Origin of the sequence: Mesorhizobium erdmanii (genome assembly GCF_013170725.1) — a bacterium.
GTDB classification, from domain to species: Bacteria; Pseudomonadota; Alphaproteobacteria; order Rhizobiales; family Rhizobiaceae; genus Mesorhizobium; species Mesorhizobium erdmanii.
In genome coordinates this window covers 57,410-112,921 of the sequence record NZ_CP033361.1, presented here as the reverse complement: position 1 = coordinate 112,921, position 55,512 = coordinate 57,410, and the positions used below count along the sequence as shown (strand labels likewise).

The window sequence follows — 55,512 nt, the reverse complement described above, 5'->3', positions numbered from 1 at the left end:
CACCGGGTCGCGATGCTGGTAGAGGTCGAGCACCCGGGCTGCGAGGTCGCCTTGCGGCTCCGGGAGCGATTGCCGCGCCCAGCCGAGCACCGGGGCGGCGCCGCGAATCACCAGCGGCGTCGACGGGCCGACGGCGAGACCGCCAAGCGTCGCCACACGATCGCCCGCCGGCAAGCTTTCCAGTGCCCGGTTGAGCCATCCAGTGGCGACATGGCCGGGGCCGGCGAAGCCGCTCTCGAGGACATCCTGGCCATCGAAATGGGAGCGTTCGCGATAGCCTGTCGCTGCGGCATGAACCACTGCCGCCTGGTTCGCCTTGAACAGTCTGGCGAAGACCGGCATCGCCGGATTGACCGCGAAGAAACCATCGAGCGGCAACGCCGCGTGCGGCCCGGCGAGTGAAAGCGCGATGTCACCATGCAGGCCGGCATAGTCGGGATCGCCGACCGGACCGACCGCCGACAGGCCGTCGAGCGCGCCGCGCAGGACGATGACGATCAGGCGTGGGTCGCGATTGTCGGCGGCGCGGGCGAAACGTGGCAGATAGGCCCAGGCAAACAGCGCGCCGCCGGTCATCAGAACGGCGCGACGGGAGGGATGAGGGATCTCACACAGCAGGCTCATGACGTGGTCTCCATGGGAGTTGATGGCGCAGGCCCTGTCGCCCGAATTATCGTCGCTGGAATTCCGGCGCCATCAGCAGCAGGGCCAGGCCTTGCTGCTTGGATTCGGCGCGGGCGACCGCTTGCCGAGTCTCCGGCGAGGCGGAGGGACCGATGACGGCGTCGAGCATGTCGTTGGGGTTGCCGATGTCCTTGACCTGGCGGGCCGCCTGCCAGGCGATGTCGAGGCGGATCTTCATGCCTTCCGCCGAGGCCCAGGCGTCCGCCTGGTCGGAAAAGCCGTTCGGCCCCGGCGGCTGCCAGAGCGGCTCGCCCAGCGCGTTGAGCCAGTTGAGCGACTGGCCGGCATCGTTCGCCGGACCCGGCCCGGCTGCCCGGCGGATGGCCGCGATGTAGTCGAAGGGCGAGCGCATCTTGGCCAAGGGCGTCGACCAGGCCTCCGGCATGTCGACGAGGGTCGACGCCATGGCCCGGAGATTGCCGTCGCTCTTGGCGAACACCTTGGCCAGCCGCGCGACCGCCGCCGGTGGCGGATCGTCGGCTATGAAATGACGGACGAGCTGCGTGGCGATGTGCTGCGCCGTCGCCGGGTGGCTGGCGATGTCGTTGAGTGCCGCCTCCGCCTGGCCCATGCCGCCGGCCGGATAGGTCTTTCCCAGCAGCACCGCGTCGCCCGGTTCATGTGCATTGGCGTTGAACACGAAACTGCCGGGTTCGCCCAGCCGACCTTCCCGTCCAGCCATCGTCCAGCCGGTCAGGATGCGCGCGAAACTGGTGACATCGGCCTGGGTATAGCCGCTGCCGACGCCCAGCGTATGCAGCTCCATGATCTCGCGGGCGAGGTTCTCGTTGAGGCCGCGCTGGCGGTTCTTGCCGGCGCGGGAGTCCGGGCCGATCGACTGCTGGTTGTCGAGATAGAACAGCATCGCCGGATGCCGCTCCACCGTCAACAGCATGTCGGCGAAACGGCCGAGCACGAAGGGCCGGATGGCTTCCCGTTCGAAGGCGCCGGCGCTTGCCCGAACGAAATTGTCCTTTGCCACCGAAACGCAGAAATGGTTCGACCAGAAATAGACGAGGCGTTCGACGAAGCCGGCCTCGGCCCGCACCGCCTTGTCGAAGCGCGCCTGGGCTTCGGCTCGGAACAGCGTGGCTTCGACCGGTGGCGTCGCGGGCGCTGGCTTGGCGGGCGCTGCCGGCGGCGGTGCGGCGGGCGCGTTCGCCTCCATCGGAGCGTTCGGCATCGCGGGCGCATTCGCCATGGCCGGAGCGTTCGGCATCGCTGCCTGCGCGGCGGCCTTCGCCACGCCTCTGTCGAGCTTTCGCTGAAAGCGTGCCGCCATGCTGGCCTGGATGGCCGGCGTGCTGCCCAGGAGGTCGGCATAGTCCGGGTCGTCATAAGTGATCATGGCGATATCCGGCTGTCGAAGTTCCGCCTTGAGATAGCCGCGTGGATCGCCGGCCAGCCTGTCGCGGTCGCCGGGCCGGGCGCCAAGTCCGAAGCGGTTGAATGCGACCAGCACGGGATCTGGCGCCGTAGGCCCTTTGACCGGGACAGCCATGTCAGCGCTCCATGATTGGGTGGTCCGATCAGGCTGTTTCCTGAACGCTCAAACTCGCGACGAGGGTCGAGCTGGCAACGCGCCGCCCGGCCTGTGCACGCCTACCAGCGATGCCAGCGGTGCCAGTGGTGGTGCGGATGCCAGGCGTAGTAAGCCGGGCCGTGCCAATAATAGTAACGGGGGTAGACCACCACACGGTTGGGGACGCAGCGGCCCCAATGGTTGGGATGCCAGCCAGGCCCGCAACCCCAGGCGACGTGCTCGACCAGCGCCGGGGCGGCAAGCGGCGCCAGCGGCATCGCCGAGGATGCAGCAACCGTCGCAGCCGTTCCGGTCACCGCGAGAGCGGCGGTGATTGCGTATTTTGCCAGATAGTTCATGACCAAACTCCGAAGTTGTCCGAGGTTGAAACCTGTCGGCACCGGTTGGTCCGGCAGATCCTGCCCTTCATCTCGTTAAACGGGCGCTGTCGGCATTTTCCGTCGGTGGTCACGGCGATTTTTTTGGCGCGGTGGATGATTGCTGCCCGCTGCGTCTTGCGAGGCCCTCCGCCAGCACGCTGCGATCCTCGGCGGACCCCGCCGCCGCGAACTCGACGATGCGCTGCTCCAGCCGCGTGCGCACGGTGACGTCGGCATTGCGGGCCCGCTCGAGCGCGGCCGAAAGGGCCGCCGTGTCGAGGACAGGCTGCCGCAGCAGATCCGCCGCCTCGCGCCTCGCCTGCTGGCCGGCAAGAATGATGTCGTGGGATTCGCGGCGAACCTCGCGCAACGCCTTGCGGAACAGCATGCGCTGCTGGTCGGGAAGCCGGACGCCGGCCGCTTCCAGCGAATAGCCCTGGGCCGGCTTGCCGCTTCTTATCCAGACGGCACCGCCGGCAAGCGCACCGGCCAGGAAGACGTTCGCCACCACCGATGCGATGAGGAGGTTGCGGCTCGTGCTCATAGGTCTTCCTCGATCGTGTCGGGTCCGGCATCGCCGAAAGACGTCGCATTGGCATCGAGCACGTAGTGGTCTGGCTGAACCTCTGGTGTAACGACGGTCACCAGAGCCAATCCGGCGATGGCGCCAGCGAGCCCGATGCCGGCAAGCCCCAGCCCCAGCCACCAGAACCGTTGGCGCCGGCGCCGGACGATGTGCCGGTTGGCGGTGCGCAGGATCGCGTCGTGCAGCGCCTTGCCCGGGTGCCGGATGCCGTAACCGTCAAGCATGGCGTCAAGCGTGCCGGCGTGCCGCAAAATGGCCTGGCCCGTCTCGCTAGAAGCAAAGCTGGAGGCTGCCGCACGCTCCGCTTGCGGCCAGCGCCGCAAATCGCCGCCATAGGCCTCGGCGAGGGCCGCGAAACGCCTGGCATCCATTGCCGGACCGTCCTCGATGTCTTCAGCCATGTGTTTTCCCCTTGCCCCTTGGTGCCGCGTGCCCACGCGGGTTGCAAACCAGGCAGCCCCGCCTGACGCTCGCTAGGCGCGGTGAATGTGCGCCATTCATGGTCGACCTTTTCTCAGTCATGGACGCCATCCCTGACCAGTATCATCTGCAAGGCCCGCCGGCCGCGCGCCAGCAGGCTCTCCAGCGCATCGACGCTGATCTCCAGGGTCGCGGCAGCCTCTATGTTGGACATCTCCTGATAGTAGACCAGGATGATCGCCTCGCGCTGGCGTGGCGCGATCGACTGCAGGGCCTGCTCGATCCCCCGCGGCTCTTCGCTGGCATCGGGAAGCGGCGCGGGGTCGACCATTTCCGGCAGATCGTCGGTCACCAACTCGCGACGCCGGCGCAGCCGGTCGTAGCACAGGTTGAGCGTCACCCGGTGGATCCAGCTGTCGAAGCGTGCGTTGCCGCGCCGCCAGCTCGAGGCGTGACGCCAGATGCGCACGAAGGTTTCCTGCGCGACGTCCTCGGCCTCCGCCGCGTCGCCCAGCATACGCGCGGCAAGCGAAAGGATGCGCGGCAATTTGCGCGCGACGAGTGTCTGCACCGCCGCCGGATCGCCGGCAGCGACCCGACGAACCAGCTCCTCGTCCGGATCGGCGCTCATCGGCTGGCGCACTCCCGATATCCATCACGCTTCATGGCCTCTTGGTCACTGCTCCGGCTTGGGAGCGGATTTATGGCTTGGCATCTCGTCGGCGCTGAGCACGCCGTCGCCATTCTTGTCCAGCCTGGCAAAGCGCTTGGCGAAGAACGCATCGAGTTCGGCGCGATCGATGAAGCCGTCATGGTTGGAATCCATGCGGGCGAAGGATTTGGCGGGGTCGCCCTTGGCGTTGCGCTTGGCCTGGAAGGCCTCCCACTCCGGCAGGCTGATCTTGCCGTCGCCATCCGTGTCGGCGGCCATGATCGCCTTCTCCCGCCGCTTCTGGAATTTGGCCAGCGTGATGTCCGACTTGACCCCTTGCGGGGCAGCGGTAGGCGGCGTGGCGGCAGCAGGCGCGGCGGCCGGAGGCTGCGTCGTTGTCTGGGCGACAGCCGCGACGGTCAGCAGGCTCAAGGCAGCGGCAAGGATCGAACGGCTTATCATGCTTCCACGTCTCCGGTTGGCGCGTCGGCCACGGCTCATGCCCTGGTCACGCTTCAACCGTTAAACGCCGCGACGACGAAAATCCGTCGGTCGCCTGTGCCGATCCTTGCGATTTGTCGGCGATGCCGACCCGGTATCCGTCCCGCGAGCGACCGCGTGACGCATCACCCGGCGCCACCAACCCTGGCGAAGGGGCAGGCGCTACGCCGATGGGTCGGCGGCCACCAGCTGGTCCGGCTTGAAGCCCGCATGCTGCGGGATCCAGACATCGCCCTCGCGGTTGAACCAGTGGCAGAGATACATGCCGGAAGCGGCACCGTCACTGACCGTCATCTTCGGTCCTCCCGACTTCAGCTTGACGACGTCTCCGGTCTTGAAAGTATTGGGCATTTTGGACCTCCCATGCTGAGGTCCGCGAGTTTCCCACCAAAGCTGAGTCTCGACAATGGCGGATATGGGCCGCCGGCACAGCGATCCACTGCACAGGCACTGGTGCCTGTACCGATGCTGCATTTGGAAAGACAAGAAGAAGGGGAAAATGGTGCCGCTTAGGTGACTCGAACACCTGACCCCATCATTACGAATGGCGTATATGTGTGTCGATTTTGCCATTGTTTTCAATCTCTAAGCCGCATCTGCGTTCTTTTTCCGGGAGTTTTTCCGGGACCGCGCTAGATTTTCCATCGCATCTGCGACTTCATCGTCCAACACATGGGCGTAACGGGCTGTTGTAGCGATGTTGGAATGGTTCAGCGCTTTTTGCACTAGGCGCATGTTCCCGGTCTTGCGCAGCAGCTTCGTTGCCACGTCATGACGAATGTCGTGGAACCGGAAGTCTGCCACACCCGAGCGCTGCTTCAAACGCCGCCATTGCGACTTCGCCCCTTCCGGGGTGATCGGGTAGCGCTTCCCCTTCACCTTCCCCCCAACGGGACGCTGGCACACGTAGGTAAACACCCATTCGGTATGGTGCCCCATGCACCGGTCAAGGATTGCCCGCACGCTAGGGGTTATTTGTGCCGTCACCTTCCTCCCCCGCTTCCCCGTTGTGACGATTTGCTTCAAAGTTACGTTCTTCCACCGGATCAGCGTTTCATTGCGGCGAAGACCAGTTAAACGGGCGAACTCGAACCACAGAGCATAGTCGTTCCGGACTGACCCATCCAACGCTTCGGCCTCTTTGTCATCAAGCTCCCGCACTCGCTCGTCAGGCATTTCCAGCCAATGCGACCGCCAATCCGGTTCAACGGGAAGTGGATACTTCCATGTACGCTTGGCACGAGTGAAGATCGCCTTCAGCACGACAACGGTGGTACGGTTAACTGTCGAATTGGACACGGTGGGGACGGGATTGCCATCCTTGTCTTCCGTCTTCCCACGGAGGGTGTGCGTTCGCCGCCATGCGATAAGCGCGGACACGTCCGCGTCGGTGATGTCTTCAAGTCGCACATGGTTGCCGAAAAACTGCGTGAGCAATTCGAGGTAGTGCCATGTGTTCTTATGGCTGCTTCCCCGGTGATGCTGTCCGACTTCACTCCAGTAGCGGCCTGCCGCGACATCGAACGTCATCGGGCCGTTGCCGGTCTTCTTCTCGCGTTCGATGTCTTCCTTGGCCTTAGCCCGGATTTGGCGCTCTATGGCTTCGGCTTCTTTTTTGTTCCGGGCTTTTGTAGAGCCGAAAAAGCGACGACCGTCGAGTTGGAAGTCATAACCGTAGAACGGGCTTTTGGGGCTTTTATAGACTGACATGACGCCGGAACCTCACGCTGTTGCTGCTTTTGCGCAAACTGTTTCAAGATGTAGGGTGTGAAGCGATATTGCTTACGGGAAGACTCCGGAAGCGCGACGTTAATGTATCGAATGCGTCCGGCGCGGACATGGCGCACTAGATGCTTGACGGAAATCCCTAGTCTCTTGGCGGCTTCCTTAGTCCCGAACTGTTCTTCAAGGGGACGGTCAATGAGCGCCATGTGCCGCCTCCTTCAAAGCGTCCGTCAATTCGTGCCATCCTGCCGCCGCGCAATGCTTGGTGAGCTTCGCAAGGGTGCCTTCAGGCAGGTGCTCCATCAACAGCGCCACGGCGTTGTGGACGGCCTTGTCGTGCGCCTTCTGCGCTGTTGGATCGACGGGCATCATCGTCACCACATCGTCGGCAGTGTGCTGCGCAGCGATGGCCTTCTTGATCCCGACCCCGGTCTTGGGCACGCCCTTCTGCTTGATGTCCTCTAGGATTTCCGGGGCGAAGTTTGCTTCCATCAGGGCATACAGAGCACTGAGCGGAAGCTTCATGTCGATGGTCTCTGGGTTCAAATCCGTGAATTCCGCAACTCGCATGTAGCGCTGTGCGGTTCGCGGCGTCATTTGGAACTCGACGTTGATGTAGTCGAGGAAGTCGCCGTGCTTCTTATGGATTTTCACAGTGATCAAGTCGCGTCCGATCTGGATTGCCCGCTCCCTAATCCCAGCAGCATGTGCTTCAATAGCTTTGATATTTTCATGGATGCGTTGCGCTGCCGTCACAAGCGTTCCCGGCGAGGGCGGCGATAGTTCGCCTTTGGATGGCGCTTTGATTTCGGTCTTTTTGACCTTCAATTTCCACATTCCTGTTACTCCTTACTCGCTCTCACGAGCGCCGACGTTTGCTTTACAAATGCACCTACAATATACCTACTAGATTTATATCACTATCATACCTGAGAGGTAGGTTCAAATGACCGAAGAACGCCGCAAGCAGGCGGGGCATCAGATGCAAATCCGCTTCCCCGAAGGGTCGGGCTTGCGAGAGCGATTGATGGATTTGGCTCGTGCAAACAATCGATCTCTGACCGCCGAAATCATGTACCGGCTCGAAATGAGCATGCTCGGGGTCGAGGCGCGGCTTGAAGGCAGCGAACGGGGCATACGCGACGTCGAAGACCTAAGCTCCGATCATCAGGACATGCTGTGGGAAGTCATATTCCGTCTAAAACGGCTGGAAGAACATTGCGGGATCATGCACGCAGAGGTTCCCAAAAAAGGGAGCAAGCCACGTACAAGGAAAAAGCTCTAATCGAATGCGACACAGTGTCGTTTTTGGAGATGTGAAATTGATTTCATTAGCGACAGAATTGCCCGCTTCCTGACTATCCTGATTGTCGGATGGGAATGCCTACATCTTGCCGCCAGCTTGGTCCTTCATGGCTATGTTGTGTACTTCCAATAGACATCGGTTTGATGGACATTGAAGCGGTGGCGCCCGTCAGGCCAGCAGCCGTGGCAGCAACTCCTTACGTCTCAGCGCCGAAGGTACCCGTACCAGCCGATGATGCCAATAGGCTTAGTGGTTGAATACGGCCCATAGAAAGTGGCGCGCGAGCCATCTGACATTTTGAGGCGAATTTCCATGGTATTTGTATCGAACCCATAGCTCCCTTTGGTCACCTCGGCGGAAGAACCCTTCGGAAGAATGGTGCAGCCTAGGATGTTCTCTACCCAGTTGCGGTCATTAGCGACCCAAGCGTCCATTGCCTCTTTGACGGAAAAGGGATTTGTGCATATCGGGGCATCTGCCCGCGACAGCATGTATGGATAACCCGAAGGCGTTAGAATTATGGTCTTAGCCCATTCCTTCATGCTTTTGTCCCTTGAGTAGTTGGGATTTAGCTCGGGCTGCTGATCAGTTGGAGCTGGCTCGACCATACCGAATTCAGGCTGGCCAACCGCATCGTGAACTCGGTCCTTCATGTCTGCGGTCTCGGTTTCTGCCGGTTCTTGCTTCTTGATTATAAGATACAACGCTACCAATACTATGAATATGCCAAAAACGGCCCTTACGAATTGCTCACGTGGCGACTGCGTTGGATGTGACCCTGTTGTTTTTTGCCTAAGCGGCGCAGGGTGGCCAGTCGACCTTCCGGTCTTGTGGCGGGCGAAGTTGAGAAATGCAGCGATTACGAACGCAAGCGCGACAATAACAACTAGAAGAAGCAGATAACCTCCGATTGTTGTCTGTCCCATAGTGTCCGCAACATCGGCTGATGAAGGCGCTGTATTAGCATCGGAAACAGGCTGATGTGCATTCCCAAGCTTGGCGACGAGGTTAACCGCTGTGAATGACAACGGCGCTGCTGAAATGAGAGCGAGTACGGCGAGTGCTTTTTTCAAGGCAAGTACCAAACGCATCACCAAGCCCCTTGCTTCTTCGCCGAAACAAGCCGTGGATCGAATTAATGAAACCCAGAAAAATAGTAGCTGGATTGCGAGTTTCTGCAAATAGATTGCAATAAGTGAAATAGTCAGGGGTTTCCGGCTCTAAAGTCCGAGCTTCCGTCGCTCTACACCAATTGGTGTGGAGAAGCGCATGGACGACCTACGGAAGCGGTTCGGGCGGCTGGTGATGACACACCGCAAGCGCGCCGGATACACGCAAGAACAACTGGCCGAAAAAGCTGGCGTTAGCATCGACACAATCTCTAAGATCGAGGTCGGGGCAACGGGCGCTCGCTTCCCGATGATCGAAAAGATCGCGCTGGCCCTCCAAGTCGATCCTGCCGAGCTTTTCAGTCCAGAAATTCCGTCAGGAGCGTTGCGACGCGGACCGCTATTAGAGCTGACAACGCGTTTGGCTGCTCTATCCGAAAGTGACCTTCAATGGATCAACGGCGTGGTTGAGGCGGCGCTACGGAACAAGAGTTGAAGGCCCTGCTACGCGGGGTATTGGCGCGCAAAGGGTGGGTGAATATCTTTCCGGAAATCCCTGTCAGACAGATGGCGAGCCACTTCGCTGACAATGTACTGCGCACCCATGACGAGGTGGCCAACCTCTCTTCTTTCAGGCTGAGAGGCAGCATAGCGGTTGAGTACGTACTTGGGTTGTGTGGCAATAACTCGTGTGACGCGGTCGAAATCGAATGATGGCCAATAGGTAGCGACGAGCCGAGCCACACCGCTAACATTGTGACCGAATTTCTCTTTGATTTGCTCTTCGCTCATCCCGCTGGCGGCTGCACCTGCTTTCAACGCGAGCTCAGTCGCAAGCAGGGAACTTTGGACTGCTCCTCTGAAGTCATAGCCTCCGGTCAAGACGGCTGACGCAGAATGGAGATGAAGCCTTGCGAGCCCGATGAAGCGGACAACGAGTTCAATATTCGTGAAAGGACTTTTGATCTCCTGAGTTCCATACTGAATGTCGGCCACGTCCGAGAATTGATCAATAAGTACCTCCATCTCCTCAGGCTCGGACTGAATGATGCGGAGCTGGACGGGCGTCAAATCGATACACTCAAACGGGTTTATGCTCACGGTTCCAAAGACGTGCGGTACTGCAATCCGCGCGAAGATGTCCCGGTACATAAACACGCCAATATGTCCGCCGACCGCGAGGTCTTGTTTGCGGTAGATAGACGCAAACGCCCTGTCGATCCGTTCCAGAATTTTTGGCTTGCCCGGACCGCCTATCGTGTAAGTGAGATAGCCGAAGCGTTTCATCACCAACCTAGGTACTTCCCAAAGTCGGCGCTTGATGTCCATTCCAGTTTGGAACAGCTCTTTGTCGGCTTGCCCTACGATGTAGAGCAGATTTTCATCGGGGATATCGTCAGGTTTCATTAGATGCCAAGTCATCAGCCCAGATACCGGCTGTCATTGTGCCATTGAAGGGCAGATTTTTCTGGCAGCGCGACCTGATCTCTCGGCAGCGCTATTTCCGATCCGTGAAGTTCGTAATAATGCCGCCCGTTGTCGAACTCTTCTCGGATGCGGCGGCTGACCTCGAAACGGTGATCAGGCGTGATCGTTACATAGCCTTGGTCAAAGAGGCTGTGTATGTCTCGCCGCATAAGGATGCCGTTGCTCGGGGAATGCTCTCCGCCTTCCGCGTATGGCCGTATGTGGGCAGCTTCCAAGGCCGGTAGGGTGCGCTCCTTGGTGATCGCGCACCTTCGGCCATAGAGGTCGGTGACGACGAGCCGAAACGCCCCTTGGCCAAGACGCGGACGGATCAACGTCGGTTCCCCGTAACGTGCTTGTTCCTCCGCAAATGAATGTGGACCGACCGAAGGGGCCATAGCGGCCTGCGCGGCCTCCCACAGCGCTTTGCCTTCGGGTTCCGCAGTGTCATAGCCACGAAGGCTTACGATGTTCGGTGACCACGATGCTGGCGGCGAAAACCACTGACTTTCAGGGAGAAAGAAAGGCTGTGTAAGGATACGGCACCCGATCTCTATCGGTCCTGTCGTCGCGGGATCAATCTTGCGATATCGCAGGATGCGAGACCGCATCTCTGAGAGGCTGGTAACGCCGTTGGCGATCCCAAATGCTTCCCATGCAAGCGATAGAGGCATGATCGTCGATGAGGCAAAAACACCGCCGCCGGCAATCATGTTGATTGGAGCGTGGAGCTTGAACAAGAACAACTCGCCAGGTTGCAGAGCTCGGAAGGACTTCGGCGAAGGCGACCAAAAGTTGACCTCGGCGAGATCGGATTGACGACGCAACTGGGTGAACCAGTCTTGATCGGTTACCGCCACCACCATCCGCACGCCCATTGGGCCATCCTCATACTCGAACCGGGCTTCGTGAATTAGGCCGACCTAGACTGAGCAACCCAAAAGGAAGCGTTTCCTTTTTTGCCTTACAACTTGATCGCGTCATGCAAACTATTGAACGACGCAGGCCCTCAACACTCTGATTTTGGATGGTCCTATGGGCCGCGTAAAGGAAAAGTATAACCGGCGCCAAGCTGAAATGCGTTTCGAGCGTGTGTATGAGATCGTCGCTGGCGAAAGGTGCATCTACTGCGGAATGCCGAACGACGGAAAGTACGATCACCAGCCCCCGGTCTACGTGCTTCACAGGTTCGCGGACGGCGGATTGGTGACCAAGAAGGCAATTCGGGAGAGGTTTGGCCCGTGCAAACTGGTCCCTTGTTGTACCATCTGCAACATGGGGCTCGGAGCGTTTCACGGTTCCACCGACAACGACCGAAGGCAGGAGATTGTAAATTGGCTTCTCGTGGACGACCGATACCCCGCCGATAAGCTAATTTTGGAAGTCGCAAACCGGCTTATTGAAGACCGCTTCCAAGGCAGTCGGGGGAACGAGATTTACCAGTTTCCCGGTGTTGGTCGTGTTATCTACATCGGCGCCTTGGTTGGTTTGATCCAAGGAGAGTTCGCCGGCCCCGATGACTTTCCAGCTTGGCTAAAGGTCACGCAGTCAGAACTAGCCGACTGGCTCCGGGGAGCGGCTAGGCGAAAGTCGAAGTATTTTCTGGATATGGCCAATCTCGAGAGCTACGAACTGGTGCCCGACGCGCGAGACAATCCTCGCGGTCAGTTCGACGGCCTTTGATTGCTCAGCGGGTATTTTGTCGTTTGAATTTGAGGCTACCGGCGCAGCCCCACCAGTTTTGCCAACGCGGAGCGCGCCGGACGTCTCTGTCGGTCTACTTCGACCCTATTTCCAGTTCGGTTGTCCGAACGGCAGCCACCATGACAGATTCAATACTAAGCGACTGCGACGGCGCGCTGCCGCTACGTGTCCGGCGCAGCTGGATTGAGTTCGGGAGGGTTGTTGAAATCGATACGGCCCTTGGTCAGTGGCTCGGTAGGCATCAAGCCAAACTGATTTAGTGGATGCTGAATCCACTGATAGGGGATCACACCCCCGGCAATTCGCGCAATCGTTTCTGTCGCGCGGTCTAACATGGCACGCTGGCCCTGCATTTCGTTGATGATGAGAGACAACGCAGCCTCCACATCCGCACGATGATCCGCCTCAGTGGCTTCAGCTGTACTACCCTGATCCGGCGGAATCTGGAGATACTTGGCCTCCAATCGCGGCCACCACATATCAAAAGCTTCCTGGACACGCTTGTCTTCCAACCGATTTTCGGAGGCTGAGTTAACGCTATGAACCAGCTTTTCGATGCCTTCCCGGTCGAACCGAACATGCTGGAACTGGCCGAGGGGACCCGCCGCCGTCGCCAGATCGCGCAACCCACAGAGAATTGGCGCAACTCTAGCGGTAGGGAATCTATTCGACAACGCGCCGGCCTCGAAAAGTATCCAGGGAGCCGTCAGGTTCGTCGCAGTAAGGACGATAACTCCGAACTCGCACTCCTTTAGGCTTTCGGCGATTGCGTTCAGCCCCCTATCGCCAACCGCGATATCTTCCTTGGACATGAAGACCTTGGAAGACTGCAAAACGTTCGGCAACCACTCCCGTATCGCCTCGGCAACTTGCCTGCTCTGCTGACCTGACCAACTGGCAAATATCTTCATGACGCACTCCCTCAGGGCGACCATACCTATCACCTGAAGCGCGGCTCTCAAAGGAGCGACCGCGCATGGCCACATGTCGCTACGCTGCTATTCCGCCGTCAAGAAGGCCGACCTCTTGCGTAAGATCACTCACTTCGGTTGAACTCACGCGCATGACCCCATCCACAGTCGCGAACGACAGCGCCCAGCCTGCATGCAGCTGGAAGCAGCTCCTAGTCTTCCAGGCAGGCTCCTTAGCGCTGCATTCTGAGCGAAATTTCGCTTCATCTGGCCCGCCTCTGGTTTAGCAGGCGACGAGGGGCGTCAAAAGGAAACTAGTCAACATCGACGTAAGAAATATAGGCTACGAGAACGGTTTTCTTTTGCTTAGGAAAGATACAGGCGGATTTCGAATGACGACACTTAGCGACAGTGACATTGGTAAGGAAATCCAGGCGCAGCGGCTGATCCACAATGCCGATCTGAATCGGCTCGCGGGAGCTTGCTACGAACTGCGGATGGGCAACGTCTATTATGACCTTACCGAGGACGGAAATCGGTTCGAACTTAAGCCCGGTGAAATGGTGCTGATCAAGCCAGGGCACCGGGTGGTGCTCATTACCGCCGAAGAACTCGATGTTCCTTCCGACATGCTAGTGCGGGTAGTAAGCAAAGGTTCATTGTTTAGCGTCGGCCTAGGCCCAGTTGCCACTTATGCCGATCCTGGCTTTAACGGGAATATGGGAATCGTGACCCAGAATGTCAGCGACAAGTATATCGAACTGCCGCAAGGCGAGCCAATCGCTAAGGCCGATTTCACTCGCCTAAGCTCGCCGGCCAACAAGATCTATCACGGGCAGCATGGCTTCCAGGTAGGCATCTGGCCGATCAAGACTCAGTTGCAGAAGGTGCATGCCGACGTAGCTAACGACTGGCGCGTGCTCTCCGAGAAGGAAGAAGCCATGGCGCTGCTCCCTACCGCAACCCGGACCGTCATCCGTCAAATTGAGAAGAAGCAGTTCGCCACTGACGTGGGACTTGTCGTGGCGATAATATTGAACGCCATGGCGCTATTCATGCTAAACGGAAAGCTGGAGGAAGGCTTCTATGCGGTAGTCTACGGTCTTGTTGCCAGCGCCATTTATTCGGCCTTCACGATAGTCACGAGATATTTTTCGAGGACCTGACGATGGAGCTGTCGGCACTCATTGAACAGCAGGTGGAGCGCGATCGCCGGCGTGGCTTCCCGGTGGACTTCGCTTCGGACAGCGAGCGACTCAACCAACTGATGCGCGATCTCGTCGGACTGCTCGGGGAGGTCGGAGAGTTTGCCAATCTCCTCAAGAAAGTGGGGCTGGCGCACTCGACACCGGGATATGTTGCCCCGTTGCTAAGTGAGGTCAACGCGGAATTGCGCGAAGAACTGGCCGACGTAGCCATCTACCTCTTTCGGCTTGTTACCATCTTAGATGGCGACCTCGAGCGGGACATTCTTCGCAAGGTAGGCATCAATGACGAACGCTATCGCGACCTTGAGCGATAGGCGGCTGTTCTTCCTTGGCGTAAACACGGGTTTCGTCACCGAAGGCAGGCCAGATCAGCGATACCTCGACTTCTATTCGAGCCGGAGCTCTCCCGATCTGCACTGTGCGATCGTAGGGAATGTTGTCGTTCCAGGCGGTCACGGTAGCAACACTGTCACGCCAGCCCTCACAACCGAATCGGTTTGGGCCGATCTTGCCGCATCAATCCGCGCAGCAGGGTCGCTGCCAGGCATCCAACTGGCGACTACATGGAACGGCTATATCGGGTTACGGAAATTTGTGACAGCCGAGTCTCGTGAATTTATTGCGCGGGCGCGCCAAATCGTCAGCGAGATGAAACCAGAGCGCGTCGCTGCCGTCCTTGATTCTTTCGACGTGGCGGCAGACATCGCGGTACGACATGGGTTCGACCATATCCAAATTCATGCTGCCCACGGCTATCTACTGAGCTTGCTGGTGGACCATCGGATCAACCGCGAAGCAACGGGCGTATTTGAGAGGCTCACGTTGTTGGCTGAGCGTCTGAGGGACGCGAGCGTGGAAACTTCGATTCGCGTTTCGTTGAAGACTGGCGATTCCGATTTTGATGGCGATGGCACATCCGACTTCCTTGATAGGATCGCACGGCTTCCATTTGACTATGTCGATCTCTCCTCCGGCTTCTACAACATCGACAAGCGGCTCATCTATCCGGCCCGGCCCGATTTCCTCGCTGCCCGTCTGGATGAAAGTCTGGCGGTCGGACTGCGACATCCGGAACGCTCCTTCATTCTCTCTGGCCGCGCCCTGAACCACGACTGGGCCGGGCTGCCCTCCAATATGCACCCGGGACTTTGCCGAGACCTGATCGCCAATCCTAGGTTCTTGCAGGAACCACGCGATGGTTGCCAGAACCATAACAAGTGCCATTATTACTCCCGCGGCGAGAGTCATTTGACATGTGCGCGCTGGGCAGTTCGGTGATATCGGTTAGGCTGCGGACCGATTGCCCAAGGCGATTTGTGAAATTGATTTCACGAGGCGGCCCCAACGACTTCAAGCAAATCGGGGCTGTAGCTGCCCATCTTTGGGCTAGAGACAAAATTGCCACTCCCCTATGGCTACTGGCCACGAGATCAATGACGGCCTGACCAGAGGCATCCAAAATCCGCCGGTCATTCGTCGGGCACAGTTAGGCTTGCGGCGTGCCGAGCGAGCCTCCAGAATGGAGGCGCGGCGTCAGACGCGGGGAATGGTGCTGGGCGACGGTTGCGCACGCGAAATCGCCCCGTGGAGGCCTTAAGCAAACTTCTGTTGCCGCCAACACAACCCTAACGGCCATGTTGCCTCCACTTCCCCGCTACCTCGGCAGGAAATATCTCCGTTGCCCCTCATGTTCGCCGGTTCGGGCAAGGCCGGTCGCGACTAGCGTCTCCAGAACCTCCTCGATCCGGTCGCGACGCTTGGCAGTGTTCCTTCCGTCGAACACAGTGGCAATGGCTTCGGGCTGGGTCGGCGCTGGAGCCTTTGCGAGAAGATCGCGCACCAGCCTAATCTGCTCCAGACCATCTGTCGGCCACTTGGGGCGGTCGGCCGCATCTGGCAACACGACATCGAGCATGCCGACGTGTTCGCCTCCCGGCTTCGGCGCTTTCGTGCCCAGCTTCGCGATTTGGTAGTCGGGTCTTAGCCAACGCACGAGGCCCTGTTTTTCCTCGACCGTCCGCTCTTGATTGAGCGCGACCAACCGGGTCAAAAGTTCCTCTTCGGCTCGTTCCTGCTTAGGGGTCTTGTGCAGCGAGGGAAGCGTAGCGCCCGGCTTGCCGACCAGCGAAGGGATCAAATCCTCCCAGCCAAAGGCCGCGAAAACGGCGCGGTCGATGTCATCGTGGATTTCCTTCAGTACCGAGATCAGGCCCGTCTGATGCACGTCCCGCTCGGCGTCGGTCAGCGGAAGCACGTCGCAACCGTTCTCCAGTTCGCGCAGGCGCTCAAGCGCGTTGTAGAGACCAGTCATGGTCAGGTTGGAATGCTCGGCCAGCCGCTTCTTGCGGAACGTATCCAACCGCTCGCCGAGATCACGCAGCCGCTCCTGCCGGGCGAATAACGGGTCACCGGGAACGAGCTTTGGATCAACCGCCACGGGAAACGGGAAGGGGTCGAAGGTGCGTGACTTCGAGTAGCGCGGGTCGTTCCCGACGCCAAGCCAGCCGCCCATAGAAATAGCCCACGTGACATGCAACCGCGAGGACAACACTGCAACGTGTTCGGCACGGTCGAGACCGATGGCCACCAGCATGTTGTCGGGCCGAATGCTCTCATCGAGGAACTGGAAGAAGCGGTGTTTGGTCGTCTCGACGGTGGCGATATAGCGGGGGACGGAAAACAATGCCCTTCTTGCATCCGGTATGTTCTCGCCGAACAGCCACCAATTGATCCGCCGATAGTCTCGCTTGTTGTGGTCGCGCTCGGGCTTCACGTTCTCGACTATATGTTGATAAACAGATGGAAAGCGCACCCGGACCTGCTCGACCTCCAGACCAAACAGGTCAACGACCATTACCTCGCGAGGACGCTGCGCAATGTCTCGTCCATTTCGATAGTGGACAATGTGTTGTTCGAGACCCGGAACCTTCCCAAGACCTAGAGTAGCGGCTTGGGCTTGCGACACGATAAATCCTGCGCCGTGTAGCACCACGCCCCTGCTGGACAAGCCTTCGTTCGCCAACAGTCGCTTAGCTGAACCCAAGTCAGCGCCAATCGTTAAATCGGCGCGAACCTTACCCTCTCGGAGTTCGAGAATGACCTGCGGTGTGTCTGTATTTAACTCCATTTCCGAGATCACCTCGGCGAGGACACCCTCCCGCTCGCGCTGCTCCGCCACCGTCATGGCGATGCGCACGGCGGCTTTGTCCGACGCCTTCATCCATGGATGATTGGGCACGGCGAAGATAAGCGACAGCGGCTCCTTGGCGGTCATGTGACGCTCGATGACACGCCGCGAGAAGGTCTGGGTGATGGAGTTCGTGGTGATGAAACCGAAGCGCCTCAGCGGGTTCGTCTGGCCCTTCAATGGCTTGCGCAAAAGTCGGGTGGCGGCCTCGTCCCAGAAGTGCATGACGAAATCAGCCCCGCCAGAAATGTGTGGGCGCGCCTTCCAGCACGCTTCGGCGTATCCGTCGCCAAGTTCCTGCCGCATATCCTTGCCGCCTATAAATGGTGGGTTGCCGACAATGAATTCGACTTCCGGCCACGGCGCGCGCTTCGGGTTCACAAAGGTATAGAGAGGCACGACTGCATCGGGATCGGGGATTTCCTCGCCCGTTATCGGGTGCAGCTTCTTCGTCACTCCGTCCCATCGCGACCGGGGCCGCCCGCTCGCGTCGCGCAACAGTTCCTGCTGGTCATAGGCGATGACTGCATCCTGTTGCAGGATCGTGCCATAGGCATGCAGGATCGGCTCGGTGATGGAGGCCAGACCGGCGGTCTTGAGCTGCCATTTGAGGTAGCCGATCCACAGCACGAGGTCGGCGATGGGCACGGCGCGCCGGTTCACCTCCAGCCCGTAGAACTGACGCGGATTGACGGTCTCGCCCTCCATGGCGAACCGCGCCTGATCCTCGCCAAGATCGTCGAGCGCCTCCAGCACCTCGCCTTCGAGACGCTTCATTAACTCAAGACTGACATAGAGGAAGTTGCCGGTGCCGCAGGCGGGGTCTAAAACCCGTGTCGTACAGAGCTTGTGATGATACGCCTTGACCGCCGCCAATGCCCCGACGTGGTCGCCCTTGTCGCGCAGCTCTTTCACCTGCCCCTGAACCAGCTCCCAGTCGGCGCGCAACGGCTCGATAATCGTCGGAACGACGAGACGCTCGACATAGGCGCGCGGCGTGTAGTGCGCGCCGAGCTTCGACCGTTCCCGGTCGTTTAGCGCCCGCTCAAGCAGCGTGCCGAAAATGGCAGGCTCGACATTCGACCAGTTCTTGCCCGCTGCGATCCACAGCTCGTTGATGTCGTGTTTGTCGAGCTGCAGGGCCGCACGTTTCTTGAACAGCGAGCCATTGAACTTCTTCAAGGTGGCGTTGAGGTGCGGTGCGTAACCGCCACTGTCCATTACCGCCCACAGGCTTTCGAGCGCCGCAACAAAATGCTCGGGAGTATCCTTCATCTGCCCGAGCAGCTTGTGAAAGCCGTCCTCAGGGATGAGCTTCACGTCCTCCGCGAACATAGTGAATAGACAGCGCATCAGGAACTCGGCCACATCCTTGGCGTCGTGCTTGCCTTCCAGCCGTTTGGCGATCCTCGCGAGACGTTCCGCTATGTCGCGCGTGACCTCCGCTGAAATCCTCGTCGGGTCGAGCGAATGCGGGTCGGTCCAGATCGCCCGCAGCCGCTCCTGTATTATGTCGTCGCGGAGACCATCCATACCGATGCGGTAGGACTGACGGTCGGGGAAATGAGCATAGTTCTTCCCCTGACCAGAGAAGTCGGCATAGACCTCGATCACATGCCCCACATCGACCACGAGGAGGAACGGCGGATAGCCGTGATCGACCGGAAGGGCGCGGGCGTAATCCTCTGCCTGCTTGCGGGCGGCCAGCATCACCTGATCCCACCCGCGTGTGCCACGCTTGGCCTGACCGGGCTTGCGCTGCGTGGCATCTTCGGGGATCAGCAGCATCCGGTCTGCATCAACCTTCGCCGTCTGACGCTTCCCCGACTGTTTGGCTTCGAGGATAAAACAGCCGCGCCTGTAGCAGTCGATCCGGCCCGCCGTGCGGGAACCATCCGGGTGCTTGAAATCCACCCGGCGCTCAAAGACATAGTCGTTTAATTGGTTCTGTTCCTGCGCCATCGCAGGCCGAGGCAGGTTGAGCGCGATGCACAGGCGCTCGATGAAAAGCTGATAGTTGGCCAACTCCGAACCACCAGAGGCACGTGCCTCGGCGATCAGAGCCTCAAGCTTTTCGGTGTCAATCAGAATTTGCCCCATGTCCGGCAAACTAGCCGGTGATCCGTCAATGGCAATGCAAAAAGACGGAACTGTCGAAAATCGAGGTCTCGTGACCTTGGTTGTTGTCGGGGCCGGGCCGCGTGCAAAAACTATCGAAGGCTGACTGTCGATGATCAATCAGGGGCAACTAAAGCGGCGCGAAGCGCTGCCGCTAGTTCGAAATTGGCATCCCACGCTGCAAACAACTCGGGGACTTGATCCACGCGAAAATATCGTTCCGCAGCAGTCTTACTGGTTGCCTTGTCACGCCGCGCCAACCGCTCGGCTACTGGCCGTGGGATGAGGTAGATTGCGCGAGCTTTGAACTCCTCGGATGGCAATAGAACAATCGCCAGCCAATCGAATTGGTCATAGTCGTTGTAGCCGACATATGCCGCACCGCGCTTAAAAGTCCGGGACTTCACCGAAACACGTTGCGCTGGCCTGTCGAAAGGCTGCGCGATTACATCGTAGCCGGGCCAGTTGTCGGGAACCTTCAAAGCGGGAATGCCCGCAAGCGTGAGTTCTGCGGCAACGATCATTTCGCAAGCGTCGCCCATTTGCTTCGTCGTATATCGTTTCGGCGCGGTCGTCCCGATGCTGATTGAATCGGCATCCAGTGCAGTTTTTAGCATTTGAGAAAATCTCCGTTCCCGGTGGCCCAGCCTAAGCGGAGCCGCTGCCCTGACTTTAAGATCACGCTGCTCGACTGGTCAGGTTTGACGTCGGCACCGAAAAGGCTTGCGAAAGTGACGAAATCCTCAAACCACATTCGGGCTGGCGAGAACGAGTGGACAATCATGGCGGCTTCATCCGTCTTGAACCGCCGAGCCTCGATCAGCGCGGAAGCCGTCCGGTGCATCAACTGGTAGCGGATATTGGACGGCGGGACCTCATCGAAGCCGAGTAGGCTGCACAGCTGGCGCATTCGCTCTCGCTTTCCCTGCGACGGCTCGGCATACCATTCGCCTACGGTCGGGCCGAACGGCTCATTCACTTTGCCTTCGATAGTGGCTGCACAGGTCTGGCCACCGAACCGGATGAGAGCGAACACATCGTTCTGGCTGTCACGATTTCCACCTTCGAGGGGCACCTTGTGCTCGGGCAACGCCACGAGGAGTTCGGTTGGATCGTCGAACATCTTGGCGATCTCATCCGGCAAACCGTCAGCGCTTTCCCAGCAGTGAGCAAGCGTCTTTGCCGAGTAGCCGGTTCGCCATTGCCTCTCAGGCTCTGCGAGAAATGCTTGCCAACTCGACGGGCCTTCACTGGGAATATAGACACGCGTCCGATTGGTTTTCCGTAGCACGCGCATACGCGTCACCCCCAAATCGTTCGAGAGAAGAGTTGCCGAGTTGAAGCCTCCTCAACAAAGCGCAAGACCTATCAGACGCCTACGCACCGTGCCCAGCGTTGCGTAGCTGAGCCCAGTCATTTGAACGCCACTGCAGTTAAACCAATAAGCTGGTTTTCAATGCGGTAGAGCAACAGGTCTATTCCCTCTTGCTGGCAGACAACTTTTTGCTCGCGTCGATCACGACAATTTCAGAAGCTGGCTCTCCGCGTGCCAAGCGCTCATTGCGGATATTTTGAATGGTTTCGAGCTTCTTGCCGAGACCTCCATAGTCAAGCACTACGAAAAAGCCTTGATTGGTGCGGGAGGCATCCTTGTAAATTTCCAACTGCTTTTCATAGCCATGAACGACTGTCCCCGACGAACGCTTCATCTCGACAAGGACGCGTGCGTGGTATCCCTTGGAGTATTTGAAGTCGATAGGTCCGCCGCCCATGTTCGCTTCCGGCGATATGTCGATGTCGTTTGCCTCGCAAAAGCAGTCCGACATCGCAAAATAGATCAGCTGCGCGGCTCTTTCCTTCTTAGGCTTGTCACCAATCCAAAGCGCTTCCCATAGATTACCCTTCTCAACGTGATGAGCGAAGCGTTCGATGGTATCGCGGACAACCTTCTTGATTTCATCGATCCCCTTGGCGACATCGTATTTCTGATTACTTTTAAAGGTGTCTTTATTACTTTGAAGTATCTCTTTTAGCCTGTAGTAGCCCAGGGCATCTATATTCGGATCGTAGTAGGTCGCGTTCTCTTTTACAGCTGCGATGAAAGCCTCAAAGACATCCTTCGACTGCATCGCTGCGCTGCGTAGAGCGTCCTTGCGATCAGTCACTGTTGGCTGTGCGATGCTCGCAAGCAGGGCATTTACACGCTGCCGGATCAATGCGTTCGCATTGATCGCAGCTTCGATGTCATCCCAGCTTCTTGCAATAGGTAGCTCCCGAACAATGTCGGAAGGCACAAGTACAATCGCTCGCTCATTTCCGCTCGCATTGGTGTAGTGTGGCAACGCGATTTCCGGGGTTGCCTCCGAAGTCTTCATGGGGATGCCGAGGGGACCGCAGAACTCGTTTGTGAGTTTGGCGAGCTGCGGCTGGACTACGCGGGACGTCAGGTCGCTTATCGTGTCAGGTCCAACGTCTTCCTCGAAAAACCCCATAAGCGAAATCATTTCGGGGTCTTCAGCTCCGAGTTCCACAATCTCCTTTGCGGTGCGGAGCATCGCGTCGCGCAGTTCTTCGGGGCGCGAATTTCCCGGACGGTCACTCGTCCCGTAGCCGAGGCCGTTTGCGGGCGCTTCGCGTAAGCTCATCTGCCACTGAGCCGCCTTCCAAGCAGGATCGCCTTCCCGTTTGCATATCGCCAGCAAACGGACGACCCTCTGAAAATGAGTACGAAAGGTTTGGTATGCATCTTCTCGGATCAGCTTATTGCCGGATTTGTCCAAAAGGATCGGATCAATGAACAGCTGCGTATCAACTGTCAGGAATGGATCGATTAGGCCAGCCGCTACCAAAACCGCAGGATCGATGTTGAAGTGCTGTGAGAACAGCAAAGGATTTGAGAACGTGGTCATTTACAGGCCCCTCATGACCTTTTGATCACTCTGCGAGATATTGGGTGCTAGGGCAACAGGCCATAGAGGACAACCGCTGTTAGTCCACGAACTATCTGCCTATCCGTTCCGACGTGACGCGTGCTGCAGCTGGGAACGCCGCCGACGGGGACTTATGGAGGCTAGAAGCCGCTGTTTTCTCGCATGTCGGTCGCCGCCACAGGGATGGCTTTACTCACAGGATAGTGCGAAATTTGTATTACAGACCGTTTGACCCTTTGCTGCTATAGTAGAACTCGGGTGCCAATGAATGACCTGCATCGCGGAGGTAGCTTTCTTGCATGCCACCCGAGTTTAGTGAGCAAGCGCAGTAAATCTTTCCGCTATTTGGCATTCTGCTGGCTGGCGTCCTCGCTGGTATGGCCTTGGAGCGTTTCCTATCGAGGAAGCGGAGGCAGGCATGGAGGGCAAGAAACCGTCGGCGCTGGGCGAGCGAGCGCCGTGGGGGCGACGATATCCTTAGCGGCCTGTGGCCCGCTCCGAAGCCTGTTTCCGCGCCACCGAAACCAACTGGTCCTGCTGACCAGTTGCGGATTGTCATGGGTGCGAACTTCACTGTTCAACCGCTGCTCAACAAGAGCGAGGCGCGTGTCTTCAAGGAGCTTGATCGCATGGTGATCGGCTGCAATCCCGGATGGCAGGTGATGGCCCAAGTGTCATTGGGCGAAATTCTGCGTAGTACCGACGCCGATGCCTACAGTTGTATCAACTCGAAGCGGGTGGACCTCCTTCTCGTCGATGAGAACTATCGGCCTCGGCATGTGCTCGAATACCAAGGCCATGCACATCACCAAGGCACAGCAGCAGCACGTGATGCTGTCAAAAAGGAAGCCCTTCGACGCGCAGGCATCAGCTATCATGAGATCGTCGGCGGTCACACAACACCTTCCGAACTCAGACCGCTAGTCGAGAAACTGGTTCACAGGCCGATGCCGTCCGGTAATGAGCCGACCGCCAAAGGCGATTTGTGAAATCAATTTCACAGGTCCGGGTGCAAGGGCAGACCCATCATATGAGGAAGTCGGGGGCTGTAGCTGTCGGTGTCAGGGACAGATTTGACCGCTTCCTGTGGCTACTGACCACACAATTAATAACGACTGCGCAAAAGGCTTTCAAAATCCGCCTCGCACGGTAGAGTTCGCCACTCGGCCATCTGAGAACCAACGATGTTCATCACGAAGTATGACCCACCGAAGGCGAGGGCCAAATATGTCGAAGACGGGATCGAGCTGAAGTTCACCGAGGCGGCAGTGATGCTTGCCTTTGCTTTCTCCCTTCTTAAACAGGCGACCGGAGAGGCAGAGGTCTTCGTTCACCCGGATGGCGAACATGCAAAGGTGTTTGACATCTCTGCCTTGCTTACGAGCGCAGGGTTCGACAAGGTAAGCTCTATGGGCTCGACTGCGTACGCTGGGCGTTATATTCGCGGTCTGCATGCCGTCACTATCAATCCTAGGTCCGGTCTTGGTGACGTGGTCGCCAACATCAATGGTGTGCGCTTTCTTGCCGAGTGCAAAGGGGGAACGGTCAACACTACTCATCCGGGCCAAAAGAGCCGTCTCAGAAAGGGCTTATCTGAGTTAATTGGACAATTGATGATCCTTCGGAAGGGAGAGGAGCGGCAGGTAGCGGTCCTGCCTCACACCGCCGAGGTCGAACGCCTTGGCTTAAAGTTAAGAGACCGATGCGCGAGGGCGGGCATCGAAATTGCGCTCGTCCACCACAACGGCGAGGTAGCTTTCCTTTGACCTTCCAGAGAAGACAGAATACATGCAGCGTATTTTGCCAATCGCATCACAGCCGAGGATTTTTTATGTTGACACCTTCAATCGTGCAATTGCTATGAGGCGTCTATGCGCGTGATCTTAGGGGGAAAGTTTGAGAGCGCTCTCATTCGAGCACTTGATGAGGTAAACTTGCCGCATCAAAACCGAAATCCGCATACTTACTACCTCGGCCTAAACCGGAAGTCAGACCCGATTTATTTTGAGCGTTCGGCTACATTTCTTGCTATCGCTGACCAAACCCTCATGCCAGCGGCAGATTGGTCGGGAGCCGCCGATCACGAACGCTTAAGCGCACGAGCCCTCGGGCTTAAAACTCAGGTTAGCGTTTACAAAGAGTGGGACAAAGAAGCGAAAGAAGCGAGTGACTACGCATCTCTTTTACTCGACAAGCGCATACTTACCAACAATACAATTCGGTATATATCTTATCTCGACCTCTCCGACCTTGCCGATGAAGATCGAGCGCAAATCGAGATAGATATCAAGAATATTGAAAGGTTGGTATCTGAGTTCTATCTCTCGCGACTGTTCATGCAACTAAGATTGGCCGGCGATCAGAAAGTATATCTGGTGCTGGATGAGAATGATATCAAATTACTTTCTGAGATAAGTGCGTTCATACGAGGTGGTGGTACTCCACCAGCGTTTGCATTCCCCGACCTTGATGCGCAAGTCATTCTAGGTAGCAAATTTGCGGGAGGTCTATTCAATTTCGCTCCACCGGACGCTGAGAGCGTTGCAGCAGTGCGTGCCGACCCAGTGATACAGAAATATGCGAGAAAGGTTCGCTTGCATTTGGGAGAGCAGGCATCGCTTGAGAGCGAAAAAGCACTTGTCGAGGCTATGCGGCAATCGAACGACGTTGTCCAAAAAGAGAGAAAAGCTGCAAAGGTGTTTGAGGTAGTTAGCTGGGTGGCCAAACCACTGCACTACATTCCAATGGTTGATGCGTTCATGTCGGTAGCAGAGGATATCAAAGACGTTGCTGATAAGCTTCTCGAAAGGGATACTGAAAACCGTGAATGGCATTTATTGGCCTCTCGCGCGACCCAAGTGAGTATCGAGGAATATCTGCAAAGAAGGCAAAATCTGTAGGGATCGCTAGCGGTAACACAGCTCAGCCTTGCGGTCGTGGCTCTCGATAATTGAAGTTATCGTAGTTGACGACGCCTCAGTAACTTGCAAGTTATTGCTTCAGGTTCGCTTCTTCCGAGTGGCTTCCCTCGCGGCATCTCTCTCGACCTTGGCGAAGTAGGTTTCCTTCCACGCCTCGTGTCTTATACCTTCGACAAATTTGACATCCGTGGCGATGCTATCGAGACCCGGGTATATAAAGCTTTTGGTCACACCTACTTTGTGGAGGCCACTCAGAACATTCTTCGTTGATGCGTACGGGATGAACACCTTGGTTATACCTGGGCGAATGACATCGTACCAATCGAGCGGATGGATATTGCTCCCATGGAGCGTGAAGACACCGGACTGAGATCGTATTCTCGAAGAAATATGAGGTGAAACCACACAGATGGGGAAGTAGGCGCCTGGATTATCTGTTGGCTGGAGATAATGCGCCCAGCGTTCAGGTTCGGAGGCGATGTCAATTGGATCAGATATCTGGCAGACAAGTGCATTGATTTCGCCGGGGTCAATCACGTACACCGCAAAACCATCGTCACGATATTCGTTGCCGCTTGGATCAAGGAATTCTTGGCAGGCATCGTCACCGTCTCCACTTTCCGCACTCGCTGGCACGCTTGCTACAGCGAAGTAGAGAGCGACTAACGCATTGGTCGACCAGTCCAATAAGCGCGTAGGAAGGCCGTGGTGTTGGGCTAAGAACATCCATTCAAACTCATTTGTTAACGGACGTTCTAAGAAGGGTCGAGCTTGCCTCCTAAACTCCGCGAGCATCCGCTCCGGGTTTAACCCCGTAACTTCGCTGCCGCTCGCGGTTATAATTTGCCCTTTCCGAATGGGCAGGCCTCTGCCGTCCGTGATTAGCGTCGTATCGCGGAGCACGCCGGGCGTGAGTTGGTGCGAAGCATCGGATTGCCCCCGGAACCAAAGCCCACTGTGCGTTGATGAAGCAATTCCTTCGACGACACCCATATACTCCGATACAGATGTCGCTACTCGCCGCTGAACTCCAGCCATTGATACTAGCTCACCCTAAACCTGAGTTTGAAACGAACAACAATCCTACAATCGGATCAAGTGACACGTCATTACCCCATTTACCATTCCTATGCGTTCGTTGCTGCTCAGAGGGTGCGACGGTAGCGGTTGATACGAAATCCTGACAACCCAAGTTAAAGAACCCGCGCCGCCGCGCTGTCATCGAAAAGATCAACGGTGCGGAGGTAGGGCGCAAGCCCAGCTTCCGAGCGGTGACCCGTCACCTGCCTTATCTTGTAGCTAGTCGCGCCCGCCATCGCGGCGGAGGTCGCGAAACCGCTGCGTAAGGAATGAGCGGAGAATACTGCGGGATCGTAGCCCGCTGAACTGACACGGAGCTTGACGACATCGCTGACTGCCTCGCCGGATATGCGCTCGGGAAGGATGTGGCCGTGCTTGTCCATGCCGAGGAAGATCGCGCCAGTCTCGATGCCCGCGACCTCCAGCCAGCGTTTCAGGGCAGCAATTGGGCAATGCCGGGTGCGTCCGAACGGCATAGCGATTTCGCGCCCGGCGCCTTCTTGGTCAGTCTTACTCTTGCGGATTGTCACCAGCGCCCCTTGGTTTGTGAACGCGATATCCGCCACGTCCAGCGCCACAAGTTCCGATCTGCGCAGGGCACAGGCCCAACCTAACAACAGCATGGCGCGGTCCCTGACATCCTTCGTGCGATCGCCGATGCGGTCGAGGATGGCGAACAGGTCATCGCGGAGAAGGGCCTGCGCCTGCCGTTGCTTGACCCCGAGGGTCCGTCGCACGCCGCGCAATGTCGAGCGCACCAGTTCGCTCTTGGTCGGGTCGTCTGCACTGATCGCACGATGGGCTTTGCTGATCGAGGCCAGCCGCCGTTGGAGGGTCGCCACAGCATAGGTCTCAGCGCCTTCAGCCAGATAAGCCGCGACCGTTTCCGGGGTCGCTGGGAGTTGCCTGCCAGCTGCCTCGAAATGCGCAATGTCGAGCCTGTAAGCCCGCTTCGTAGCATCGGCCAGCGAGGCGGCGACGAGGCGCTCGACATCGGCAGGCAAAACGTCCGGCAACGCGTTTTGGCTCGTCGGGACGCGCGCGAGGTTTCCGGCGTCAGTAAGGCGCTCAGCGGACATCATGACGGACCTCGTCAAGAGCGGGGAGGTCGGCTCGAACCATGTCGAGAAAGGCAGCGGGGTCGAGTAGCGTCATTCCGTGGTAGCCATGGTCAGCCAGCCGCCTTAGCGTGGCAGCGCATGCCCATCGGACACGCTGCCTGACCAGTCCGCCTTCAACGCGGAAGACCGCGCCATGCAAAGCCGCCACACGGCGCTCAGCGGGGACGTGTTTGCGAAGCCATTGCGTGCTCGGCGTATCACGGCGGAGGAACCGGGTGAGCGCCCTCTTACCCTCGTAGCTGAACCCGTCGAGGCAATAAGTCGGTATCCCCGTGTGCCCGATCACAACTGGAGGAAGGTCGTCATCTGCGGCAGGAAGATCGCCAGATGGAAGGGCACGGGTCAGGAGCGGCAGGAGCACCGGCAGCGCTTCCCGAGTTCTGCGAAAACCCTGTTCGGCCAGTGCCATGATCTCATGCCCGATCCCGGCAAATCTCATCGCGTCGAACGTAGCCGTGGCGTCGGCAGGTTTGCGTGGGACCTGTCCATGCCATCTCACGCCGGTGCCATGTAGGGCTGCGAGGGAAGCTCCTAGAAGCGCTCGCCGCTCTCGGATGCGGGAAAGGTGCTCTGGGAGGTTTTCGCGCGCCAGATCGCCCCGCAGAGCTTCAAGCTTGAGGTGATGCGAAAGGGCAATGAACATATCGTCGGCGGCTCTGCATTTGGGGGCAGCGCACATCTTTTGTACCAACAGCGAGGCAACTGCCCATTCCCCGAACTGCCGACGAGCGTCCTTGCCCGTCGTTGCTGACATGACGAGGCGGATCGTCTCGACAGATGCCAGCCCTACATCTTCAAAGACTATCCCGGCGAGCCTACGCCATAGCTTCGCTGGATCGGCCTTGAGCAAGGTCGCAGCGGCGCGGGTGGCGAGATCGACATCACCGCGCCGGATGGCTTTTTGCAAAGCTGACATCGCCACCCATGGTGACACGCGCAGCGGCTCGACAGATGGAACCTTGTTATCGGATGCCAGCACCCGGAAGGATGCATCTGAGGCGTCAAACAGCGGTAAAGGTTGCAACATGTTGGGTGTCTCCCTGTTCGAGGGAGGCCAAACCAATGCCCCGCTATCAAGGCATGGCGGACAGGTGCCAAACTTGCCAGCTAATTCTACCAAGAACGAGAGCTTTCGCGTCAGGGACATCGGCGGCTCGTGCCGGAGACACGCTTGCTGCTGAGTGGTGTCGTTTTCCGGCATTGCCACTTGCGTTGCCGACCTGAGGACATGTCGTAGTCCTCGGACGTTCAAATAGCCAACCGGCTGACATGCATAGGCTATCTGTCGACGCGGGCACATCGGGCGAAGATTTGCGAAGGTTGTCTCTGCTCCGGGATGATCATGTCTCGCTACATCCCCGCTTCGTTCACGACCTCAACGTCACCGATATCTCGGAGTTCAGCGCGACAAAGGCCACCCACAAAGAGCCAGCTCCGCACGACGTCGGTCAAAGTGAAATTGATTTCACAGAGATGCTGCGATGCTCTCAAAATCCTGCTTGGTCAGCAACACATCAGTCCCGGACGAAACCTAGGGGTAGGGGTGAGGAAGACCCGACCGACGGGAGGGATGGGAGCGAAGCGACCGGGGAGCGAAGCGACCTTCTCTTTCCGATCTACGTTTCTATCGGAACATGCGTTCCCGTGAGCCCGGGCGAATGGGAACCGGACTATCACTATGACCGAATATATTATGTCCCCTGAATAGATAGTGATTGTCTGGATTTTTATGTGCTGACTTAGGGGACATAATGCATTCGGTATTTTTTATGTGCTGACCTAGGGGACATAATGCATTCGGTCACGAAGCGAACCAGAGGCCACCGATGTCGGCGTTCAGGCCATGCTTCTCTTGCTGATGCATTATGTACATCTCCACCGCGACCGTGTTGAACCGCAAAATTACAGAGGTGGATGGGTATTCATAGAAGCGCTTATATCCGTCATCGCCGAGCTTTGCGATTGCGACATCCACGCCAGCCATGAAATAGGACCAGTCCTTCAACACCAATCTCAGGATGTCGGGAGCCTTATCTAGCCCCCAAGCGTCCACCATCCCGCCGAGGTGGCCGAATTGCCTGCCGACGATGGTTTTGCCGGTGATGCTTCGCCAGATGTTGGCGAGGTGTTTTTGCACCTGCTTCTTGGTTTTCGGTCCGCGCTCCCCGATGCGAAGGAGGACAATGGGCTTCCCATCCTTGTGGGTGTGATCACGGACAATCGGCGGTTTGCCAATCAGGCGTCGAATATTTTCAACTGAGATTGCGAGGGCACTTGCCACGTCCTGTTGCGGCAGTGCGCACCACGAATGCCCATCATACACGAATGGGTCCTTGGCGATGTGAGCCGCGATGAGCTTCGTGAGCGCGACCATATTCGGATTGATTTTATGGCCAGTCATTGCGCTCCCCAGTCGCAGGTAACGCAAGTGGCAGCGGAACACCGAGGAGGGAGCAGACCTAGTCCGGGAATATTCCGGGAGTTTCGGTCACCATTCCGGGATTTCTTGTCCCTTTTGTTTCCTTGTGCAGCTAGGACCCCAGCCAAAACCGGGGATGAGACGCACAGGAAATCAGAGGGTTGGCTGGTGCCGCTTAGGTGACTCGAACACCTGACCCCATCATTACGAATGATGTGCTCTACCAACTGAGCTAAAGCGGCCCGGGAGGCCAAGACCTCCAAGATGGGCTGGGTGATAGACTCAACCGGCCGCGAATTCAAGATGCGACTTGGCAAATCATGCATGAGCGCCCTGCACGATCGAAACCAGGATTCGCGCCGCCCTGCGCGCCAAAATCGCGGACGCAGTCCGATTTTGTTTGCCGGAATATCGCCAAGATGGACTTTGGACTGCCCGTCGAGGCAGAATGCGACCGCCCGCCCGTTGATTGATTGGTCGCCTACGGCTAACCATCAGTCAAGATTGGGGCAGTTTGTAGAGGGATCTCGTTGGACGCGATCGAAAAAGCGATCCGGAACGCCTTGGAAAAGGGCAATGCCGAGGACCGCGCGTTCCGCGAGAGGGTCTATCGGTCGGCCTTTGCCGCGCTCGACCGTGCGCTCCAGGCCAATCCCGGCGTGACCGTGGAAGTCGCCATCAAGCGCCGCAAGGCGATCCAGGAGAAGATCACCGAAATCGAATCCGAGTTCCTGCCGGCGGTGCCGGACGGTGGCCCACAGGTCGACGCCCCGGCGCCCGCGCCCGCGGCCGGCGCGGCGCCCGCGATCGAGATCGGCGACAAGACGCCATCGCCCGCTGTCGTCGTCGCCGTCGACGGCCCCGCATCCGACGCACCGCGCTCGCGCGTGCTGCCGGTCGTTCCCGACATCATGCCGGACGCGACTCTTCCTGATGCCCCGGCCATCGACATGTCCGGTCCGGCCGTGTCTGGTGCCGCGGCGGAAGTGGCGCCCGATCGCGATGAGCGGCGCACTCGCGGACGCCGCTTGCCGCTGACCGCCATTTTCTTCACGGTGACCCTGCTTGCGGCGATCGGCATCGGCGCGTTCTTCGCTGTCCAGACCGGCGTGTTCAAGACGGCGGCGCAGCTCGATACGGCGCCGCCGGAGGCGCCGCCAACCGTCGAGGACGACGATTTCACCCCGGCCGATGGCGCCAACGCGCCGGCAAAGCCCGGTAGCGCGGACCAGTCGCGCAACTGGATCAATGTGTTCTCGCCGACCGACCCGACGCATGTCGCCGCCCCGTCGGATGCCAAGGCCGAGGCGATGAAGGACGACAGCGGACCGTTCCTGCGCATCCAGTCCGGCCCCTCAGGTTCGGCGGTCGCCTTCGATGTCGGGCAGGGCGTGCTGGAGAAGCTCGCCGGCAAGCACGCCGTCTTCGACATCATCGCCCGCGCCGAGGACGGCAAGGACACCCAGATCTCTGTCGACTGCAATTTCGGCGAACTCGGCGACTGCGGCCGCAAGCGCTACGCGGTCGGCCAGCAGCGCAACGAATATCTGTTCGACGTGCAGTTCCCCGACAAGCGTCCGGGCTCGGCCGGAACCATCGCCATCAATTCCGATTTCGACAAGCAGGGCAAGGCGGTCAACATCTACGAGATACGCGTCTCGATCGAGCCTTGAGCATCCGGTTCGCGAACTAACTCTTCGTTTTACGCAATTCCCAAGGCGAAGGCCTATGCGCTTCTCCCGGGAAAACCGCTTCACATTTCTCCTGGAATTGCTCTAGAGCGGTTCAGCGTTTGATGGAATCGCCGAACCGCTCTAACTGTTTGTTTTTACGCAATTCCGGACGGAAAACCGTTACACACTTTTCCTGGAATTGCTCTAGCCATCGAGCAGCGCCTGCAGCGTCTCAATGCGGTCGGCCTCGTTGGCCGGCTTGTCCCAGCGCAGCCGTGAAATACGGGGAAAGCGCATGGCCACACCCGATTTGTGCCGCGTCGAACGATTGAGCCCCTCGAAGGCGACTTCCAGCACCAGGCCATGGTCACGGTCCGCCCGCACCGAACGCACCGGCCCGAAGCGTTCGACGGTGTTATCCCGCACATATTTGTCGATCTGCTTCAGCTCCTCGTCGGTGAAGCCGAAATAGGCCTTGCCGACCGGCACCAGTTCCTCCTCGCCCTCGGCTCCGGACCAGACGCCGAACGTATAGTCGGAGTAGAAACTCGAGCGCTTGCCATGGCCGCGCTGGGCATACATCAGCACCGCATCCACCGTGTGCGGATCGCGCTTCCATTTGAACCACGGACCTTTCGGCCGGCCGGCGACATAGGGCGAATCCCAGCGCTTCAGCATCACGCCTTCGATGATCGGGTGCGGCGGCGCGCGGCGCAGTTCCTCAAGCGCCTGCCAGTCCGTGAAGGCGACGAAGGGCGACAGGTCGAAACGGCCGGGGTCGAGCGTCTTCACGAAGGCTTCGAGGCGGCCACGCCGTTCCCGGAATGGCAATGCGCGAAGGTCTTCCTCGCCGACCTGAAGCAGGTCGTAGCAGCGCATGAAGGCCGGATATTGCTGCTGCATCTTCGGCGTCACCGTCTTGCGGTTCAGCCGCTGCTGCAGGTCCGAGAAGGTCCCCGTTGCCTGTCGCGGGTCACCGACCAACAGTTCGCCATCGAGGGCGGCGGAAAAGTGCATGGCATCCGCGAGATCGGGAAAGGCGCCGGACACATCGTCGCCTGTGCGCGAATAGAGCCGGCGGACACCGCCTTCCGCCACCGCCTGGACGCGGATGCCATCCCATTTCCATTCGGCCGCGTAATCCGCCGGATCGAGTTTTTCGAGGTCGCCATCGCCGACCGGGTTCGACAGCATCACCGGGCGGAACAAGGCCATCGCCGTGTTGCGGGGTTTGTCGGCCTTGCCCTCGAGCCAGGCGAACAGGCCCGTGTAGGGTGGCGACAGGCCGTGCCAAAGCTCCTCGATCTCGGCGACGTCGACCTTGCCGAAATCCGCCAGCGCCTGTTTGGCGAGCCGCGCCGAGACGCCGATGCGCAGGCCGCCGGTGACCAGCTTGATGATGGCGAAGCGCGCCGAGATGCCTGCGCTGTCGAGCAAGCCAGCCAGCACCTTGGGTCCGTCGGAGCGGCTTGCCGCCTGCAGTTTTGCCACGACCTCACCAAGCGTCGGCTCGCGGTTGGGGATGTTTCCCGGCGTTTGCGGCCAGACCAGCGACACCGTCTCGGCGAGGTCGCCGACATAGTCGTAGGAATAGCCGAACAGCACGGGATCCATGCGTTCGGTGACCAGCATGCGCAGCATCGCCGGCTTCACCGCCGCGATATTCAGATCGCCGGTGATGGCGGCCAGCGCCAGACCGCGATCCGGGTCCTCGACGCCGCGGAAATAGTCGACCAGCAGCGTCAGCTTGCCATTGCGTGACGGCGTCAGCACCAGGCGGTCAAGAAGTTCGGCGAAGCGGTTCATTCCCTCAATCGCCCTCGTCCTCATAGCCCACCAGATGCAGCGGCCGAGCGGCAATGCCTTCCAGCTCGCACCACCGCACCAGCGCTTCCTCGCGGCCATGCGTCACCCAGATCTCCTCGGCGCCGGTCTCCTTGATGGTGGCGGTCAGTTCGTCCCAGTCGGCATGGTCCGAGATGATCAATGGCAGTTCGACGCCGCCTTGTTTGGCGCGCTGGCGGATGCGCATCCAGCCCGACGCAAAGCACGAGATCGGGTCTGGAAACCGCCGCGCCCAGCGGTCGGCGAAGGCCGATGGCGGGCCGACGACGATGGCGCCGGCGAAATCCTGCTTGCCGCCCTCGACCGTCGCCGGCTCAAGCATCCCCAGATCGACGCCCTGGCTCTGATAGTACTCGCTGAGCCTGGCCAGTGCGCCATGGATATAGAGCGGCCTGTCATAGCCGGCGTCGCGCAACAGCCGCATCACCCGCTGTGCTTTTCCCAGCGCGTAGGCGCCGACCAAATGCGAGCGCTCGGGAAACTGTGCTGCCGACTTCAAGAGGCGGGCGATCTCGTCCGTGTCGGGTGGATGGCGAAACACCGGCAGGCCGAAGGTCGCCTCGGTGATGAACACGTCACACTGTATCGGCTCGAATGGCGCGCAGGTCGCATCCTTTCGCCTTTTGTAGTCGCCGGAGGCGACGATGCGCATGCCCTGATGTTCGACGGATATCTGGGCCGAGCCCAGCACATGGCCGGCCGGATGGAAGCTGACGCTGACACCATTGATGACGATCGTCTCGCCGAGCCGTGCCGGCTGCGTGGCGCCAGCAAAGTCCTCGCCATAGCGCAGACCCATAATGTCGAGCGTCTGCCGCGTCGCCAGCACCGAGCGGTGGCCGGAACGCGCATGGTCGGAATGGCCGTGGGTGATCAGCGCCCGGTTCACCGGCCGCACCGGGTCGATGAAGAAATCGCCCGGCGGGCAATAGAGGCCTTCGGGCCGGGGATGAAGCAGGTCGCTGGCGCGCATGGTCCCCAAGATAGGATATAATTCCGCCGCGGGAAGCCTGTCGTCTCAGACTGCTGACTCCCCGCAAAGGCACTCAATTCGGTTCAGCTTCCGCATCCTTTGCTTTACAGAGATGGCGGCCCGGCTGCCTTCGCCGGCGGAACCATCATCATGAAGCGCCTCCAGACCTCATCGGGCGATCTGAACGCCGATCGCCGTGCCGACTATGCCGAGATGCTGTTTGCCCACGGCGACCATGCTGCCGCGGCCGAGTTGCTGCTTGGCGCGCTGGAATTGGCGCCGCAATGGGCGATGGGCTGGTTTCGCCTTGGCGAGATGCAGGAGGCATCAGCCAGGCTCGACCTGGCAGCGCGGGCCTGGGCAATGTCGCTGAAACTCGATCCGGCCGATCGCCAGGGCGCGGCCCTGAAATTACAGCTGATCGGCAAGGGGCCGGCTGCCGCGGCGCCACCCAGCGCCTTTGTCGAAACGTTGTTCGACCACTATGCCGAGACGTTCGAGGAGATGCTCGTCGGCAAGCTCGACTACCGGTTGCCGCAATTCCTCGACCAGATGATTCGCAAGGCAAAGCCGGGTCGCTTCCGCCTGGCGCTCGACCTGGGTTGCGGCACAGGCCTGATGGGCGAGAGGCTGAGGCCGATCGTCGATCGGCTGGAAGGCGTCGATATCTCGGCCAGGATGCTGAAGAAGGCGCGGGCGAAAGGCATCTATAACGCGCTGACAAAAGCCGATCTGCAGGGCTTTTGCCATCCAGGCGAAAAGCCCGATCTGGTGACGTCGGCCGATGTGCTGATCTATGTCGGCGCGCTGGAAGGCCTGTTCGGGACGGTGGCCGGCCTGCTCGTCGATGGCGGCCTGTTTGCCTTCTCCGTCGAGAGCCTGGCAAGCGGCGACTTCGCGCTGCAGCCTTCCCGACGCTACGCCCATTCGGAGCCCTATGTCAGGCGGATACTCGAGGCCAACGGGCTTTCGATTCGGGCGCTGGAGCCGACGACCATCCGGCAGGATCGCGGCGAGCCTGTCAAAGGGCTGGCCATTGTGGCACGCAAGGCTCACGCCGCTTGAAGTGGCCGGATCATCGTGCGGTGGTACTTCCACGGCTCAGCGCTGCTGCGAAAAAGTCCGATTTGCGTGCGCGACTGATATTTGCGATCTGGTCGCATCAGGGCGGGATATTAGGAGGAGCATATCGGATGCGCTGGAACATGGTGATCTTGGCCTCTTGCCTGGCGACGGCCGGCTGCGTCGGCAATTCGATGTCCGAGCGGCAGGACGCCAACATCGAGTCGTCCCTGCAATACGACACCGTGCCATGCGATCAACTGTTGGCGCAGCGCAATGGCCTGGCGCAGCAGAACAACCTTCCGGTGACAGCAAAGCCGACCTTCTCCAATCCCGCTATGGGGTTCGGCCCGTTCACGCCCGACATCCGCTCCAAGGCGCAGCGCGACAGCGACAAGGCGTCAGGCGAGATCGATGCCATGAACCGCTCCATCGAACGCCGCGACTGCGGCAAGCCGGACAATCAGAAGAAGAAGTTCGCTCTGCCGAGCTAATGGTACGGCACGGCTACCGGTCGAGAAATCGCAGGTGGCAGGCTATGTCCTAGCGAGGGCACTATCGGATGGAACTCTCGGACCTTGGCGACCGCATCTGCATCCTGGGACCCTCCAACAGCGGCAAGTCGACCCTGGCCGACGCGATTGCCCGCAAGCGTGGCCTGGAGCCCGTTCACCTCGATCTGCTTCATCATCTGCCCAACACCGACTGGGAACCGCGTCCAAAGGACGAATTCATTGCCTTGCATGACGCCGCAATCGCCGGCGAGCGCTGGGTGATGGATGGAAATTACTCGATCGGCATGCCGCAACGCTTTCGGCGGGCGACGGGATTGATCCTGCTGGATATCTCCACGCCGGCAAGTCTGCTGCGCTATTTCAGGCGAACCCTGTTCGAGACGGAGAGGCGCGGTGCCTTGGAAGGCGGGCGCGACAGCGTCAAATGGGACATGATCCACCACATTGCCGTGACCACGCCGAAGAACCGCAAACGCTACCAGGCGATGTTCGAGCAGATTGATCTGCCAAAGCTGCAGCTGTCGTCGCTGCGGGCGATCAAGACGTGCTTTCGGGACTGGGACCTGGCCAGGTAGTTCCACGCTGGCCAGGGTGCTCTAATATCCCGCCTTGCGATCCACCAGATTGTCGAGCTTTTCGCCGCGCTCGAACGCATCCATCTGGCGCAGCATGCCCGGCACCAGATGGATCGGGTCGGAGGTCGCCGCCGCGTGCGGCGTCACGAACACCTTTGGATGGTTCCACAACGGGCTGGTCTTCGGCAGCGGCTCGACCTCGAAAACGTCGAGGCTCGCCTCTTTCAGCGTGCCGTCATCCAGCGCCCGTATGATATCGGCGTCCTTCTGCAGGCGGCCGCGTCCGGCGTTGATCAGCACCGAGCCGCCCAGGCCATTTCGCTTGCGCAGCTCCTTCAGCACGCCATAGTTGATGATGCCTTTCGTGTCCGGCGTCAGCGGCAACAGCACGACCAGTATATCGGTGGCCTTGAGGAAGGGGATCAACCCGGCTTCGCCGGCATAGGTCGCGACGCCTTCCATCGGTCGTTCGCTGCGTGACCAGCCGTTGACCGCAAAGCCGAGTGACAGCAGCACCGAGGCCGCGGCGCGGCCGAGAGTGCCGAGCCCCATGATGCCGACGGAAATGTCGCCGGCCGGTCTCTGCTGCGGCTCGTGCCAGATCTTCTTCGGCTGTTGCTGTCGATAGAGCAGGCCCTGGCGATGATGGTCGAGCACCCGCCAGACGACATATTCGGTCATGTACTGGGTGAGGTTGTCAGCAACCACCTTGACGATCGGCACATCGGGCAAGCCGGGGTCGGCGAAGATGTGGTCGACGCCGGCGCCGATCGAAAAGATGGCGCGCAGATTGGGCAGCGACGACAACAAGTTAGGCTTCTGCTTCCACACCACCGCATAGGTGATCGACGGATCCTTGGCGCCGTCCGGCTCAAGCACCACCTCGCGCTCGGCCGACAGCAGCTCGCGCCAGCGCTGCGGATGAAAGCCGGTGACGGCAAGCAGGATGCGGCCTTTTTCCATCGCGGTTCGTCTAGTCCCTGTTTAAAAAATCACTGGCTGACAATGCCGACCGGCGCCGTCTCTATCTTGAAGGCGGCCGAGATCAGTGCCCGAGTATAGTCCGTTTGCGGGTTTTCAAAAATCTGCTGGGACGGACCGGCTTCGACAATCTGGCCATTGCGCATGACGATGACGTCATTGGCCAGCGCACGGATGACCCTGAGGTCATGGCTGATGAAGAGATAGGCGAGGTCGTGCTTGGCCTGCAGATTGCGCAGGAGGTCGACGACCTGCGCCTGCACGCTCATGTCGAGCGCCGATGTCGGCTCGTCCAGCATGACGAAGTGCGGGTTGAGCACCATGGCGCGCGCGATGGCGACGCGCTGGCGCTGGCCGCCGGAAAACTCGTGCGGATAACGGTTGCGTGTCGCCGGATCGAGGCCAACCTCGTTCAGCACGGCGACTACCTTGTCGTCGCGCTCGTCGGGAGATAGCTGCGGCTCGTGAATCCTTAGCCCTTCCTCGATGATCTCGGCGATCGACATGCGCGGGCTGAGCGAACCGAACGGATCCTGGAAGACGATCTGCAATTCGCGCCTGAGCGGCCGCATGGCGTTGAAGGTGAGTTGGTTGATGTCGCGGCCGTTGAACTGGATGGTTCCGGTCGACGAGATCATGCGCGCCAGCGCCAGGCCGAGCGTCGTCTTGCCGGAGCCCGATTCGCCGACCACGCCAAGCGTCTGGCCGGCGCGCACGGTGACATCGATGCCGTCGACCGCCTTCACATAATCGACCGTGCGCCGGAAGAAGCCCTGCTTGATCGGAAACCAGACCTTGATGTCCTTGCCGGTCATCACCGGCTTGGCATCGGCATTGGCGGCCGGCGGCTTGCCTTTCGGCTCGGCCGCCAGGAGGTGCCGCGTATAGGGATGCTGCGGGTTGGCGAAGATGTCCTTGGTTGGCCCGGTCTCGACGATTTTGCCCTTGGTCATCACGCAGACCCGGTCGGCGATCTTGCGCACGATGCCGAGATCGTGGGTGATGAACAGCATCGACATGCCCTTGCGGCTCTTCAGCCCGGCGAGCAGTTCGAGGATTTGCGCCTGCACGGTGACGTCGAGCGCCGTCGTCGGTTCGTCGGCGATCAGCAGTTCCGGTTCATTGGCCAGCGCCATGGCGATCATGACGCGCTGGCGCTGGCCGCCGGACAGCTGGTGCGGATAGGCATCGAGGCGCTTCTGCGGGTCGCGGATGCCGACCTCGTTGAGCATGGCCAGGGTACGGGCCTTGGCCGCGCGGTCGGTCATGCCCTGGTGCAGTTTCAGGATCTCGACGATCTGATGCTCGATCGTGTGCAGCGGATTGAGCGATGTCATCGGCTCCTGGAAGATCATGGTGATCTTGTTGCCGCGCACCTGTCGCAGTTGCTTCTCGCTCATGGACAGCAGGTCGGCGCCTTGGAACAGGACTTTCCCTGACGGGTGGCTGGCGCTGGGGTAGGGCAGCAGCTTCAGCACCGACAGCGCCGAGACCGATTTGCCGGAGCCGGATTCGCCGACCAGCGCCACGGTCTCGCCCTTGGCGATGTCGAAGGAGATGTGGTCGACGGCTGTCGACTGGCCGCCGCCCTGGCTGAAGGCGACGCTGAGGTCCTGTATGCTGAGCAAAGGCGCTTCGCTCATTTGAACGTCTTGCGCGGATCGAAGGCGTCGCGCGTTGCCTCGCCGACAAAGACGAGCAGCGACAGCATCAGCGAGATGACGACGAAGCCGGAAATGCCCAGCCACGGCGCATTGAGGTTGCGCTGGGCCTGCTTGAGCAACTCGCCCAGCGAGGCGGACCCCGGCGGCAGGCCGAAGCCGAGATAGTCGAGTGAAGTCAGCGTCGAGATCGAGCCCGAGAGCAGGAAGGGCAGGAAGGTCAGCGTCGCCACCATGGCGTTGGGCAGCAGATGCCGGAACATGATGGTACGGTTGGGCACGCCGAGCGCACGCGCGGCGTTGACATATTCGAAGTTGCGGGCGCGCAGGAACTCCGCTCGCACCACGCCGACCAGAGCCACCCAGGAGAACAGCAGCATCAAGCCGAGCAGGATGAAGAAGCCGGGCGGCAGAATGGCGGCGACGATAAGCAGCAGATAGAGCACCGGGATTGCCGACCAGATTTCGATGAAGCGCTGGAACAGAAGATCCGTCCAGCCACCGAAATAGCCCTGCAAGGCGCCAGCACCGACGCCGATAAGAGCGGAGCCGAAGGTCAGGATCAGACCGAACAGCACCGAAATGCGGAAGCCGTAGATGACGCGGGCCAGCACATCGCGCGCCTGGTCGTCCGTGCCCAGCCAGTTCCAGTTGCCGACGATGCAGGCCGGGTCGGCGGCCCCTTGCGGATACTGGTTGCAGCGCATCTTGGCGTCATATTCCCACGACGGCTTGGCGGGTGCCGCTTCCGGGATGGCGTTGTTGACGGTCTGGTAGGAGTAGCGGATCGGCGGCCAGATCATCCAGCCATTGGCGTTGATCTCGTCCTGGATCACCGGGTCGCGGTAGTCGGTGACGGCGTAGAAACCACCGAACTTTTCCTCGGGGTAGGCAACCAGCACCGGAAACAGAATCTCGCCCTTGTAGGAAGCGATGATCGGCTTGTCGTTGGCGATGAATTCGGCAAACAGCGACAGCACGAACAGGACCAGGAAAATCCACAGCGACCAGTAGCCGCGCCGGTTGGCCTTGAAATTCTGCAGGCGGCGCGTGTTGAGCGGCGACAGGAATGGCCGTGGCATCCGCTCCGGCACCACGCCGGCTGTAACGCTTGCCTCCGACATCAGATGTCTCTCCGCTCGAAATCGATGCGCGGATCGACCCAGGTGTACATCAGGTCCGACAGCAACCCGACGAACAGCCCAAGCAACGAGAAGATGTAGAGATTGGCGAACACCACGGGATAGTCGCGCTCGACCACCGACCGGAAGCCGAGCAGGCCGAGCCCATCGAGCGAGAAGATGTTCTCGATCAGCAGGGAACCGGTGAAGAAGGCCGAGATGAAGGCACCGGGGAAGCCGGCGATGACGATCAGCATGGCGTTGCGGAAGACATGGCCGTAGAGCACCTGTCGTTCGGACAGGCCCTTGGCGCGCGCCGTCACCACATATTGCTTGCGAATCTCCTCCAGGAACGAGTTCTTGGTCAGCAACGTGGTGGTGGCGAAGGCCGACAGCACAAGCGCCGTCAGCGGCAGGGTCATGTGCCAGATATAGTCGCCGATCTTGGCCGGCCAGGACAACTGGTCCCAATTGTCCGAGACGATGCCGCGCAACGGGAACCAGTCCCAGAACGAGCCGCCGGCGAACAGCACCATCAGCATGATGCCGAACAGGAAGCCGGGAATGGCATAGCCGACGATGACGACGCCGCTGGTCCAGACGTCGAAAGGCGAGCCATCCTTCACCGCCTTGCGGATGCCGAGCGGGATGGAAATCAGATAGGAGAGCAGCGTGATCCACAGCCCGATCGAGATCGACACCGGCATCTTTTCCAGGATCAGGTCGAGCACCGAGATGTCGCGGAAGTAGCTGTTGCCGAAATCGAACCTGGCATAGTTCCACAGCATCATGCCGAAGCGTTCGAGTGGCGGCTTGTCGAAGCCGAACTGCTTCTCCAGCTTTTTGATGAATTCCGGATCGAGCCCCTGCGCGCCGCGATATTTCGAGCTGACGTCGCCGGCTGCGTCGAAATTGGAGCCGCCCGCATCGCCGCCGCCACCGCCAAGGCGGTCGCTGCCGCCCTGATTGGTCAGCTTGGCGATAACCTGCTCCACCGGTCCGCCCGGCGCGAACTGGATGACGGCGAAGGAGATCGCCATGATGCCGAACAAAGTCGGGATCATCAAAAGGATACGGCGCAGTATATAGGCGCCCATCAGGCCTTCCGCCATGCTTGGACCGGTATCTCAGCCTTTACCAATTTTTGCCGCCTTGCCCTTATCGACCCACCACAGCGTCTCGACCGGAAAGCCGAAATCGGGCTTTTGCTCGGGAAAACCGAACATGTCCCAATAGGCGCTTCGGTGATTCGCCAGGAACCAACTAGGAATCCAATCGCAGCGCGCGCGCAAGACCCGGTCGAGCGCCCGCATTGCAACCGTCAGGCTTTCGCGGTCCTTTGCCGAGCCGACCGCGTCGATCAGCAGGTCGATCGCCGGGTCCGCGATACCAGGCAGATTGCGGGAGCCGGACAGGTTGGCAGTCCGTGAATGGAAGAAACCTTCGAGATCGTCGCGCGTCGGTGTCGCGCTGAACGAGAAAGCAGCTGACAGCAGATCGAAATCGAAGGTCGCCTGCCTGGCTTGGTATTGTGCCGAATCCACCAGCCGGATCGTGGCATCGATGCCGATCGCCTTCATGTTGGCGACCCAGGGCGAATAGACCTGCACGAAAGTGTCGTCGTCGACCATGAATTCGGCCGAAAGCCGGCCGCCCTTGCCGTTGACAACGAAATCGCCCGACCGTTTCCAGCCGGCTGCGGCCAGGAGCTTTGCCGCCTGGCCAAGCAGCTTGCGGTCGCGACCGGAACCGTCGGATGCCGGCTGGGCCACAGCCGGGCCGAAGACCTCAGCCGGCACCTGGCTTCGCAGCGGCTCGAGCAGCGCCAGCTCTTGTGTTGATGGCACGCCTTCGGCGCGAAAATCCGATTTCTCGAAGCAAGACTGCGAGCGCTCGTAGGAACCGTAGAAGAAGTTGCGCCGCGTCCATTCGAAATCGAAGCAGAGCGCGATCGCCTGGCGCACGCGAGCGTCGCGAAACTGTTCGCGTCGCTGGTTGACCGCCGTTCCCTGCATCGTCGGCCGCTTCTCCGCCGGGAATTCGTGCTTGACGACCTTGCCGGCGGTCAGCGTGGGGAAGTCGTAGGCGGTCGCCCAGACGCGCGAGGTGAATTCCTCACGGTACGTGATTTCGCCCTTCTTGAACGCTTCGAAGCCGGCGGTGCGGTTCTGGTAGAATTCGATGCGGATACGGTCGAAATTGTTCTGGCCGCGATTCACCGGCAAACCACGGCCCCAATAATCCGCGATCCGATCATATTCGATCCATGCGCCGGCCGAGAACCGACCGACCTTATAGGCACCGGAGCCGAGCGGCGGGTTCAACTGCGAAGAGTCGAAAGGGTTGGCCGTGTAGAAGGCCTTCGACAGAATAGGGAACTCCACAACGTTGAGCACGGTGCGGGCCGATTGCTTGCCGGAGAAGGTGAGCCGCAGCGTGCGGTCGTCGACGGCAACGGCGTCGACCATGTGCGTCAGCGACAACGACAGGTCGGGGTGGCCCTTGTCCTTGTAGAGCTTGAATGTGAAGGCGGCATCCTGGGCGGTCAGCGGCGTGCCATCGTGGAAGCGCGCCTCGGGCCGAAGCGAGAAGGTGAAGGAGTTGCGGTCGTCCGACAGCGTCACGCCGTCGGCGATCTGCCCGTAGACGGCGTCGGGCTCGTCCAGCGCGCGCACCATCAGCCCGTCGAAACACATCTCCATGCGCGCGGGGGCATCGCCCTTGTCGACGAAAGAGTTCAGCGTGTTGAAGGTTTGTGTGTCCTGGTTGTAGCCCCAGTTCGGCGGGGAGAAATTGAAGATACCTCCGACAGGCGCGTCGACATTCACGTAGTCGAAATGCGTGAAGTCGGGCTTGTATTTGAGGTCGCCGAAGGCGGAGAGCCCATGCAATTTCACACCAGTCGCAATGTCGGCAAAGGCCTTGCCGGGCAGCAAGGCGACGGCAGCGGCGGCGCCGCCCAATGCCAGGAAATCGCGGCGGGGTAGGGCAGCCATCAATTGCTGCCCTTGTATTTCGCCGCCAGCGCCTTCTCCTTGTCGAGGTCGATCCACCAGGAATCGATATCGGCGCCGACATAAGCAGGCTGCTTGTCGGGGAATTTGAACTTGTCCCAATAGGCCAGCCAGACCGCCGACCGGTGATATTGTGGCACGACGTAGAAGTTCCACAGCAGCACCCGGTCGAGCGCATGAGTGGCGGCAACGAGATCATCGCGGTCCGTGGCAAAGATGATGCGATCGACCAGCGCATCGACGGTCGGATCCTTAATGCCCATCAGATTGCGCGAACCAGGCGCGCTGGCGGCCTTCGAACTCCAGAAATCGCGCTGCTCGTTGCCGGGCGAATCCGACTGGCCGAACAGGCCCGTGACAACATCGAAATCGAAGTTATTGACGCGATTGATGTACTGCGTCTGGTCGATGATGCGCAGCGAGGCGTCGACGCCGATCTTGCGAAGATTGGCGATGTAGGGGCTGGCGATCACCTGGTCGGTGTCGTTCCAGCCGAGGATTTCGAACTTGAACGGCGCGCCGGTCTTCGCATTGACCATCTTGCCGCCCTTGATCACCCAGCCGGCCTTGGCAAAGAGATCGACCGCCTGTTTCAGGTACTTTCGCTCGGCTTGCGGCGTGTCATAGACCGGCAGCTTGAATTCCTGGGTGAAGAGTTCGGGCGGCAGCTTGTCGCGGTATTTTTCCAGGATTTCCAGTTCCTTGCCTTGCGGCAACCCGCTCGAGGCCAGCTCGGTGCCTTGGAAATAGCTCGATGTGCGGGTGTTGAAGCCGAAGAACAGGGTTCGGTTCATGCTCTCGAAATCGAACGGCATGGTCAGTGCCTCGCGGACCAGCCGGTCCTGGAACAGCGGCCGTCGCTGGTTGAGGACGAAGCCCTGCATGGGCTGCGGCGACTGCGTCTGGAACTCCTTCTTGATGACATCGCCGGCCTGGATAGCCGGGAAATTGTAGGCGGTCGCCCACTTGCGAGAGCTGTATTCGCGGTTGATGTCTTCGAGTCCACCCTTGGTGAAGGCCAGCCAGGCGGCATTGTCGTCAAGGATGTAGGTGTATCGGCGCGTATCGAAATTTTCGCGGCCGATCTTCACCGGCAGCTTGGCCGCCCAATAGTCCGGCACGCGTTGCCATACGACTTCCGAGCCTGGCTTGAAGCTGGCGATCTTGTAGGCCGCCGAGCCCAGTGGAATTTCCAGCGTCCCCTTGGTGATGTCGCGCTTCTTGCCCTTGGCATCGGTGCCTTCCCACCAATGTTTTGGCAGCACGGCGAGGTCGCCGAGGATCTTCGGCAGTTCCCGGTTGCCCTTCTGGTTGAAATGGAACTCGACCTCGCGGTCGGAGATGGCGACCGCATCGGTGACATTCTCGAAATAGCGGCTGTATTGCGGGCTGTTCGCCTTCAGCACCTGGAACGACCAGATCACGTCGTCGACGGTGATCGGTTGGCCGTCATGCCATTTCGCCCGCGGATCGAGCCGATAGGTCGCCGAGGAGTAGTCGGCGGGGTATTTGTAGGCATCGGCGATCAGCGGGTGGCTGGTGCTGCCTTCGTCGGTCGCCTGTTCCATCAGCGTGTCGTAGAGGAGACCGCCGCCGAAGCCGACAAGTCCCGCTGCTGGCGATCCCTGCACGATATAGGGGTTGAAACTGTCATAGGTGCCGAGCAGCACCGAATTCAACGTGCCGCCCTTGGGCGCATTGGGGTTGACGTAGTCGTAGTGTTGAAAATTATCGCCGTATTTGGATTGGCCGATCAGCGATGAGGTGGTGCGCCACTCGTCGGCCCGGCTCGTCTGCAGCCCCGCCGCCAGCAGGGCCGCCGCCAGCAGCGACTTGAGAAGCGTTCGGCCAACCGTCATGCAGTATCCTCTTCGCAATGCTTGCCAGATCATCCAGGACGCAATCCTAGATGATTTAGCGCTCGTGAAAACCGCCATGCGCGGCTTTGTCGCCGCAGCGTGCATTTTCCCAACAAAAAAGCCGGGCTGAACCCGGCTTTTCTATGAACGCGTCGATGACAATTCGGTTATTTGGCCGGCGCGGCCGGTGCAGGTGCCGCCGGCGCGGCTGGCTTGGCAGGTGCCGCGCCGTCAGCCGGCTTGGCGGGCGCCGCGGCGGCGGCACCAGGCGTAGGCAGCGGCTTGGGATTGTCCGACAGCGTGCGCAGATAGGCGATGACGTTGGCGCGGTCCTCGTCCTTGGGCAGGCCGGCGAAGCCCATGGCCGTACCCTTCACGAATTTCTTCGGCGAGGTGATGAAGTGGTTGATGTTGTCGTAAGTCCACTTCTCGGTGCCGCCCTTGGAGAATTCCTTCATGCCGGCCGAATAGGCGAAGCCTTCATGTTCGGCGACGGGACGGTCGACGAGATCCCACAAATCCGGGCCGACCTTGTTGGGGCCGCCCTTTTCGCCGGAATGGCAGGCTTGGCATTTCTTGAAGATGGCGGCGCCCGCCTCGGCATTGGCGGTCTGCAAGAGATCGGCGATCGGCTTGGCTTCCGCTGCGGGTGCCGCCGGGCCGCCTTCGGCGGGCTCGGTGGCTTCGATGGCGAAGCCGGGCTTTTCAGGAGCCGGCGAGGCAAACAGCGCGTCCGACACCAGGCCGACCGAGAAAACGACGAAAACGGTTCCGAGCAATCCGGCGAGCAGTTTGTTGACTTCGTTGGAATCCATACGCCCCTTGCTCCCTTTTCCGGCGGACCGAACCGTCCACTCCGTCCGTCGGTATCGAGACCGGCCCTCCAGAGCCGGTCAAATCGGGCGGAAACTAGGTCTTTTGCTCGGGCGTTGCAACACCTATAAGGGCGCTGCCAGTGAGACCTTTTGCCACTTTCCTTGTCCTTTTTTCGAACGCCTTGCCATAGCGATGTCCACCTTGATCCTGATCCCGGCCCGCATGGCCTCCACCCGGCTGCCGGGCAAGCCGCTGGCCGACATATCCGGCGTGCCGATGATCGTCCATGTCGCACGCCGTGCGGCAGACGCCGGCCTCGGCCGGGTGGTGGTGGCTACCGACACCCAAAGCGTGGCCGAAGCGGTGCATGGGCATGGGTTCGAGGCGGTGATGACGCGCATCGATCACGAGTCGGGTTCCGATCGCATTCACGAGGCATTGGTCGCGCTCGACCCGCAGCGCAAGGTCGAAACGATCGTCAATGTGCAGGGCGACCTGCCGACCATCGATCCCGGCATCATCGCCGCTTCGCTGAGACCGCTCGAGGACAGGGCCGTGGATATCGCCACGCTTGGGGTCGAGATCGTCCGGGAGGAAGAAAAGACCAATTCCAACGTCGTCAAGATCATCGGTTCGCCACTGTCTGCCACGCGGCTTCGGGCGCTCTATTTCACCCGCGCCACGGCACCTTGGGGCGAGGGGCCTCTCTATCATCATGTCGGCCTTTATGCTTACCGGCGTGCGGCGCTCGAGCGCTTCGTCGCGCTGAAGCCGTCGCCGCTGGAGCGCCGCGAGCGGCTGGAGCAGCTGCGCGCGCTGGAAGCCGGCATGCGCATCGACGCCGAGATCGTCCAGTCGCTGCCGCTTGGCGTCGACACGCCGGAAGACCTCGAGCGCGCCAGAACCATCCTTTCAAATTGAGAAATTCGAACCGAGACACTGTGAATCGAGACTTGGCCCATGCCTGAGAAAACCAACAGAATATCCTTCCAGGGCGAACCGGGCGCCAATTCCGACACCGCCTGCCGCAACGTCTATCCCGATATGGAGCCGTTGCCGTGCCCGACCTTCGAGGATGCCTTCAACGCGGTCGAGACCGGCAAGGCCGATCTCGCCATGATCCCCATCGAGAACACCATCGCCGGACGCGTCGCCGACATTCACCATCTGCTGCCCGAATCGCGGATGCATATCATCGGCGAGTATTTCCTGCCGATCCATTTCCAGCTGATGGTGCTGCCCGGCGTCAGGCGCGACGAGATCAAGACCGTGCACACGCACATCCATGCGCTTGGCCAGTGCCGCAAATACATCCGCAAGAATGGCTGGAAGGGCGTGGTTGCCGGCGATACGGCGGGTGCCGCCAAGATGGTCTCCGAGGTCAAGGATCGCACCATGGCGGCGCTGTCGCCGGCGCTGGCCGCGACGCTTTATGGGCTGGATATCATCGAGGAGAACGTCGAGGACACCGATTCCAACGTCACCCGTTTCGTCGTCCTGACCAAGAGCAAGCAGTGGGCGGAACGTCCGTCAACGGACGTCAAGATGATGACCACCTTCATCTTCCGCGTCCGCAACGTGCCGGCCGCGCTCTACAAGGCCATGGGCGGCTTTGCCACCAACGGCATCAACATGACCAAACTGGAGAGCTACCAGCTTGGGGCTTTCACGGCGACGCTGTTCTACGCCGACATCGAGGGCCACCCCGACGATCCGCTGGTCAAGCTGGCGCTGGACGAGCTTCGCTTTTTCTCGCGCGAGGTGCGGATTCTGGGCGTCTACCCGGCCAGCGAGTCGCGGGAGCAGTGGAAAGTGGCGGATTAGATCACCGCGCCCAGCGGCACATAGTCGATCTCGAGAAATTTCTCGACCTCCGGCACCCAGCGGTCGCGCACGAAGGCGACGTGGTCGGGATGGTCGTTGTATCTGGTGTAGGCGGCCTGGTCGGCGAACTCCATCGAGAAGCCGAACTGATAGTCGTTCTTGGGACTGATCTGCCGCAGTTGTTCGAAATGCGTGACGCCCCTTATCGCGGTGAGGATCTTCTTGGCGTCGACGAGAAACCGCTTTTCCTCGATCGAATGCGGCGGGTGCTTCAGCGTGAAGACGACGGTGTGACGGATCATTTGTCTCTCCTGCAATGACTTTCAGTATAGGCTATTCGCTGTCGACCCAGGCACGGATGAGGTGATGCGCGATCGCCCCTTTCGGCGGCGTAACCAGATTGCCGGGATGCTCCCGCGCCAGCATCAGGCGCACCTCGTCGCGTAAGAACCAGCGGCAGTCTTCCAATTCGTTGAGGTCGGCCTGGATGTCTTCGTTGAGCGGCTCGCCGAAGCAGCCGATCATCAGCGAATAGGGAAACGGCCAGGGCTGGCTGGCATGGTAGACGACGCGGCCGAGCCGGATGCCGGCCTCCTCCAGCGTTTCGCGGCGCACCGCCGCCTCGATCGTCTCGCCCGGCTCGATGAAGCCGGCAAGTGCGGAATACATGCCCGGCGCGAAATGCCGCCCGCGCCCGAGCAGGCATTTCTCGCGCGTTGCCGTCAGCATGATCGCCACCGGATCGGTGCGCGGGAAATGCTCGGTGCCGCAATTCGGGCAATGCCGCTTGTAGCCGCCGGCCCGCATTTGTGACTCGGTGCCGCATTTGCTGCAGAAACGATGGCTGGCATGCCAGGCGAGCAGGGCAGCACCTTGCGCCATCGCGCCGGCGGCCGCCTCGTCGATCAGCCCTTGCATATAGACCGACCGGTAGTCGATCGCCTTGACGGTCTCGGGCAGCTCTTCGGCGTCGATCTGGACGGGCATCGCCAACACCGGCCCCTGTTCGGAAAAACCGAGCAGGACGCCCTCGGCGAAGGAAGGCTTGAACGGCTCGCTCTCGGCGGCGCCGAACCAGGGATCGAGAGTGCCGCTCGTCCCAAGCGTCAGGTGGAGCCGGCCGCCATTCATCAACAGCAGCCGCGTCGTCGGATCGGCCAGCGCCTTGTCGACCGAATCGTCGGCGCGATTCTCGGATTGCCGGTCGATCATGTTGCCGGCGAAGCCGACGAATTGGCTCGGCTCGCGCAAGGGCGCGTCAAACAGGCGGAAACTCATGCGGACCCTGGTGCTTTGGGATTGACCCGTTCTGGGATGAACATGTTTGGGACGGACATGTTTTGGGGCGGACACAGGGGAAGGCTTATAGCGCCGCCCGTATCGTTTCGGCAAACCGGCGCAGATCGGAGCGCTGATAGGGTTCGCGCAGGCCGTGCCCCCATACTGGCCCCGGCCAGCCGGGGTCGCCTTCGGACCGGGCGATGATATGGATATGCAATTGGCGCACTATGTTGCCGAGCGCGCCGGTGTTGATCTTGGTGCAACCGCTGACTTTCTTCAGCGCTTGCGCCACCATATTGGTCTCGAAGGTCAGCATGGCCTGGTCAAGCGGCGTCATGTCGTGGATTTCTTCCGCGCCAGGCCTCTGCGGCACCAAAAGCAGCCACGGCCAGCGGCGATCGTTCATCACCCGCAATTCGCACAGCCCAAGCCACATCAACTGCTCGCTGTCCGCCTCCAGCCGGGCATCCAGCGTGAATCCGGCCTTCAGGCCCGGCAGCATCGGCGTTTCCCTTGCTTTTGTTGGTTTCCTCAAACTCATGAACGCTAGAGCGGTGGCACGGGGGCTGCAAGCGAATCATTGTTCCTCACACGGTTTGGTGCGCCAAATCGCCTGCGCACTTGCATTTCGTCGCGCAATTGCCGATATGGACGGCGGGAGGTTGGTGGTGGACGATCCACTCGCCAACCGGGTCAGGTCCGGAAGGAAGCAGCCCTAACGAGCCCGGAACGGGTCATTGTTCCAGCCTCCCACCTCATCGGCCCTCCTCGCGACATTGACGACGCATTGCAGCGCGGGCGAGATTATGCGCAGGAATCGACGCCTTTGGTGGCGGCCTTTTGGAGCTTAACGGGCGAATGAGCGAAGCCGGAAATTCAGGGCCAAAAAGCCTGGACGATGGAAAGGCCGCAGCCTACCGCGTGCTGGCGCGCAAATACCGTCCGTCGAATTTTTCCGAACTGGTCGGCCAGGAGCCGATGGTGCGCACCCTCACCAACGCCTTTGCCACCGGCCGCATTGCCCAGGCGTGGATGCTGACCGGCGTGCGCGGCGTCGGCAAGACCACCACCGCGCGCATCCTGGCGCGGGCGCTAAACTACAAGACAGCGACCGTTGACCAGCCTTCGGTCGACCTTGCCGTGCTCGGCGAGCATTGCCAGGCGATCATGGAAGGCCGCCACGTCGACGTCATCGAGATGGACGCCGCCTCCCACACCGGCATCGACGACATCAGGGACATCATCGAACGCGTGCGCTACTCACCGGTCTCGGCGCGCTACAAGGTCTACATCATCGACGAAGTGCACATGCTGTCGACGCAGGCCTTCAACGGCCTGCTGAAAACATTGGAGGAACCACCTCCGCATGTGAAATTCATCTTCGCCACCACCGAGATCCGCAAGGTTCCGATCACCGTCCTGTCGCGCTGCCAGCGCTTTGACTTGAGGCGCATCGATGCCGGCGCGCTGGTCGCGCATCTTTCCTCGATCGCCGCCAAGGAGGGCATTTCGGTCGACGACGACGCGCTGGCGATGATCGCGCGCGCGGCCGAAGGCTCGGCCCGCGATTCGCTCTCCATCCTCGACCAGGCGATTGCGCATGGCGCCGGCTCCGTCGGCGCCGAGGCGGTGCGCGCCATGCTGGGCCTAGCCGACCGCGCACGCATCGTCGATCTGTTCGAACATGTGATGAAGGGCGATGTGGCCGCGGCCTTGGGCGAATTCCGCGCCCAGTACGACACCGGTGCCGATCCGGCCGCCGTGCTCACCGATCTTGCCGAGTTCAACCATCTCGTCACCCGGCTGCGTTTCGTGCCAAGCGCCATGGACGACGCTTCGCTGTCGCAGGACGAGCGTGAGCGCGGCGCCGATTTCGCCAGGGCGCTGTCGGTCCGTGTGCTGTCGCGGACCTGGCAGATGCTGCTCAAGGGCATTCCCGAGGTGCAGTCCTCCAACCGGCCGGTGAGCGCCGCCGAAATGGTGCTGATCCGGCTGGCGCATGCCGCCGACCTGCCGACGCTGGACGAGGCGCTGCGATCGCTCGACGGCACGACATCGGCGCAAAATGGTGCATCGCGCCCAAATGGCGTGCCCGCGGGCTCCGGCAACGGCAATGGCGGTGGGGCCAGCGCGGTGGCGCAGACACGCATGCCCTCGGGGGCCGGGGGCGCGCAGACCATGCGGCTGGTCGAGGCCACGCCCGCGCCGGCCGCCTTCGTTGCGCCGCCCGCGCCGGTGTCGGAGCCGCAGCAAGTGCCGGTCAGATCGCTTGCCGACATTGTCGCCCTTGCCGATGCGCAGCGCGACATCGCCTTCAAGGTGCTGGTCAAGCGCTGCATCCGTCCCGTGCGCTTCGAGCCCGGCCGCATCGACGTCAGCCTGACCGACGATGCGCCGAAGCTGCTGCTCAATGATCTGACGACGAAACTGCGCGCCTGGACCGGCCGCAGCTGGCTGGTGTCGCTGTCCAAGGAGGAGGGCGGCCAGACGCTCGCCGAAATGGAATCGACCAAGCGTGAAAACGCCTTCCTCGATGCCAGGAGCGATCCGACGGTTGCCGCCATCCTGGCGCGCTTTCCCGGCGCCAAGATCATCGACGTACGCATCCCCGATGCGCCGGAGGCGGACACGACCGAGGCCGATATGCCGGTCGAGCCGCCGGCGGACGACGACGAGACCTGATAAACCAAGACAAGGATCGGACCATGAAAGATCTTCTCGGCCTGATGGGCAAGGCGAAGGAAATGCAGGCCAAGTTCCAGGCCATGCAGGACGAGATCGCCACTCTGGACGCATCCGGCCAGGCCGGCGGCGGTCTGGTCAACGTGACGCTCACCGGAAAATTCGAGATGAAGTCCCTGAAGATCGACCCGTCTCTGTTCAAGGAGGACGATGTCGAGATCCTCGAGGATCTCATTCTCGCCGCCCACAATGACGCCAAGACCAAGGTCGAGCAGATCATGCAGGAGAAGACCAAGGCGCTCACCGCCGGCCTGCCGATCCCGCCGGGAATGAAACTGCCGTTCTGATGCATGTCGCCCAAAAGTGTGCAGCGGTTTTGGGGCAACGACATGCATGAACGTTAACAAGGCGGCGGTGCGCCCATGGCCGACGAACCTTCGGAAAGACTGATCGAGCAGCGTATCCGCAACAGGCTCTATGAGATCCTGGAAATCCTGGCCGATTGCGATGCCGGCGTCGATATTGTCGGCATCAAGGGCTACTTCAATCTGTTCGAGGACTTCGTGCATCGCCCGTCGATCGAGGCCGGCTCGTCGGCGCTGTCGAAGGAGGAGCGCGCGATCGTGCTCGAAATCGCCGAATTCCTCGAGGCGGCCGCAGAGACGAATCCGGATTTCACCAAGGCCGAGTTCATCGACAGCGACTGGCCGGGCAAGATCGCTCCGACGGCCAGGGCCGCGCGGGCGGTTTTCCTCCGGCGCGGGCTGTTCTCCGAGAAAATCGAAGAGAGCGAGCCCGGTCAGCCGGTCGCGATCGTGGCCGGGCGGTAGCGTTGTTTCAGAGAACCAGCCGCCCGGTCGCCGCAATTGCGGCGAAACAAAGAGAGGGCCATCATCGCGTTTGTGAGACGATGGCGCGATCTATCTGGAAAGTCACGATTTGTGTCTATTCGGTAACAGTTCATCACTAATAACGTTTTAGCCATCATTTTGCCCGAAAGTGTCTCATTCTTGCCGCAGCCTGGGGCGGGCATGAAGTGAGAGGGTAGCCTGTTGATCGTAACGCGATGGAAGACGCCGCTGTTGCTCGGCGTCATCACGTCTCCCTTGTTTCTGGCTGCCTGCAGCCAGACCACCTCGCATGGCATGTCGGTTTCCAGCCTGACCGACGCGATCACGCCGAGCTTTCTCACCTCGCGCGCCACCAGCCATACGCCGAAGGATCGGGAATGCCTGGAACGGGCAATGTTCTTCGAATCGAACCGGTCGAGCCGCGACGGCATGATCGCAGTAGGCACCGTGGTGATGAACCGCCTGCGCTCCGGCAACCATGGCAGCACCATCTGTGACGTGGTGGGTGAACCCGGGCAATTCGCGCCGGGCGTCATGACCAGGCCGATGAATTCGCGCGCAATGCCCGATGTCGAGGAAGCGGCCGACGCGGTGCTCAAGGGCGAGCGCAAGACCAAGCTGAAGAACACGATGTATTTCCACACGGCCGGCCTGCATTTCCCCTACAAGAACATGCACTACACCATGGTTGCCGGCGGCAATGCCTTTTACGAGAAGCGCGGCCGCAACTGGCAGCCGCTGCCCGATGAGCCGATGGTAGCTTCGGTCGCGACGGAAGTGGTGAAGCCGGCGGCACCCGTGACGATGGTTGCCTCGGCCGAGCCGGTGCGCCCCGCCAAGACCGCTGTCCGCAATGCCCCGGCGCAGCAGGTGTTCATGACCGCCTCGGTGGAACCGGAACGCCCGACCAAGGCGACGAAAGTTCGAGTTGCCCCTGCCAAGCAGACCTATGTGACGGCATCCGCGGCGCCGGCGGCAAAGTCGGCGCGCGTCCAGGCCAAGCAGACGATGGTTGCGATGCAGGAGCCGATGGAAGAACCGGATGCCGCCCGTTTCGGCGGAACCTTGAACACCCGGGTCATCTCCTCGATTCAGGGTGGTGCGCCGCAGGAAGCGGCGATGGGATTCCAGTCGACGCCTGAGAACACGGACGCCATTGGCGCGATGATCGTCAGCCAGGGCCGCCCGCTCGAGGTGAACTGATCCAGGCCTCGCCATGGCAGCATGGCGATCATGCTGCCGCAGACTGTTCCAAACCGCTCGGAAAAATCCTAGATCAAGGCGATGTCGAAACGAATCGCCGGCCCCGAGATCGAACGCCTGATCCAGCTCCTGGCCAAGGTGCCGGGGCTTGGCCCCCGTTCGGCCAGGCGCGCCGCCCTCCATCTGATCAAGAAAAAGGAGCAGTTGCTGTCGCCGCTGGCCGCCGCCATGGGCGAGGCTGCCGACAAGGTGCGCATCTGTTCCACTTGTGGCAATGTCGACACGTCGGACCCCTGCATGATCTGCACCGATCCACGCCGGGACGCCGCCACCCTGATTGTCGTCGAGGACGTCTCGGATCTCTGGGCCTTGGAGCGGGCGGCGGCGATGAACGTGCGTTACCATGTGCTCGGCGGCACGCTGTCGCCGCTCGACGGCATCGGCCCTGAACAGCTCAACATCCGCTCATTGGTCGACCGGGTCGCCGGCGGCGAGGTCAAGGAAATCATCCTCGCCGTCAATGCGACGGTCGAGGGGCAGACCACCGCGCATTACCTCACCGACCAGCTGTCCGGCTTCGACATCAAGGTGACACGGCTGGCGCATGGCGTGCCGGTTGGCGGCGAACTCGACTATCTCGACGAAGGTACGCTCGCCGCCGCGTTGCGCTCGCGGACGGCGTTTTGACAAGATTGGCGGGGATCTTTGCCGGATGAACGCGTTCCTTCGCACAATTACCTTCGCCTTTGTCGCGACGGCTCTCGGCGTCCTTCTCGTCACCCCCGCCTCGGCCGCGAAGATCGACGACCAGTTCCGTGCCTGGCTGCAGAGCGATCTCTGGCCGCAAGCCAAGGCCAACGGTATCTCCAAGCAGACCTTTGACGCCGCCTTCGATGGTGTGAGACCCAATCTGAAGCTGCCCGACCTGGTCATGCCGGGCGAGAAGCCGAAGACACCGCAGAAGCAGCACCAGGCCGAGTTCGGTTCGCCCGGCGCCTATTTCGCCGAGAAGACAGTTCGTGCGGTGACGTCGGGCGGTCGCGCGCGCGAAGCCGCCAATGCCAGGACGCTGGCCGCGATCGAAAAGCGCTATGGGGTGCCCGGCGAAATCCTTCTGGCGATCTGGGGCCGTGAAACCGGTTTCGGCGCGGCGAAGATGCCCTACGATGCCTTCGAGGTGCTGGGCACCAAGGCGTTCATGTCGACGAAGAAGGATTTCTTCCGCACCGAACTTCTGGCCGCGCTGGAAATCGTCCAACGTGGGTTGGCGCCGGTCGGCGCGATGAAATCGTCATGGGCCGGTGCGCTCGGCCAGCCGCAATTCATGCCGACCTCTTTCCTGAAGCATGCGGTCGCCTTCGACGGTGGTGGGCGGCCCGACATCTGGAACTCGACACCCGACGTGCTCGCCTCGATCGCCAACTATCTCGTCCATTATGGCTGGGTGCGGGGGCGCGGCTGGGGGTTCGAGGTGACCGTGCCCGAGAGCGTCTCCTGCTCCTTGGAAGGCCCTGACCAAGGCAAGAAGATATCGCAATGGGCCGACATGGGCATCAAGCGTGCCGGCGGAAAGCCGTTTCCGGCGAGTGAGCTGAAGGCGGAAGGCTTCCTGCTGATGCCCGCAG

At 60.3% G+C, this 55,512-nt stretch carries 55 protein-coding genes, 2 tRNA genes, 1 other RNA gene and 1 pseudogene (2 of these 59 only partly in view); 22 read left to right on the top strand and 37 right to left on the bottom strand.

What is annotated here, in order from left to right:
• The 12 genes from EB233_RS00560 to EB233_RS00505 all read right to left on the bottom strand — a co-directional run.
• Positions 1–624: the 5' portion of a DUF1501 domain-containing protein gene (locus EB233_RS00560; protein WP_064990493.1), read on the bottom strand. Its footprint begins 630 nt before the window's first position; the window shows 624 of its 1,254 coding nt (coding positions 1–624); its start codon is at positions 622–624; its stop codon lies off the left edge, out of view.
• Between the two features lie 46 nt (positions 625–670).
• Positions 671–2,185, bottom strand: coding sequence for a DUF1800 domain-containing protein (locus EB233_RS00555; protein WP_064990494.1), 1,515 nt, complete (start codon positions 2,183–2,185; stop codon positions 671–673).
• Between the two features lie 101 nt (positions 2,186–2,286).
• Complete coding sequence (locus EB233_RS00550) at positions 2,287–2,565, bottom strand: GCG_CRPN prefix-to-repeats domain-containing protein (protein ID WP_064990495.1); 279 nt, start codon at positions 2,563–2,565, stop codon at positions 2,287–2,289.
• A 109-nt stretch (positions 2,566–2,674) separates the two neighbouring features.
• Positions 2,675–3,130 carry a periplasmic heavy metal sensor gene (locus EB233_RS00545; protein WP_064990496.1) on the bottom strand — a complete coding sequence of 152 codons (456 nt, stop codon included), beginning with the start codon at positions 3,128–3,130 and terminating at the stop codon, positions 2,675–2,677.
• Positions 3,127–3,573, bottom strand: coding sequence for a hypothetical protein (locus EB233_RS00540; protein ID WP_064990497.1), 447 nt, complete (start codon positions 3,571–3,573; stop codon positions 3,127–3,129). The genes EB233_RS00545 and EB233_RS00540 overlap by 4 nt, the downstream gene beginning before the upstream one ends.
• Positions 3,574–3,686: 113 nt before the next feature.
• Entirely contained in the window at positions 3,687–4,223 is a 537-nt protein-coding gene (locus EB233_RS00535) for an RNA polymerase sigma factor (RefSeq protein ID WP_081294162.1), read from the bottom strand.
• A 45-nt stretch (positions 4,224–4,268) separates the two neighbouring features.
• Positions 4,269–4,706, bottom strand: a complete 438-nt coding sequence (locus tag EB233_RS00530; protein ID WP_064990730.1) for an EF-hand domain-containing protein — start codon at positions 4,704–4,706, stop codon at positions 4,269–4,271.
• Between the two features lie 201 nt (positions 4,707–4,907).
• A complete protein-coding gene (locus EB233_RS00525) occupies positions 4,908–5,096 on the bottom strand; it encodes a YodC family protein (RefSeq protein WP_019863018.1) in 189 nt (62 codons plus the stop codon).
• Positions 5,097–5,245: 149 nt separating this feature from the next.
• Positions 5,246–5,339: transfer RNA gene (locus tag EB233_RS00520), tRNA-Tyr, on the bottom strand.
• The gene (locus tag EB233_RS00515) at positions 5,331–6,455 is read right to left on the bottom strand and encodes a tyrosine-type recombinase/integrase (RefSeq protein WP_064990499.1); all 1,125 of its coding nucleotides are present in this window, start codon (positions 6,453–6,455) and stop codon (positions 5,331–5,333) included. Before EB233_RS00515 ends, EB233_RS00520 begins: the two co-directional genes overlap by 9 nt.
• Entirely contained in the window at positions 6,341–6,676 is a 336-nt protein-coding gene (locus tag EB233_RS32315) for a helix-turn-helix domain-containing protein (protein WP_155765374.1), read from the bottom strand. The genes EB233_RS00515 and EB233_RS32315 overlap by 115 nt, the downstream gene beginning before the upstream one ends.
• Positions 6,663–7,307, bottom strand: coding sequence for a DUF3102 domain-containing protein (locus EB233_RS00505; protein ID WP_081294163.1), 645 nt, complete (start codon positions 7,305–7,307; stop codon positions 6,663–6,665). The genes EB233_RS32315 and EB233_RS00505 overlap by 14 nt, the downstream gene beginning before the upstream one ends.
• 109 nt (positions 7,308–7,416) lie before the next feature.
• Between EB233_RS00505 and EB233_RS00500 the strand changes: the two genes are divergently transcribed.
• Entirely contained in the window at positions 7,417–7,755 is a 339-nt protein-coding gene (locus tag EB233_RS00500) for an Arc family DNA-binding protein (RefSeq protein WP_064990501.1), read from the top strand.
• A gap of 224 nt (positions 7,756–7,979) precedes the next feature.
• On the opposite strand, the gene EB233_RS00495 is transcribed toward EB233_RS00500, so the two are convergent.
• Positions 7,980–8,867 (bottom strand): hypothetical protein, encoded by an 888-nt coding sequence (locus tag EB233_RS00495; RefSeq protein WP_155765375.1) that lies wholly within the window; start codon positions 8,865–8,867, stop codon positions 7,980–7,982.
• Between the two features lie 178 nt (positions 8,868–9,045).
• Between EB233_RS00495 and EB233_RS00490 the strand changes: the two genes are divergently transcribed.
• Positions 9,046–9,381 carry a helix-turn-helix domain-containing protein gene (locus EB233_RS00490; protein ID WP_064990503.1) on the top strand — a complete coding sequence of 112 codons (336 nt, stop codon included), beginning with the start codon at positions 9,046–9,048 and terminating at the stop codon, positions 9,379–9,381.
• Positions 9,382–9,389: 8 nt separating this feature from the next.
• On the opposite strand, the gene EB233_RS00485 is transcribed toward EB233_RS00490, so the two are convergent.
• Together EB233_RS00485 and EB233_RS00480 are read right to left on the bottom strand one after the other, a co-directional pair.
• Positions 9,390–10,292 carry a hypothetical protein gene (locus EB233_RS00485; protein WP_155765376.1) on the bottom strand — a complete coding sequence of 301 codons (903 nt, stop codon included), beginning with the start codon at positions 10,290–10,292 and terminating at the stop codon, positions 9,390–9,392.
• A 14-nt stretch (positions 10,293–10,306) separates the two neighbouring features.
• Complete coding sequence (locus EB233_RS00480; RefSeq protein ID WP_155765377.1) at positions 10,307–11,230, bottom strand: HNH endonuclease; 924 nt, start codon at positions 11,228–11,230, stop codon at positions 10,307–10,309.
• A gap of 157 nt (positions 11,231–11,387) precedes the next feature.
• On the opposite strand from EB233_RS00480, the gene EB233_RS00475 reads away from it, so the two are divergent.
• Entirely contained in the window at positions 11,388–12,035 is a 648-nt protein-coding gene (locus EB233_RS00475; RefSeq protein ID WP_064990505.1) for a hypothetical protein, read from the top strand.
• 182 nt (positions 12,036–12,217) lie between these two features.
• On the opposite strand, the gene EB233_RS00470 is transcribed toward EB233_RS00475, so the two are convergent.
• The gene (locus tag EB233_RS00470) at positions 12,218–12,967 is read right to left on the bottom strand and encodes a TIR domain-containing protein (protein WP_171892195.1); all 750 of its coding nucleotides are present in this window, start codon (positions 12,965–12,967) and stop codon (positions 12,218–12,220) included.
• A 392-nt stretch (positions 12,968–13,359) separates the two neighbouring features.
• On the opposite strand from EB233_RS00470, the gene EB233_RS00465 reads away from it, so the two are divergent.
• The 3 genes from EB233_RS00465 to EB233_RS00455 are packed head-to-tail and all read left to right on the top strand — an operon-like array spanning position 13,360 to position 15,453.
• Positions 13,360–14,133 carry a dCTP deaminase domain-containing protein gene (locus EB233_RS00465; protein ID WP_064990507.1) on the top strand — a complete coding sequence of 258 codons (774 nt, stop codon included), beginning with the start codon at positions 13,360–13,362 and terminating at the stop codon, positions 14,131–14,133.
• Between the two features lie 2 nt (positions 14,134–14,135).
• Complete coding sequence (locus EB233_RS00460) at positions 14,136–14,489, top strand: hypothetical protein (protein WP_064990508.1); 354 nt, start codon at positions 14,136–14,138, stop codon at positions 14,487–14,489.
• A complete protein-coding gene (locus EB233_RS00455; protein WP_081294164.1) occupies positions 14,458–15,453 on the top strand; it encodes an oxidoreductase in 996 nt (331 codons plus the stop codon). The genes EB233_RS00460 and EB233_RS00455 overlap by 32 nt, the downstream gene beginning before the upstream one ends.
• A gap of 376 nt (positions 15,454–15,829) precedes the next feature.
• On the opposite strand, the gene EB233_RS00450 is transcribed toward EB233_RS00455, so the two are convergent.
• The 4 genes from EB233_RS00450 to EB233_RS00435 all read right to left on the bottom strand — a co-directional run bounded on the left by EB233_RS00450 (position 15,830) and on the right by EB233_RS00435 (position 22,389).
• The gene (locus tag EB233_RS00450) at positions 15,830–19,462 is read right to left on the bottom strand and encodes a class I SAM-dependent DNA methyltransferase (protein ID WP_064990510.1); all 3,633 of its coding nucleotides are present in this window, start codon (positions 19,460–19,462) and stop codon (positions 15,830–15,832) included.
• A gap of 134 nt (positions 19,463–19,596) precedes the next feature.
• On the bottom strand, positions 19,597–20,097 hold the full coding sequence (locus EB233_RS00445) for a hypothetical protein (RefSeq protein ID WP_064990511.1): 501 nt from the start codon (positions 20,095–20,097) through the stop codon (positions 19,597–19,599).
• Positions 20,091–20,777, bottom strand: a complete 687-nt coding sequence (locus tag EB233_RS00440) for a DUF6946 family protein (RefSeq protein WP_064990512.1) — start codon at positions 20,775–20,777, stop codon at positions 20,091–20,093. Before EB233_RS00440 ends, EB233_RS00445 begins: the two co-directional genes overlap by 7 nt.
• A gap of 178 nt (positions 20,778–20,955) precedes the next feature.
• A complete protein-coding gene (locus EB233_RS00435; protein ID WP_064990513.1) occupies positions 20,956–22,389 on the bottom strand; it encodes a hypothetical protein in 1,434 nt (477 codons plus the stop codon).
• A gap of 554 nt (positions 22,390–22,943) precedes the next feature.
• On the opposite strand from EB233_RS00435, the pseudogene EB233_RS00430 reads away from it, so the two are divergent.
• From EB233_RS00430 to EB233_RS00420, 3 genes and pseudogenes are all read left to right on the top strand, one after another.
• Positions 22,944–23,399: pseudogene (locus EB233_RS00430) on the top strand (DUF2726 domain-containing protein); the annotation flags it as partial.
• Between the two features lie 195 nt (positions 23,400–23,594).
• Entirely contained in the window at positions 23,595–24,176 is a 582-nt protein-coding gene (locus EB233_RS00425; protein ID WP_064990514.1) for a hypothetical protein, read from the top strand.
• Positions 24,177–24,281: 105 nt separating this feature from the next.
• Positions 24,282–25,310, top strand: a complete 1,029-nt coding sequence (locus EB233_RS00420; protein WP_064990515.1) for a hypothetical protein — start codon at positions 24,282–24,284, stop codon at positions 25,308–25,310.
• Positions 25,311–25,409: 99 nt separating this feature from the next.
• Here the strand turns inward: EB233_RS00420 and EB233_RS00415 are convergent, their stop codons facing one another.
• The 5 genes from EB233_RS00415 to EB233_RS00395 form a co-directional block, all read right to left on the bottom strand.
• On the bottom strand, positions 25,410–26,324 hold the full coding sequence (locus EB233_RS00415) for an FRG domain-containing protein (protein ID WP_064990516.1): 915 nt from the start codon (positions 26,322–26,324) through the stop codon (positions 25,410–25,412).
• 200 nt (positions 26,325–26,524) lie between these two features.
• Positions 26,525–27,493: a site-specific integrase gene (locus EB233_RS00410; protein WP_064990517.1), complete on the bottom strand. Its 969-nt coding sequence runs from the start codon at positions 27,491–27,493 to the stop codon at positions 26,525–26,527.
• Positions 27,480–28,559 (bottom strand): hypothetical protein, encoded by a 1,080-nt coding sequence (locus tag EB233_RS00405; protein WP_064990518.1) that lies wholly within the window; start codon positions 28,557–28,559, stop codon positions 27,480–27,482. Before EB233_RS00405 ends, EB233_RS00410 begins: the two co-directional genes overlap by 14 nt.
• Positions 28,560–29,333: 774 nt before the next feature.
• Positions 29,334–29,933, bottom strand: coding sequence for a hypothetical protein (locus tag EB233_RS00400; protein WP_155765378.1), 600 nt, complete (start codon positions 29,931–29,933; stop codon positions 29,334–29,336).
• Between the two features lie 184 nt (positions 29,934–30,117).
• Positions 30,118–30,193 (bottom strand) — tRNA-Thr (locus tag EB233_RS00395).
• 288 nt (positions 30,194–30,481) lie between these two features.
• Between EB233_RS00395 and EB233_RS00390 the strand changes: the two genes are divergently transcribed.
• Positions 30,482–31,624 carry a hypothetical protein gene (locus EB233_RS00390; protein WP_064990520.1) on the top strand — a complete coding sequence of 381 codons (1,143 nt, stop codon included), beginning with the start codon at positions 30,482–30,484 and terminating at the stop codon, positions 31,622–31,624.
• 204 nt (positions 31,625–31,828) lie between these two features.
• On the opposite strand, the gene EB233_RS00385 is transcribed toward EB233_RS00390, so the two are convergent.
• On the bottom strand, positions 31,829–33,430 hold the full coding sequence (locus EB233_RS00385) for a cisplatin damage response ATP-dependent DNA ligase (protein ID WP_064990521.1): 1,602 nt from the start codon (positions 33,428–33,430) through the stop codon (positions 31,829–31,831).
• A gap of 4 nt (positions 33,431–33,434) precedes the next feature.
• A complete protein-coding gene (locus tag EB233_RS00380; protein WP_064990522.1) occupies positions 33,435–34,442 on the bottom strand; it encodes a ligase-associated DNA damage response exonuclease in 1,008 nt (335 codons plus the stop codon).
• Between the two features lie 150 nt (positions 34,443–34,592).
• Here EB233_RS00380 and EB233_RS00375 point away from each other — a divergent pair, with 150 nt between their 5' ends.
• The 3 genes from EB233_RS00375 (at position 34,593) to EB233_RS00365 (ending at position 36,594) form a co-directional block, all read left to right on the top strand.
• The gene (locus EB233_RS00375) at positions 34,593–35,507 is read left to right on the top strand and encodes a methyltransferase domain-containing protein (protein ID WP_064990732.1); all 915 of its coding nucleotides are present in this window, start codon (positions 34,593–34,595) and stop codon (positions 35,505–35,507) included.
• Between the two features lie 128 nt (positions 35,508–35,635).
• Entirely contained in the window at positions 35,636–35,998 is a 363-nt protein-coding gene (locus tag EB233_RS00370) for a hypothetical protein (protein ID WP_027052544.1), read from the top strand.
• A 68-nt stretch (positions 35,999–36,066) separates the two neighbouring features.
• The gene (locus tag EB233_RS00365) at positions 36,067–36,594 is read left to right on the top strand and encodes a P-loop NTPase family protein (protein ID WP_064990523.1); all 528 of its coding nucleotides are present in this window, start codon (positions 36,067–36,069) and stop codon (positions 36,592–36,594) included.
• A 21-nt stretch (positions 36,595–36,615) separates the two neighbouring features.
• Here the strand turns inward: EB233_RS00365 and EB233_RS00360 are convergent, their stop codons facing one another.
• From EB233_RS00360 to EB233_RS00330, 7 genes are all read right to left on the bottom strand, one after another.
• Positions 36,616–37,557: a 2-hydroxyacid dehydrogenase gene (locus EB233_RS00360; RefSeq protein ID WP_064990524.1), complete on the bottom strand. Its 942-nt coding sequence runs from the start codon at positions 37,555–37,557 to the stop codon at positions 36,616–36,618.
• Positions 37,558–37,586: 29 nt separating this feature from the next.
• Positions 37,587–39,218, bottom strand: coding sequence for an ABC transporter ATP-binding protein (locus EB233_RS00355; RefSeq protein ID WP_064990525.1), 1,632 nt, complete (start codon positions 39,216–39,218; stop codon positions 37,587–37,589).
• On the bottom strand, positions 39,215–40,360 hold the full coding sequence (locus EB233_RS00350; RefSeq protein ID WP_064990526.1) for an ABC transporter permease: 1,146 nt from the start codon (positions 40,358–40,360) through the stop codon (positions 39,215–39,217). Before EB233_RS00350 ends, EB233_RS00355 begins: the two co-directional genes overlap by 4 nt.
• Positions 40,360–41,454, bottom strand: coding sequence for a microcin C ABC transporter permease YejB (locus tag EB233_RS00345; RefSeq protein ID WP_064990733.1), 1,095 nt, complete (start codon positions 41,452–41,454; stop codon positions 40,360–40,362). The genes EB233_RS00350 and EB233_RS00345 overlap by 1 nt, the downstream gene beginning before the upstream one ends.
• Positions 41,455–41,484: 30 nt before the next feature.
• Complete coding sequence (locus EB233_RS00340) at positions 41,485–43,353, bottom strand: extracellular solute-binding protein (protein ID WP_064990527.1); 1,869 nt, start codon at positions 43,351–43,353, stop codon at positions 41,485–41,487.
• On the bottom strand, positions 43,353–45,230 hold the full coding sequence (locus EB233_RS00335) for an extracellular solute-binding protein (protein ID WP_064990528.1): 1,878 nt from the start codon (positions 45,228–45,230) through the stop codon (positions 43,353–43,355). The genes EB233_RS00340 and EB233_RS00335 overlap by 1 nt, the downstream gene beginning before the upstream one ends.
• Positions 45,231–45,397: 167 nt before the next feature.
• Complete coding sequence (locus EB233_RS00330; protein WP_064990529.1) at positions 45,398–46,045, bottom strand: c-type cytochrome; 648 nt, start codon at positions 46,043–46,045, stop codon at positions 45,398–45,400.
• Positions 46,046–46,238: 193 nt separating this feature from the next.
• Here EB233_RS00330 and EB233_RS00325 point away from each other — a divergent pair, with 193 nt between their 5' ends.
• Both EB233_RS00325 and EB233_RS00320 read left to right on the top strand, forming a co-directional pair.
• Positions 46,239–46,967, top strand: coding sequence for a 3-deoxy-manno-octulosonate cytidylyltransferase (locus tag EB233_RS00325; RefSeq protein ID WP_064990530.1), 729 nt, complete (start codon positions 46,239–46,241; stop codon positions 46,965–46,967).
• A 39-nt stretch (positions 46,968–47,006) separates the two neighbouring features.
• Entirely contained in the window at positions 47,007–47,870 is an 864-nt protein-coding gene (locus EB233_RS00320; RefSeq protein WP_064990531.1) for a prephenate dehydratase, read from the top strand.
• Here the strand turns inward: EB233_RS00320 and EB233_RS00315 are convergent.
• From EB233_RS00315 to EB233_RS00305, 3 genes are all read right to left on the bottom strand, one after another.
• Entirely contained in the window at positions 47,867–48,172 is a 306-nt protein-coding gene (locus tag EB233_RS00315; RefSeq protein WP_064990532.1) for a Dabb family protein, read from the bottom strand. The genes EB233_RS00320 and EB233_RS00315 overlap by 4 nt on opposite strands.
• Before the next feature lie 31 nt (positions 48,173–48,203).
• On the bottom strand, positions 48,204–49,148 hold the full coding sequence (gene nudC / locus EB233_RS00310) for an NAD(+) diphosphatase (protein ID WP_064990533.1): 945 nt from the start codon (positions 49,146–49,148) through the stop codon (positions 48,204–48,206).
• An 85-nt stretch (positions 49,149–49,233) separates the two neighbouring features.
• Entirely contained in the window at positions 49,234–49,653 is a 420-nt protein-coding gene (locus EB233_RS00305) for an HIT domain-containing protein (RefSeq protein WP_027052531.1), read from the bottom strand.
• Between the two features lie 155 nt (positions 49,654–49,808).
• Here EB233_RS00305 and ffs point away from each other — a divergent pair.
• The 7 genes from ffs to EB233_RS00270 form a co-directional block, all read left to right on the top strand.
• An RNA gene (gene ffs, locus EB233_RS00300) (signal recognition particle sRNA small type) lies at positions 49,809–49,905 on the top strand.
• A gap of 104 nt (positions 49,906–50,009) precedes the next feature.
• The gene (locus tag EB233_RS00295) at positions 50,010–51,833 is read left to right on the top strand and encodes a DNA polymerase III subunit gamma/tau (RefSeq protein ID WP_064990534.1); all 1,824 of its coding nucleotides are present in this window, start codon (positions 50,010–50,012) and stop codon (positions 51,831–51,833) included.
• 23 nt (positions 51,834–51,856) lie between these two features.
• Positions 51,857–52,180: a YbaB/EbfC family nucleoid-associated protein gene (locus tag EB233_RS00290; RefSeq protein ID WP_027052529.1), complete on the top strand. Its 324-nt coding sequence runs from the start codon at positions 51,857–51,859 to the stop codon at positions 52,178–52,180.
• Between the two features lie 75 nt (positions 52,181–52,255).
• The gene (locus EB233_RS00285) at positions 52,256–52,663 is read left to right on the top strand and encodes a hypothetical protein (protein WP_027052528.1); all 408 of its coding nucleotides are present in this window, start codon (positions 52,256–52,258) and stop codon (positions 52,661–52,663) included.
• Positions 52,664–52,885: 222 nt separating this feature from the next.
• Positions 52,886–53,887, top strand: a complete 1,002-nt coding sequence (locus EB233_RS00280) for a cell wall hydrolase (RefSeq protein ID WP_064990535.1) — start codon at positions 52,886–52,888, stop codon at positions 53,885–53,887.
• 81 nt (positions 53,888–53,968) lie between these two features.
• Entirely contained in the window at positions 53,969–54,574 is a 606-nt protein-coding gene (recR, locus tag EB233_RS00275) for a recombination mediator RecR (RefSeq protein WP_027052526.1), read from the top strand.
• 25 nt (positions 54,575–54,599) lie between these two features.
• Positions 54,600–55,512, top strand: partial view of a lytic murein transglycosylase gene (locus tag EB233_RS00270; RefSeq protein ID WP_064990536.1) — the 5' portion only. Its footprint extends 335 nt past the window's final position; 913 of the gene's 1,248 nt are visible here — the first part of the coding sequence; the start codon lies at positions 54,600–54,602; its stop codon lies off the right edge, out of view.

Coding starts and splice junctions, on each gene's coding strand:
- EB233_RS00555 (WP_064990494.1), bottom strand. CDS start 2,185: ATGGCTGTCCCGGTCAAAGGGCCTACGGCGCCAGATCCCGTGCTGGTC.
- EB233_RS00550 (WP_064990495.1), bottom strand. CDS start 2,565: ATGAACTATCTGGCAAAATACGCAATCACCGCCGCTCTCGCGGTGACC.
- EB233_RS00545 (WP_064990496.1), bottom strand. CDS start 3,130: ATGAGCACGAGCCGCAACCTCCTCATCGCATCGGTGGTGGCGAACGTC.
- EB233_RS00540 (WP_064990497.1), bottom strand. CDS start 3,573: ATGGCTGAAGACATCGAGGACGGTCCGGCAATGGATGCCAGGCGTTTC.
- EB233_RS00535 (WP_081294162.1), bottom strand. CDS start 4,223: ATGAGCGCCGATCCGGACGAGGAGCTGGTTCGTCGGGTCGCTGCCGGC.
- EB233_RS00530 (WP_064990730.1), bottom strand. CDS start 4,706: ATGATAAGCCGTTCGATCCTTGCCGCTGCCTTGAGCCTGCTGACCGTC.
- EB233_RS00525 (WP_019863018.1), bottom strand. CDS start 5,096: ATGCCCAATACTTTCAAGACCGGAGACGTCGTCAAGCTGAAGTCGGGA.
- EB233_RS00515 (WP_064990499.1), bottom strand. CDS start 6,455: ATGTCAGTCTATAAAAGCCCCAAAAGCCCGTTCTACGGTTATGACTTC.
- EB233_RS32315 (WP_155765374.1), bottom strand. CDS start 6,676: ATGGCGCTCATTGACCGTCCCCTTGAAGAACAGTTCGGGACTAAGGAA.
- EB233_RS00505 (WP_081294163.1), bottom strand. CDS start 7,307: ATGTGGAAATTGAAGGTCAAAAAGACCGAAATCAAAGCGCCATCCAAA.
- EB233_RS00500 (WP_064990501.1), top strand. CDS start 7,417: ATGACCGAAGAACGCCGCAAGCAGGCGGGGCATCAGATGCAAATCCGC.
- EB233_RS00495 (WP_155765375.1), bottom strand. CDS start 8,867: ATGCGTTTGGTACTTGCCTTGAAAAAAGCACTCGCCGTACTCGCTCTC.
- EB233_RS00490 (WP_064990503.1), top strand. CDS start 9,046: ATGGACGACCTACGGAAGCGGTTCGGGCGGCTGGTGATGACACACCGC.
- EB233_RS00485 (WP_155765376.1), bottom strand. CDS start 10,292: ATGAAACCTGACGATATCCCCGATGAAAATCTGCTCTACATCGTAGGG.
- EB233_RS00480 (WP_155765377.1), bottom strand. CDS start 11,230: ATGGGCGTGCGGATGGTGGTGGCGGTAACCGATCAAGACTGGTTCACC.
- EB233_RS00475 (WP_064990505.1), top strand. CDS start 11,388: ATGGGCCGCGTAAAGGAAAAGTATAACCGGCGCCAAGCTGAAATGCGT.
- EB233_RS00470 (WP_171892195.1), bottom strand. CDS start 12,967: ATGAAGATATTTGCCAGTTGGTCAGGTCAGCAGAGCAGGCAAGTTGCC.
- EB233_RS00465 (WP_064990507.1), top strand. CDS start 13,360: ATGACGACACTTAGCGACAGTGACATTGGTAAGGAAATCCAGGCGCAG.
- EB233_RS00460 (WP_064990508.1), top strand. CDS start 14,136: ATGGAGCTGTCGGCACTCATTGAACAGCAGGTGGAGCGCGATCGCCGG.
- EB233_RS00455 (WP_081294164.1), top strand. CDS start 14,458: ATGACGAACGCTATCGCGACCTTGAGCGATAGGCGGCTGTTCTTCCTT.
- EB233_RS00450 (WP_064990510.1), bottom strand. CDS start 19,462: ATGGGGCAAATTCTGATTGACACCGAAAAGCTTGAGGCTCTGATCGCC.
- EB233_RS00445 (WP_064990511.1), bottom strand. CDS start 20,097: ATGCTAAAAACTGCACTGGATGCCGATTCAATCAGCATCGGGACGACC.
- EB233_RS00440 (WP_064990512.1), bottom strand. CDS start 20,777: ATGCGCGTGCTACGGAAAACCAATCGGACGCGTGTCTATATTCCCAGT.
- EB233_RS00435 (WP_064990513.1), bottom strand. CDS start 22,389: ATGACCACGTTCTCAAATCCTTTGCTGTTCTCACAGCACTTCAACATC.
- EB233_RS00425 (WP_064990514.1), top strand. CDS start 23,595: ATGTTCATCACGAAGTATGACCCACCGAAGGCGAGGGCCAAATATGTC.
- EB233_RS00420 (WP_064990515.1), top strand. CDS start 24,282: ATGCGCGTGATCTTAGGGGGAAAGTTTGAGAGCGCTCTCATTCGAGCA.
- EB233_RS00415 (WP_064990516.1), bottom strand. CDS start 26,324: ATGGGTGTCGTCGAAGGAATTGCTTCATCAACGCACAGTGGGCTTTGG.
- EB233_RS00410 (WP_064990517.1), bottom strand. CDS start 27,493: ATGATGTCCGCTGAGCGCCTTACTGACGCCGGAAACCTCGCGCGCGTC.
- EB233_RS00405 (WP_064990518.1), bottom strand. CDS start 28,559: ATGTTGCAACCTTTACCGCTGTTTGACGCCTCAGATGCATCCTTCCGG.
- EB233_RS00400 (WP_155765378.1), bottom strand. CDS start 29,933: ATGACTGGCCATAAAATCAATCCGAATATGGTCGCGCTCACGAAGCTC.
- EB233_RS00385 (WP_064990521.1), bottom strand. CDS start 33,430: ATGAACCGCTTCGCCGAACTTCTTGACCGCCTGGTGCTGACGCCGTCA.
- EB233_RS00380 (WP_064990522.1), bottom strand. CDS start 34,442: ATGCGCGCCAGCGACCTGCTTCATCCCCGGCCCGAAGGCCTCTATTGC.
- EB233_RS00375 (WP_064990732.1), top strand. CDS start 34,593: ATGAAGCGCCTCCAGACCTCATCGGGCGATCTGAACGCCGATCGCCGT.
- EB233_RS00370 (WP_027052544.1), top strand. CDS start 35,636: ATGCGCTGGAACATGGTGATCTTGGCCTCTTGCCTGGCGACGGCCGGC.
- EB233_RS00365 (WP_064990523.1), top strand. CDS start 36,067: ATGGAACTCTCGGACCTTGGCGACCGCATCTGCATCCTGGGACCCTCC.
- EB233_RS00360 (WP_064990524.1), bottom strand. CDS start 37,557: ATGGAAAAAGGCCGCATCCTGCTTGCCGTCACCGGCTTTCATCCGCAG.
- EB233_RS00355 (WP_064990525.1), bottom strand. CDS start 39,218: ATGAGCGAAGCGCCTTTGCTCAGCATACAGGACCTCAGCGTCGCCTTC.
- EB233_RS00350 (WP_064990526.1), bottom strand. CDS start 40,360: ATGTCGGAGGCAAGCGTTACAGCCGGCGTGGTGCCGGAGCGGATGCCA.
- EB233_RS00345 (WP_064990733.1), bottom strand. CDS start 41,454: ATGGGCGCCTATATACTGCGCCGTATCCTTTTGATGATCCCGACTTTG.
- EB233_RS00340 (WP_064990527.1), bottom strand. CDS start 43,353: ATGGCTGCCCTACCCCGCCGCGATTTCCTGGCATTGGGCGGCGCCGCC.
- EB233_RS00335 (WP_064990528.1), bottom strand. CDS start 45,230: ATGACGGTTGGCCGAACGCTTCTCAAGTCGCTGCTGGCGGCGGCCCTG.
- EB233_RS00330 (WP_064990529.1), bottom strand. CDS start 46,045: ATGGATTCCAACGAAGTCAACAAACTGCTCGCCGGATTGCTCGGAACC.
- EB233_RS00325 (WP_064990530.1), top strand. CDS start 46,239: ATGTCCACCTTGATCCTGATCCCGGCCCGCATGGCCTCCACCCGGCTG.
- EB233_RS00320 (WP_064990531.1), top strand. CDS start 47,007: ATGCCTGAGAAAACCAACAGAATATCCTTCCAGGGCGAACCGGGCGCC.
- EB233_RS00315 (WP_064990532.1), bottom strand. CDS start 48,172: ATGATCCGTCACACCGTCGTCTTCACGCTGAAGCACCCGCCGCATTCG.
- nudC (WP_064990533.1), bottom strand. CDS start 49,148: ATGAGTTTCCGCCTGTTTGACGCGCCCTTGCGCGAGCCGAGCCAATTC.
- EB233_RS00305 (WP_027052531.1), bottom strand. CDS start 49,653: ATGCTGCCGGGCCTGAAGGCCGGATTCACGCTGGATGCCCGGCTGGAG.
- EB233_RS00295 (WP_064990534.1), top strand. CDS start 50,010: ATGAGCGAAGCCGGAAATTCAGGGCCAAAAAGCCTGGACGATGGAAAG.
- EB233_RS00290 (WP_027052529.1), top strand. CDS start 51,857: ATGAAAGATCTTCTCGGCCTGATGGGCAAGGCGAAGGAAATGCAGGCC.
- EB233_RS00285 (WP_027052528.1), top strand. CDS start 52,256: ATGGCCGACGAACCTTCGGAAAGACTGATCGAGCAGCGTATCCGCAAC.
- recR (WP_027052526.1), top strand. CDS start 53,969: ATGTCGAAACGAATCGCCGGCCCCGAGATCGAACGCCTGATCCAGCTC.